This window comes from Pilibacter termitis (assembly GCF_900167335.1).
GTDB lineage: Bacteria > Bacillota > Bacilli > Lactobacillales > Streptococcaceae > Pilibacter > Pilibacter termitis.
Map to the genome: position 1 here is coordinate 49,390 of NZ_FUXI01000006.1, position 57,671 is coordinate 107,060.

Annotated in this window: 60 protein-coding genes and 1 other annotated feature (1 of these 61 running past the window's edge); of the genes, 44 read left to right on the top strand and 16 right to left on the bottom strand. The window is 39.0% G+C overall.

Features of this window, described 5'->3' with window-relative positions:
• From B5D30_RS13130 to B5D30_RS03600, 3 genes are all read left to right on the top strand, one after another.
• Positions 1–238: hypothetical protein (locus B5D30_RS13130; protein WP_159443190.1), on the top strand; the 238-nt coding region annotated here is incomplete at its 5' end.
• Between the two features lie 18 nt (positions 239–256).
• Positions 257–583, top strand: coding sequence for a hypothetical protein (locus B5D30_RS03595; RefSeq protein ID WP_078806677.1), 327 nt, complete (start codon positions 257–259; stop codon positions 581–583).
• Positions 584–597: 14 nt separating this feature from the next.
• Entirely contained in the window at positions 598–2,667 is a 2,070-nt protein-coding gene (locus B5D30_RS03600; RefSeq protein WP_078806678.1) for a cation:proton antiporter, read from the top strand.
• A gap of 360 nt (positions 2,668–3,027) precedes the next feature.
• On the opposite strand, the gene B5D30_RS03605 is transcribed toward B5D30_RS03600, so the two are convergent.
• The 3 genes from B5D30_RS03605 to B5D30_RS03615 all read right to left on the bottom strand — a co-directional run bounded on the left by B5D30_RS03605 (position 3,028) and on the right by B5D30_RS03615 (position 4,907).
• Positions 3,028–3,240 (bottom strand): hypothetical protein, encoded by a 213-nt coding sequence (locus B5D30_RS03605; RefSeq protein WP_078806679.1) that lies wholly within the window; start codon positions 3,238–3,240, stop codon positions 3,028–3,030.
• 41 nt (positions 3,241–3,281) lie between these two features.
• Positions 3,282–4,001: a GntR family transcriptional regulator gene (locus tag B5D30_RS03610; protein ID WP_078806680.1), complete on the bottom strand. Its 720-nt coding sequence runs from the start codon at positions 3,999–4,001 to the stop codon at positions 3,282–3,284.
• 189 nt (positions 4,002–4,190) lie between these two features.
• Positions 4,191–4,907: a GntR family transcriptional regulator gene (locus B5D30_RS03615; protein WP_078806681.1), complete on the bottom strand. Its 717-nt coding sequence runs from the start codon at positions 4,905–4,907 to the stop codon at positions 4,191–4,193.
• Positions 4,908–5,078: 171 nt separating this feature from the next.
• Between B5D30_RS03615 and B5D30_RS03620 the strand changes: the two genes are divergently transcribed.
• Complete coding sequence (locus B5D30_RS03620; RefSeq protein WP_078806682.1) at positions 5,079–6,452, top strand: glycoside hydrolase family 1 protein; 1,374 nt, start codon at positions 5,079–5,081, stop codon at positions 6,450–6,452.
• Positions 6,453–6,466: 14 nt separating this feature from the next.
• A complete protein-coding gene (locus tag B5D30_RS03625; protein ID WP_078806683.1) occupies positions 6,467–7,786 on the top strand; it encodes a PTS sugar transporter subunit IIC in 1,320 nt (439 codons plus the stop codon).
• 49 nt (positions 7,787–7,835) lie between these two features.
• Here the strand turns inward: B5D30_RS03625 and B5D30_RS03630 are convergent, their stop codons facing one another.
• From B5D30_RS03630 to B5D30_RS03665, 9 genes are all read right to left on the bottom strand, one after another.
• Positions 7,836–8,699 carry a DUF7916 family protein gene (locus B5D30_RS03630; protein ID WP_078806684.1) on the bottom strand — a complete coding sequence of 288 codons (864 nt, stop codon included), beginning with the start codon at positions 8,697–8,699 and terminating at the stop codon, positions 7,836–7,838.
• A gap of 17 nt (positions 8,700–8,716) precedes the next feature.
• On the bottom strand, positions 8,717–9,769 hold the full coding sequence (locus tag B5D30_RS03635) for an oxidoreductase (protein ID WP_078806685.1): 1,053 nt from the start codon (positions 9,767–9,769) through the stop codon (positions 8,717–8,719).
• Between the two features lie 238 nt (positions 9,770–10,007).
• A complete protein-coding gene (locus tag B5D30_RS03640; protein ID WP_078806686.1) occupies positions 10,008–10,331 on the bottom strand; it encodes a PTS sugar transporter subunit IIB in 324 nt (107 codons plus the stop codon).
• 124 nt (positions 10,332–10,455) lie between these two features.
• The gene (locus tag B5D30_RS14240) at positions 10,456–10,584 is read right to left on the bottom strand and encodes a hypothetical protein (RefSeq protein ID WP_268802094.1); all 129 of its coding nucleotides are present in this window, start codon (positions 10,582–10,584) and stop codon (positions 10,456–10,458) included.
• Positions 10,585–10,698: 114 nt separating this feature from the next.
• On the bottom strand, positions 10,699–12,126 hold the full coding sequence (locus B5D30_RS03645; RefSeq protein WP_078806687.1) for a PTS sugar transporter subunit IIC: 1,428 nt from the start codon (positions 12,124–12,126) through the stop codon (positions 10,699–10,701).
• Positions 12,127–12,147: 21 nt separating this feature from the next.
• A complete protein-coding gene (locus tag B5D30_RS03650; RefSeq protein WP_078806688.1) occupies positions 12,148–12,471 on the bottom strand; it encodes a PTS sugar transporter subunit IIA in 324 nt (107 codons plus the stop codon).
• Positions 12,472–12,763: 292 nt separating this feature from the next.
• Entirely contained in the window at positions 12,764–13,879 is a 1,116-nt protein-coding gene (locus B5D30_RS03655; RefSeq protein ID WP_078806689.1) for a hypothetical protein, read from the bottom strand.
• Positions 13,876–14,568 carry an ABC transporter ATP-binding protein gene (locus B5D30_RS03660; protein WP_078806690.1) on the bottom strand — a complete coding sequence of 231 codons (693 nt, stop codon included), beginning with the start codon at positions 14,566–14,568 and terminating at the stop codon, positions 13,876–13,878. Before B5D30_RS03660 ends, B5D30_RS03655 begins: the two co-directional genes overlap by 4 nt.
• Positions 14,556–15,377 carry a helix-turn-helix domain-containing protein gene (locus B5D30_RS03665; protein ID WP_159443191.1) on the bottom strand — a complete coding sequence of 274 codons (822 nt, stop codon included), beginning with the start codon at positions 15,375–15,377 and terminating at the stop codon, positions 14,556–14,558. Before B5D30_RS03665 ends, B5D30_RS03660 begins: the two co-directional genes overlap by 13 nt.
• 310 nt (positions 15,378–15,687) lie before the next feature.
• Here B5D30_RS03665 and B5D30_RS14245 point away from each other — a divergent pair, with 310 nt between their 5' ends.
• The 4 genes from B5D30_RS14245 to B5D30_RS03680 all read left to right on the top strand — a co-directional run bounded on the left by B5D30_RS14245 (position 15,688) and on the right by B5D30_RS03680 (position 18,727).
• The gene (locus B5D30_RS14245) at positions 15,688–15,816 is read left to right on the top strand and encodes a hypothetical protein (RefSeq protein WP_268802094.1); all 129 of its coding nucleotides are present in this window, start codon (positions 15,688–15,690) and stop codon (positions 15,814–15,816) included.
• Between the two features lie 100 nt (positions 15,817–15,916).
• Positions 15,917–16,708 (top strand): outer membrane protein assembly factor BamD, encoded by a 792-nt coding sequence (locus tag B5D30_RS03670; RefSeq protein ID WP_078806692.1) that lies wholly within the window; start codon positions 15,917–15,919, stop codon positions 16,706–16,708.
• A 216-nt stretch (positions 16,709–16,924) separates the two neighbouring features.
• Positions 16,925–17,932, top strand: a complete 1,008-nt coding sequence (locus B5D30_RS03675; protein ID WP_078806693.1) for a matrixin family metalloprotease — start codon at positions 16,925–16,927, stop codon at positions 17,930–17,932.
• 12 nt (positions 17,933–17,944) lie between these two features.
• Positions 17,945–18,727, top strand: a complete 783-nt coding sequence (locus tag B5D30_RS03680) for a membrane lipoprotein lipid attachment site-containing protein (RefSeq protein WP_078806694.1) — start codon at positions 17,945–17,947, stop codon at positions 18,725–18,727.
• A gap of 87 nt (positions 18,728–18,814) precedes the next feature.
• On the opposite strand, the gene B5D30_RS03685 is transcribed toward B5D30_RS03680, so the two are convergent.
• The 3 genes from B5D30_RS03685 to B5D30_RS03695 form a co-directional block, all read right to left on the bottom strand.
• Complete coding sequence (locus tag B5D30_RS03685; protein ID WP_234984616.1) at positions 18,815–19,636, bottom strand: alpha/beta hydrolase; 822 nt, start codon at positions 19,634–19,636, stop codon at positions 18,815–18,817.
• 342 nt (positions 19,637–19,978) lie between these two features.
• Positions 19,979–21,316: a glucose-6-phosphate isomerase gene (locus B5D30_RS03690; protein WP_078806696.1), complete on the bottom strand. Its 1,338-nt coding sequence runs from the start codon at positions 21,314–21,316 to the stop codon at positions 19,979–19,981.
• A gap of 83 nt (positions 21,317–21,399) precedes the next feature.
• Positions 21,400–23,874, bottom strand: coding sequence for an HAD-IC family P-type ATPase (locus B5D30_RS03695; RefSeq protein WP_078806697.1), 2,475 nt, complete (start codon positions 23,872–23,874; stop codon positions 21,400–21,402).
• Between the two features lie 220 nt (positions 23,875–24,094).
• Between B5D30_RS03695 and B5D30_RS03700 the strand changes: the two genes are divergently transcribed.
• The 17 genes from B5D30_RS03700 (at position 24,095) to hisE (ending at position 40,087) form a co-directional block, all read left to right on the top strand.
• A complete protein-coding gene (locus B5D30_RS03700; RefSeq protein ID WP_078806698.1) occupies positions 24,095–24,853 on the top strand; it encodes a DeoR/GlpR family DNA-binding transcription regulator in 759 nt (252 codons plus the stop codon).
• 30 nt (positions 24,854–24,883) lie between these two features.
• Positions 24,884–25,798 carry a 1-phosphofructokinase gene (pfkB, locus tag B5D30_RS03705; protein ID WP_078806699.1) on the top strand — a complete coding sequence of 305 codons (915 nt, stop codon included), beginning with the start codon at positions 24,884–24,886 and terminating at the stop codon, positions 25,796–25,798.
• Between the two features lie 19 nt (positions 25,799–25,817).
• Positions 25,818–27,725 (top strand): PTS fructose transporter subunit IIABC, encoded by a 1,908-nt coding sequence (locus B5D30_RS03710; protein ID WP_078806700.1) that lies wholly within the window; start codon positions 25,818–25,820, stop codon positions 27,723–27,725.
• A 147-nt stretch (positions 27,726–27,872) separates the two neighbouring features.
• Positions 27,873–28,117 (top strand) — a binding site (T-box leader).
• Positions 28,118–28,219: 102 nt separating this feature from the next.
• On the top strand, positions 28,220–29,287 hold the full coding sequence (gene hisC / locus B5D30_RS03715) for a histidinol-phosphate transaminase (RefSeq protein WP_078806701.1): 1,068 nt from the start codon (positions 28,220–28,222) through the stop codon (positions 29,285–29,287).
• A 2-nt stretch (positions 29,288–29,289) separates the two neighbouring features.
• A complete protein-coding gene (locus B5D30_RS03720; protein ID WP_078806702.1) occupies positions 29,290–30,459 on the top strand; it encodes an ATP phosphoribosyltransferase regulatory subunit in 1,170 nt (389 codons plus the stop codon).
• Entirely contained in the window at positions 30,452–31,117 is a 666-nt protein-coding gene (gene hisG, locus B5D30_RS03725) for an ATP phosphoribosyltransferase (protein WP_078806703.1), read from the top strand. Before B5D30_RS03720 ends, hisG begins: the two co-directional genes overlap by 8 nt.
• Positions 31,098–32,384 (top strand): histidinol dehydrogenase, encoded by a 1,287-nt coding sequence (gene hisD, locus B5D30_RS03730; protein WP_078806704.1) that lies wholly within the window; start codon positions 31,098–31,100, stop codon positions 32,382–32,384. Before hisG ends, hisD begins: the two co-directional genes overlap by 20 nt.
• 19 nt (positions 32,385–32,403) lie before the next feature.
• Positions 32,404–33,111 (top strand): ABC transporter ATP-binding protein, encoded by a 708-nt coding sequence (locus B5D30_RS03735; RefSeq protein ID WP_078806705.1) that lies wholly within the window; start codon positions 32,404–32,406, stop codon positions 33,109–33,111.
• Position 33,112: 1 nt separating this feature from the next.
• A complete protein-coding gene (locus B5D30_RS03740) occupies positions 33,113–34,801 on the top strand; it encodes a hypothetical protein (protein WP_078806706.1) in 1,689 nt (562 codons plus the stop codon).
• A gap of 458 nt (positions 34,802–35,259) precedes the next feature.
• The gene (locus B5D30_RS03745) at positions 35,260–35,820 is read left to right on the top strand and encodes a pyridoxamine 5'-phosphate oxidase family protein (RefSeq protein ID WP_234984617.1); all 561 of its coding nucleotides are present in this window, start codon (positions 35,260–35,262) and stop codon (positions 35,818–35,820) included.
• A gap of 13 nt (positions 35,821–35,833) precedes the next feature.
• A complete protein-coding gene (gene hisB / locus B5D30_RS03750) occupies positions 35,834–36,418 on the top strand; it encodes an imidazoleglycerol-phosphate dehydratase HisB (protein WP_078806708.1) in 585 nt (194 codons plus the stop codon).
• Complete coding sequence (gene hisH / locus B5D30_RS03755) at positions 36,419–37,027, top strand: imidazole glycerol phosphate synthase subunit HisH (protein ID WP_078806709.1); 609 nt, start codon at positions 36,419–36,421, stop codon at positions 37,025–37,027.
• Complete coding sequence (hisA, locus tag B5D30_RS03760) at positions 37,024–37,755, top strand: 1-(5-phosphoribosyl)-5-[(5-phosphoribosylamino)methylideneamino]imidazole-4-carboxamide isomerase (RefSeq protein ID WP_078806710.1); 732 nt, start codon at positions 37,024–37,026, stop codon at positions 37,753–37,755. Before hisH ends, hisA begins: the two co-directional genes overlap by 4 nt.
• Positions 37,749–38,504, top strand: coding sequence for an imidazole glycerol phosphate synthase subunit HisF (gene hisF / locus B5D30_RS03765; RefSeq protein ID WP_078806711.1), 756 nt, complete (start codon positions 37,749–37,751; stop codon positions 38,502–38,504). Before hisA ends, hisF begins: the two co-directional genes overlap by 7 nt.
• A 13-nt stretch (positions 38,505–38,517) precedes the next feature.
• Positions 38,518–39,423, top strand: a complete 906-nt coding sequence (locus tag B5D30_RS03770; protein ID WP_200806708.1) for an EamA family transporter — start codon at positions 38,518–38,520, stop codon at positions 39,421–39,423.
• On the top strand, positions 39,420–39,752 hold the full coding sequence (hisI, locus tag B5D30_RS03775; protein WP_078806713.1) for a phosphoribosyl-AMP cyclohydrolase: 333 nt from the start codon (positions 39,420–39,422) through the stop codon (positions 39,750–39,752). Before B5D30_RS03770 ends, hisI begins: the two co-directional genes overlap by 4 nt.
• Positions 39,753–39,772: 20 nt before the next feature.
• Complete coding sequence (gene hisE / locus B5D30_RS03780; RefSeq protein WP_078806744.1) at positions 39,773–40,087, top strand: phosphoribosyl-ATP diphosphatase; 315 nt, start codon at positions 39,773–39,775, stop codon at positions 40,085–40,087.
• Between the two features lie 35 nt (positions 40,088–40,122).
• Here the strand turns inward: hisE and B5D30_RS03785 are convergent, their stop codons facing one another.
• On the bottom strand, positions 40,123–40,875 hold the full coding sequence (locus B5D30_RS03785) for a DeoR/GlpR family DNA-binding transcription regulator (RefSeq protein ID WP_159443192.1): 753 nt from the start codon (positions 40,873–40,875) through the stop codon (positions 40,123–40,125).
• A 308-nt stretch (positions 40,876–41,183) separates the two neighbouring features.
• On the opposite strand from B5D30_RS03785, the gene B5D30_RS03790 reads away from it, so the two are divergent.
• From B5D30_RS03790 to B5D30_RS03870, 18 genes are all read left to right on the top strand, one after another.
• Positions 41,184–41,876, top strand: coding sequence for a class II aldolase/adducin family protein (locus B5D30_RS03790; RefSeq protein ID WP_078806715.1), 693 nt, complete (start codon positions 41,184–41,186; stop codon positions 41,874–41,876).
• 25 nt (positions 41,877–41,901) lie between these two features.
• Positions 41,902–43,362 (top strand): rhamnulokinase, encoded by a 1,461-nt coding sequence (locus B5D30_RS03795; protein ID WP_078806716.1) that lies wholly within the window; start codon positions 41,902–41,904, stop codon positions 43,360–43,362.
• Positions 43,363–43,385: 23 nt separating this feature from the next.
• A complete protein-coding gene (locus B5D30_RS03800) occupies positions 43,386–45,170 on the top strand; it encodes an L-fucose isomerase (protein WP_078806717.1) in 1,785 nt (594 codons plus the stop codon).
• Positions 45,171–45,342: 172 nt separating this feature from the next.
• Positions 45,343–46,494: a lactaldehyde reductase gene (gene fucO / locus B5D30_RS03805; RefSeq protein ID WP_078806718.1), complete on the top strand. Its 1,152-nt coding sequence runs from the start codon at positions 45,343–45,345 to the stop codon at positions 46,492–46,494.
• Positions 46,495–46,698: 204 nt separating this feature from the next.
• Positions 46,699–47,001, top strand: a complete 303-nt coding sequence (locus B5D30_RS03810) for an LPXTG cell wall anchor domain-containing protein (protein ID WP_078806719.1) — start codon at positions 46,699–46,701, stop codon at positions 46,999–47,001.
• Positions 47,002–47,172: 171 nt separating this feature from the next.
• Positions 47,173–48,381: a phosphopentomutase gene (locus tag B5D30_RS03815; protein WP_078806720.1), complete on the top strand. Its 1,209-nt coding sequence runs from the start codon at positions 47,173–47,175 to the stop codon at positions 48,379–48,381.
• A gap of 11 nt (positions 48,382–48,392) precedes the next feature.
• Positions 48,393–49,211: a purine-nucleoside phosphorylase gene (locus B5D30_RS03820; protein WP_078806721.1), complete on the top strand. Its 819-nt coding sequence runs from the start codon at positions 48,393–48,395 to the stop codon at positions 49,209–49,211.
• A gap of 40 nt (positions 49,212–49,251) precedes the next feature.
• Entirely contained in the window at positions 49,252–49,959 is a 708-nt protein-coding gene (gene deoD / locus B5D30_RS03825; protein WP_078806722.1) for a purine-nucleoside phosphorylase, read from the top strand.
• 191 nt (positions 49,960–50,150) lie between these two features.
• Positions 50,151–50,417, top strand: a complete 267-nt coding sequence (locus B5D30_RS03830) for a type II toxin-antitoxin system Phd/YefM family antitoxin (RefSeq protein ID WP_078806723.1) — start codon at positions 50,151–50,153, stop codon at positions 50,415–50,417.
• Positions 50,410–50,667 (top strand): Txe/YoeB family addiction module toxin, encoded by a 258-nt coding sequence (locus tag B5D30_RS03835; protein ID WP_078806724.1) that lies wholly within the window; start codon positions 50,410–50,412, stop codon positions 50,665–50,667. The genes B5D30_RS03830 and B5D30_RS03835 overlap by 8 nt, the downstream gene beginning before the upstream one ends.
• Before the next feature lie 244 nt (positions 50,668–50,911).
• Positions 50,912–51,601, top strand: a complete 690-nt coding sequence (locus B5D30_RS03840; RefSeq protein WP_078806725.1) for an ABC transporter ATP-binding protein — start codon at positions 50,912–50,914, stop codon at positions 51,599–51,601.
• Positions 51,598–52,875: an ABC transporter permease gene (locus tag B5D30_RS03845; protein WP_078806726.1), complete on the top strand. Its 1,278-nt coding sequence runs from the start codon at positions 51,598–51,600 to the stop codon at positions 52,873–52,875. Before B5D30_RS03840 ends, B5D30_RS03845 begins: the two co-directional genes overlap by 4 nt.
• Positions 52,876–52,929: 54 nt before the next feature.
• Positions 52,930–53,103 carry a hypothetical protein gene (locus B5D30_RS13465; protein ID WP_159443193.1) on the top strand — a complete coding sequence of 58 codons (174 nt, stop codon included), beginning with the start codon at positions 52,930–52,932 and terminating at the stop codon, positions 53,101–53,103.
• Positions 53,104–53,176: 73 nt separating this feature from the next.
• The gene (locus B5D30_RS03850) at positions 53,177–54,142 is read left to right on the top strand and encodes a ribose-phosphate diphosphokinase (RefSeq protein ID WP_078806727.1); all 966 of its coding nucleotides are present in this window, start codon (positions 53,177–53,179) and stop codon (positions 54,140–54,142) included.
• A gap of 284 nt (positions 54,143–54,426) precedes the next feature.
• On the top strand, positions 54,427–55,212 hold the full coding sequence (locus B5D30_RS03855; protein ID WP_078806728.1) for a hypothetical protein: 786 nt from the start codon (positions 54,427–54,429) through the stop codon (positions 55,210–55,212).
• Positions 55,209–55,739 (top strand): MreC domain-containing protein, encoded by a 531-nt coding sequence (locus B5D30_RS03860; protein ID WP_144399473.1) that lies wholly within the window; start codon positions 55,209–55,211, stop codon positions 55,737–55,739. Before B5D30_RS03855 ends, B5D30_RS03860 begins: the two co-directional genes overlap by 4 nt.
• Positions 55,740–55,768: 29 nt before the next feature.
• Positions 55,769–56,911 (top strand): WxLIP family cell surface protein, encoded by a 1,143-nt coding sequence (locus B5D30_RS03865; protein WP_078806730.1) that lies wholly within the window; start codon positions 55,769–55,771, stop codon positions 56,909–56,911.
• A 129-nt stretch (positions 56,912–57,040) separates the two neighbouring features.
• On the top strand, positions 57,041–57,671 hold the 5' portion of the coding sequence (locus B5D30_RS03870; protein WP_078806731.1) for a hypothetical protein. 35 nt of this gene lie beyond the right edge of the window; the window shows 631 of its 666 coding nt (coding positions 1–631); its start codon is at positions 57,041–57,043; its stop codon lies off the right edge, out of view.

A 57,671-nucleotide genomic window follows, 5' to 3' on the forward strand; every position in this document is an offset into this window, starting at 1 on the left:
AGCTAGACAAAGAAAAGCGGAGAAGTGCGTTAAGGAGTTTGCAACAGTGAGCCGTGTCATTCATTTACTCGAAACGAAGTTTCGAGTGACACTGCGAACAGTTGCCAAACTCCTGCACTTCGCAGCTAGACAAAGAAAAGCGGAGAAGTGCGTTAAGGAGTTTGCAACAGTGAGCTGTGTCGTTCATTTACTGCTACACTCTGAACAATTACGTTTTACGACACTCTCTTTACAATAAAAAAATCGAGGTGAAATCATGCTATTCCTACCAAAAAATGACGGAGAATTTGACAAGGCAATTCGTCGGTTGAAAGAAGAATATCTTGGGCAAAAAAATACAGGAGCCAACGATGAACAAGCGTTTGACATCTTGAGCGAAAAATATAGTCGCACCTCTAGCAAATTGGAAAAATTGTTAAAAACAAAACAAGGACGTAGAAAAATCAAGCGAGAATTTTGTCGCATGGAAAATAAACGCATTGAGCGAGAACTAGAGGGTAGAGCCAACGAGGCTCAAGAAATCGAAGAAAAATTTGCCCTGTGGAAATGTCTCTACTCAGACAAATCAGACAAGAAAGAGTAGCGAGGTGATGAAAATTGCATATTGTAACCATAGTCATTGCCTTCTTCAGCGTTTTGATTATCAGCAACTTAACGCACAGAGTGTTCCCACGACTGCCATTGCCAATGATTCAAATCGTTTTAGGGGTGTTGATAGGAACACTTCAGCCAGATTTGATGATGAGGTTAGACACGGAAGTTTTTCTAGCACTCGTTGTTGCACCACTCCTATTTCGTGACGGACAACTAGCGGACATTACAAGCATTTTAAAACATAGGTATTTAGTTGTCTACCTTGCGTTTGGTGTGGTTTTTATCACCGTATTCTCACTAGGTTTCGCCTTAAAAGCAATGTTACCCGTTGTTCCGCTTGCCGCTTGTTTTGCAGTAGGGGCAAGTTTGGGACCGACAGATGTTATCGCAGCAGGGAGTGTTACCAATCGTCTGGAGTTTCCCAAGCGTGTCAGCAACATCATCAAAGGCGAGGGGTTAATCAATGATGCCAGCGGTTTGATTGCCTTTCAGTTTTCGATTTTACTCCTTACAACAGGCGAATTTTCGCTAAAAAGTGCGACACTTGCAGTGTTGTTCTCTGCGATTGGCGGAGGAGCAGTCGGTGTTTTACTTGCAGTATTGAATTATCTTATCATTGGTTTTTTGGAAGAACTAGATGCAAAGGACGTTCGAGGCTACTTGATTGCTGAGCTATTTCTCCCGTTTATTTCATTTTTTGTCGCAGAAAAATTCCATGTTTCAGGTATTATCGCAGCGGTTATCGCAGGAGTTTTGCAGGCAAGTAGATTTAAAAAAATCACCTTATTTGATGCTCAAGTCGATACGGTGACAGGAACTGTTTGGGATACGGTCAATTTTTCAATGGATGCGTTAGTATTTTTGCTCTTAGGAATCGAGCTACGTCATGTTTTCGCACCCGCATGGCTCAATCCAGAGTATTCTAACATTCAGTTGATTGTGACGATTTTAGGCTTAACCGTTCTACTATTTTTGACAAGAGGGATTTGTCTATCTTTTTACTATTTTCTTATTAGCAAGCGGAGAAAGCAAAAATTTTCACGTTATACAAATGATATTCTGTTAATCACATTCTCAGGTGTAAAAGGGACTGTTTCGATAGCAACCGTTCTTTTGACGCCAACGCTTTTAGCCTCAAGTCAAGCGTTTAAGGAAAGACCTCTTGTGTTATTTGTCTCAAGCGGTGTTACACTTTTGAGCTTTATGATTGGGATTTTATTCTTGCCACTTTTAGCACCTGAAAAAGAAGTAAAAAAAGATCATTTATTAGAAATTGCTTTGCTAGAAGATGTCGTGTTGCAACTGGAAAATGAAGTAAGAACGCTCAAAAATAAACGTGCTTTGAATGCCGTTATTGACAACTACCGCAGTCGAATACAGGAGCTAGTAGTAGATAGCGAAGGCGAGGACATTAAACAAGATTTTCAAGAGTTAAGGCTGATGATTTTGAAAATCGAGCAGGACGGACTAGAAGAGGCGTATCGGCGAAAAGAAGTGGACGAGGAAAGTTATGACTTGTACTTGCGTTTTACTCGCAGAATGGAACGTGTGATTGTGCATCGATTTGTCTCAGGACTAGATTTTCAGATGTTTATTTTCAAACGGTTTTTCCACTCACTTTTCCACCGAGTAATTGATTGGCAAAAAGGAACTAAGCGGAAAAATATTTCTGCTAGAACGCTAAGCCATGAGCAAAGAAAAGCAATGCGTAGCGTGTTTTATGTTAACACCGAACGCATTTTACAATCTCTTGAAAACTTAGAGGGAATCTTTGATTCTAAACTTCTGGACTTTCTTCAACAAGAGAGGATTCGTCAAGCCGAACTTTTACATGAGCGACACTTTATCGACCGTGTCATTCAACAAAGTCGCCCGACAAATACCGAAGAGATGATGCGAGGATATTATTTAGAGAGAAAGTTTATCTTTGAGTACGAAGAGTTAGGACTTTTGAAAAAAAGACAAGCTCAAGAGTTAAGGAGAAATGTCAATACGTTAGAGAGTTACTCGCTAAAAGAAAATTATTCACAATTGCCGTATGAGTTCTTTGAGTATTTGAGGAATAATGAATGAGAAAAACAACAAGTTTGCGAACTTTGAATTGGCGAGCTTGTTGTTTTTTAGTTTTTTTGTCTAGCTACGAGGGGCAGGAGTTTGGCAACTGTTCGCAGTGCCGCTCGAAACTTGCGTTTTGATGCTAGTCTTTCAAGAATCTTTGATTCTTAGAAAGACTGTATGCGAAACGAAGTGTAGCAGCAAGTAAACGGCACGGCTCACTGTTGCAAACTCCTGAACGCCCCACTTCGCTTTTCAGTGTCTAGCTGCGAGGGGCAGAGGTCTGGTCGCTGTTCGCAACAGCACTGGAAACTTCGTTTCCAGCAAGTAAATGCTGTGGCTCACTGCGACAGCCCTCAGACCGCCCCACTTCGCTTTTCAGTGTCTAGCTGCGAAGTGCTGAAGTCTGGTGGCTGTTCGCAATGTCACCTGAAGCTCTGCTTCAGGCAAGTAAATGCCATGGCTCGCTGCCACAGACTTCAAAACGCACTTCTTCGCTTTTCTGTTTCTAGCTGCGAGGGGCAGGAGTTTGGTCGCTGTTCGCAATGCCACCTGAAGCTTTGCTTCAGGCAAGTAAATGTCATGCCTCACTGCGACAAACTCCTGAACGCCCCTCTTCGCTTTTCTGTTTCCTATTTTTTATTCGATACAATCACTGTTTCAAATTCAAATTCTTCTGGAATGTGTTTGGCAATTGAAAACTCGAATACTCGGCTGTTGTCAAGAGAGGCTACTTGGTCTACTTGTAACAAGAAACTATTGCTTTTCAAATGTAATTCCTTTTTTTCAAAGTCATCAGGACGAACACCTGTAATTTTTACGACAGCACTATGCACCATTAGCCGTAAATCACGTTGAATGTAGTTGTAAATCGACGTTTCCACATGGCTCATTTGCAAATTGGGAATTAAATCCAGTGGCATAAAGGTGTACTCAATAATAGAAGGAATGCCACGAATAATTCGAAGTCGTGTAATGGCATAAATGAAATCCCCTGCTTGAATGGAGAGTTTTGCGGCAATTTTTTCATCTGCACGTTCCACTTCAAACTTTAACACTTTTGTTTTGACTTCGCCTTCGGAAAATTGGTTGAACGTACCACTTAGATGATTGTGCTGAGCAACGTCCATTTTTTTCCAATCCTTGACATAACTTCCGTCTCCTCGCCTGCGAACGATAATCCCGTCTAGTACAAGGCGATCCATTGCCTTTTTGATTGTGAGCATACTAACATGGAATAACTCTGCAAGTTCCCGCCCATTCGGCAACTGCTCATTGATTGCATATTTTTCATTAAAAATTTCTTCTTTTAGCGTTTCATAAACAACTAAATATTTCATTTGTGTAGACATAGTTTTCACACTTTCATTTATAGTTTATTAGAGATAAGATATTGATATTGTTTTATTTTCAATACTAAATACTTTTACGAACTCCTTTTTACTATTATAGAATGAAATGGAAAAGAAAACCATGATTAGCTCTTGTTTTAATAAAAAGCTAAATTTAGATTTAGAGGACTTATATGACAACAATCACGTTTACATAATATGATGTTCGGTATTGGTGACAGTAAAATCTCCCTTATCATAGCGATGCCTTGTTTGAGAATATTCAAAAGGAGTACCGTCTGTCAGATAAACAATTTGATCCACTTCTAAAACGGGGTCATTTTCAGCACAATCAATAAATTTTTGGTCGTAAGCATCAGATTTATCTGCTCGGATTCGCCTAACAGAAGCTCCGATTGTTAATTTTAGCTCGTTAGTAATATGAGCATAAATAGAAGAATTTAATATTTTTTCATTAATTCCCGGAATGACATAGACAGGCATGATCGTATATTCCAATAAAAAAGGTTCATTATTTAAAAGTCTCAATCGAATAATATCATAAACGGGATCATTTTTTTCAACTTTCAATTTATTTTGCTCGATTTCATCTGGGAAACGAACTTCAAATGAGATAATTTTGCTACTAATTTTTCCCAAGTCAGCATATTTCCTTGTTACTCCTATATATTCTTGAACCTTGTTGTCATAAAGAGAAGTTTGTTCCGCTACAAAAGTTCCAATTCCTTTTTTTCCGAAAATGACTCCTTCAAATTGCAAGAGGTGTAAGGCTTTTTGGATTGTTACACGACTGGTAGAATATTGTTTTGCTAATTCAATCTGCTTAGGTAGCATATCTCCTTGCTTATAGAGACCACGAATAATTTTAGCTCGAATGTCATCTGCTATTTTTTGGTAAAAGCTCATAGAATCTTCCTTTCGTTTATTGTTCGTACTCAATAATAGTACAAAAAAACAAATATGTAAACATAAGCGTTTTCATTTGAGCAGTTTTTCCAAAGTATGAGTTTACATATTAGGAAAAATCGGTTATTCTTTCTCTGTAAACGTTTACTAACAATTTCCGAGGTGAATAAAATGAAGAATGACAAATTTTTTTGGGGAAATTCTGTTTCCAGTATGCAAACGGAAGGTGGTTGGAACGAGGGTGGAAAATCCTTGTCGGTGTACGATGTAAGAGAGGCAACGGAAAATGCGAGTGACTGGCATTTTGCTAATGACAACTATCACCACTACGAAGAAGATTTTGATTACATGAAAGAAATGGGCATGAATATGTATCGTTTTCAAATTTCGTGGTCAAGAGTCGTTCGTGATGGCGATGGTGAATTTAACGAGGAGGGAATTGAATATTATAATCAATTCATAGATGCTTTAATCGAAAGAGGCATTGAACCAATGATTTGCTTGTATCATTTTGATATGCCACTACATTTGGCAGAGAAATACAATGGTTTTATTCATAAAAAAGTTTTGGATGCATTTGTACGATTTGGTAAAAAAATGGTCGATTGCTTTGCACATAAGGTAAAATATTGGATTACGTTTAATGAGCAAAATCTTTACCATGTGCCAGAAGTTTTTAAAATAAGTGGATATTTAAAAGGAGAAGAAACAGCAGGAGAATTGTATCAAATTGCACACAATGTAATGGTAGCTCATGCATCAATTTGTAATTATATACACAAAAATACAGATGCCAAGATTGGCGGTATGCTGGCATATAGTGAAGTCTATCCTGCAACTTGTAAGCCAGAGGATATTCTTGCTGCACGAAAATGGGATGAATTTGTCAATTTTACTCTTTTAGATTGCTATACCAAAGGCAAATATTCAGCTGAAATGATGCGTTTTGTAAAAAATGAAAACATTGATATGAAAATTTTAGACGGGGAGCTTGAAGAAATTTCTAATATAACGAGTGACTTTTTAAGTTTCAGCTACTACGCCTCTACTACGGTCAATTCAGAAAAAATACCTGAGGGGATTGCACCTAATTTTTATCTAAGTCATGGAGGGCAAAAAAATCCGCACATTGAATCGACAGAATGGGGTTGGCAAATTGATTCATTAGGATTTAGAGATGTGCTAAACAAACTTTATCAAAGGTATCAACTTCCAATTTTTCCTATTGAAAATGGAATTGGTGTGCAAGAAGAATGGAATGGTAAGGATATGATTGAAGATGATTATCGAATTGACTATCATCGCAATCATTTAATTGCAATGTATGATGCGATGTATAAAGACGGAGTTGAGGTAATTGGCTATTTAGGTTGGGGCTTGATTGATATTTTAAGCTCTCAAGGCGATATGAGAAAGCGATATGGGGCAGTATTTGTCAATAGAACAAATCATGATTTGCGAGATATGAAGCGAGTGCCGAAAAAAAGTTTTTATTGGTTTAAGGAAGTCATTTCTTCAAATGGGCAAAATTTATTGCAAAAATAGAAAGGGTTAGAATCATGGAAAAGAAAAATAGTGGAATGCAGGGTGCTTTTGACAAATTTACAGCGTTTTCAGTGAAGGTTGGGAATCAAGTTCATCTGAGATCGCTTCGAGATGCTTTTACCACCATTATGCCTATGTTTATCATGGCAGGGCTTGCGGTTTTAATCAATAATGTTATTTTTCCTTGGATTTTAAAAGGGGAGGCATTGAGCAAATTTCAGGTGTTTGGCAATGTTATTACCAATGGAACGCTCAACGTTGCAGCACTGCTCATTGCTCCAATGATTGGTTATTTTCTAGCAAAAAATAAAAAATTTAAAAATCCAATTTCAGCAACCGTCGTTGCAACAACCTGTCTTATTTTGATGATGAGTATCAATCACGTCGTTACCCCAAACGACATGGATGAAACGGTTACTATATCAAATGTGCTACTATTTAAGGATACAGGTACTCAAGGAATGTTTGCTGGGATTATTATTGGTTTACTTGCAACAGAAATATTTATCCGATTAGCAACGATGAAGCGATTGCAAATTAATTTAGGCGAACAGGTTCCCCCTTCTGTAAGCCAAAGTTTTGCTTCGTTGATTCCAATGATTATTGTAGTGTGTTTTTTTGCAATCTTATCGGCAGTTCTGATTTCAGTTTTTGAAACAGATTTAATAACGCTTATTTCAACTGTTATTCAAGAACCGCTAAGAAAAGTTAATGCCTCGCTTTTAGGATATATATTGATTTTTTCTACGGGGAATTTCTTATTCACATTAGGGATTCACCAAACGGTTTTGTACGGCTCACTACTAGAACCTATCCTATTAGTAAATATGAATGAAAACATGAGTGCAGTAAACGCAGGAAAAGTAGCACCGAACATTATCAATAGTGCCTTTACCACTGTTTACTCTCAAATGGGCGGAACAGGTGGAACGATTTCTTTGATTTTAGCAGTTTTAATTTTTATCAAATATAAACCGTATAGAGATGTAGTAAATCTTTCCATTGCTCCCGGAATTTTTGAAATCAATGAGCCAATTATTTTTGGTTTGCCAATTGTGTTCAACATTCCAATGATGATTCCATTTGTGTTAAGCCCAGTAATTGGAGCATTAGTTGGCTATTTTGCTACGGCTGTCGGATTTGTGAAACCTTTAGCCTATATGATTCCGTGGACGACTCCACCAGTTTTAAGTGGATTTTTAGCAAGTGGCGGTGATTGGAAAGTGGCATTTCTACAAGTTCTCATTATTGTAGCAACAATGTTTTTCTATCTACCATTTTTAAAAATCTCACAGCGTGTATCTCAAAAACAAGCTGAAGAATTAAATGCTTAGCTAAAACTTAAAAAGCACGCAACTAAGAAGAACTTGCGTGCTTTTTACATTATCTTCGTGCCGAGCGAGCCATACGGACATAAGTATGACGTTTTCCACGAACGGCAATGGAAAGTGTTTGGATTGCCTCTGGGGTAGCCATTCCAGCAACTCCAGCATCTCCTAGACCGTAGACATCTACACCCGCACGTTTTGCTGAAAGTGCGATTGAACGGATCGTATCTGTGTCAGAGCCTTCTTGGCTCGTGCTGATTGTGGCAGAAACCAACGCTCCAGCTTTTTGCAAGGAAATTGCCACCTCTGCTAAGAGTGCCTCACTTACACCGGGAACAGTTGCAGGTGCGGGCAATACAATCAAATCCGCTCCCGCCTTTGCATAAGCAAGCAAATCTTCCTTGTTTAATTGACTTGCGTGTGCGATAACAGGATTGACAAAGAGAAATCCTGCGTATTGTTTTCGCACTTCTTGGATTTCTTTTAAAATGCGTTGGGCAGTTACTTCTGGTTTTTGATAGCCAGTTAAAGCGAGAAAATCAGGTTTCATTGCAAGAGCTTGTTGAATGGAAGAGGCAGTTGCTCGTTTGCTATCAATTCCGTCATCAGTAATTTCCAAATTAATCCCCACTGCGACACCTGTTAATTCACGTAAAGTTTCAACAGGAGATTTTCCTTGTACTTCGGGCAAACTTGCGATTTTTCCTGTTGAGACATCAAAGCCCTTTAGTAAAATCAAATCTGCACCGAAAGCTGTTGCCAATTCTCCTGAAGTTACTTCGGGAAATAAAGAGGGCGTTTCTGCGGCTACTTCTGCTAAAATAACACGTCCCTCGCTTGCTTTGATTGCTTGCTTTAATTCAAGTGGTGTTTCTTTCTTTCCAAAATCAGATGCTACGCAGGCTAAAATTCTATTCATAATGTCTCCTTCTACGATTAAACTTCTTTTTCCAATTTATAAACGCTAGGACTAGAGGAAGTAAATCCATTTTCTAAAATTTCGATATTTGTTAGAGCTTCTTTCTTGGTAACGACAGGTTTTGCGTTGTTCACAAGTGTATCGTAAACGGCATCGTAAAATCGTCCGTAATCTCCAAGCGGCGTTTTAATTTGTTTTTCAATCCAATCGCCATTGGCATTTTTGTATTTTGCTACACCGTAATACATAGGAGAATCTTCACCAAATCCAGCAGCGTCAGGCATAATGCCAGCTTTCAAATCATTTTCCTGCTGATCTTCGCCGTATTTAATAAACGAACCATTTGTGCCATGCACGATAAAACGAGGATAGACGCTTGCCACGATATGATTGGTTTTCAGCTTGACTTTCATTTGGTGGCTAAAATGAAGATCTACGTCAAAATAATTGTCCACTGCACCGTTTACTTCGTTATTGCGAATGTCGTAGGCGACCATTTCTGGACGACCGAACAAGCCAATCATTCGATCCATTGTGTGAATCCCTAGACCGTAAAAACTTCCTTCTTCTTTTGGCCCGTTATGCGTAATGCTATTTGGACGGTAGTAATCAATATGCGTTTCCACCTCTAAAATATCACCCAAAAATCCTTGTTCCACGACTTGTTTGACTGCTAGAAAATCTCCGTCAAATCGTCTATTTTGGTAAGGAGTAATCAACACGCCTTTTTCTTCCGCTAATTCAAAAAGTTCCTTAGCATGAGCGAGTGTATCGGCAAATGGTTTTTCCACAATTACAGATTTTCCTGCTAAAATGACTTGTTTGGCAAGTTCATAATGTGTATGTGCAGGTGTGCAAATTGTCACAAGTTGAATTTCTTGGTCATTTAACAGTACGTTGATGTCCGTTGTGAAATTTACCCCTTTCTCTTTATAAGGTTTTGCCAAATCTTCATTGATTTTGAGATCGAAAATAGTTTTCACCTCAAAGTTTTTACGCAATGAAACATAAGGTAAATGGTAACGATTGGCAGATTTTCCAAATCCGATAAATCCTAATTTAATTGTCATGAGTTTTTCTCCGTTTTCCTTCATTTAATAGTGAGATGTAGGAGTTCGTTAATTGTTTTCAATATGGAGACCTCTAAAAACTCGCATTTCCCCAGAATTGCTAGTTTTGGCTTAATCGTAGTTTTTAAAGGTACCCATATCACAAACTCCTGAGGATATCTCACACTTTTTGAGTATAGTTTTTTTGGGTAAAATTTCTGCAAAGGCAATGAAATTTTGCTATGCAGTATAGCTTTATTTAAGCATTTGCAGCACGGTGATTTTTCACAAGTGTCAAAGCACGTTTTAGAACGGCAGCACCGTTGATACGTCCGAAATCTTCGGCACTAATTGCCTCGACAGGCACACGATTGTTCAATCGCTCTTGAATTTTCCCTTCAAGAAAAGCGATTTGTGGCCCAAGCATTACAACGTCCGCCTCTTCACTTTCCGTGTCAACACGTGGTTCACTTACAGCCCAAATTTTGACTTTCAAACTGTTTTTATCCGCTACTTCTTGCATTTTTTTCACTAAAAAACTAGTGGACATTCCTTCGTTACAGCATAATAAAATATTTACCATTGTAATCTTCCTTTCAGTTTGTGGTTTTTGAATGCTATCCTAAGCATATGGGGACCTCTAAAAACTCGCACTTATCCTAAATTGCTAGTTTTCCGATTTTCTTCGTCAATCTCCTCAACCTTGTCTAGCTACGAAGTGCAGGAGTTTGGCAACTGTTCGCAGTGTCGCTCGAAACTAAAGTTTCGAGTAAATAAACGACACGGCTCACTGTTGCAAACTCCTTAACGCACTTCTTCGCTTTTCTATGAACCACATAGCTTTCGTCGATTTCCTCGAAAATAAGAAAAACTAGCTAATTTAGTTTTAAGCGGAGTTTTTAGAGGTACCCATATAGCAATTCAATAATTGTTTGAAATAAAACCTACTTTTACATAAATTCAGCGAAGTCACTAAAGTCATCACTGTCAGTTGTGCTTGTGATTTCTTTTTCATTTTCCATGTTCTTTCCAAGAGCTTTGTCAAATGCACTCGTGTTTACTTCCGTATCATCTGTCATGGAAGATTCATGTGCCTTGAGGAATGGAATATAAATCACGACCATAAAGGCAATTAAAAATAGTTGTAAAATAGAGTTACGAATATCTCCGCCGCTTGCGATATAGCCATTGATAAGAGGTGGCGTTGACCAAGGAACGTAGACGACAATTTTACTGACCAAACCAATTGCAGTTGCAAAATAAGCGATAGCAAATGAGAGTAATGGCCCAAAGATGAATGGAATCATGATTACAGGATTCATTACGACAGGGAAACCGTAAATCACAGGCTCGTTGATATTGAAAATCTCCAGTGGTCCTGCAAGTTTTGCGAATTGACGATTGGATTTTTTCCGACTGACAAGGAAAATTGCGATAATCAACGCAATGGTTGAACCCGTTCCTCCGATATGTCCGTACAAATCACGGAATGGTAACACGATAATGTTTGGAATATCCGTACCATTTTTAAAAGCCTCAGTATTTTGATTCATCGCTGCCAAAAGAGGTGGCTCTAAAATCGGGTTGACAATCCCGCTCGGGTGAATCCCAAGAGAGAAAAGCGTATTGGTAACAAAACAAAGCACTAAAAATCCCGGTAAACTTGTTGTTAAATGGAGCATTGGTGCTTGAATCACTTTATTAATTAATTCATGCACGTCCATTTTTGTCAGTTGATGAACAGCAAATGAGCCAAAACCAAAGACAATCAGCGTAATCATAATTGCCAAAAGTGCGTTAAAACTTTGTGCGACTGCTGGAGGAATCCCGCCAGTAAGTTTGATTTTCAATTTTTCTTGACGACTTAAAAAGATAAACAATTCTGTTGAAAGAAGTGCTGAGAGAATAGAGGTGAATACACCTGCTGTCCCGAGTAAATCAAACGGCACGATACTAGCAACTTCAACAGCTTTTTCCGCCCCATTCGGAGTTACGGCATTCACAATTGGTACGAAAATGAAAATCACCGCCAGCGTGATAACCGAGCAATAAATCGGATTTTCATAATGTTTATTTTTTGCCAAACTGTATGAAATCAATACACCAATGAGCAAGGAATAACAAGAAAGCGAACCGTTGATAATTTTGCTCCCAAGCTCTTGCCATGTTGCAAGCAAAGCGTCATTGTGAACGAGTCCAGCAATATACCCAGTTTCTGGTGCGATGATAACATAGTTGATTAAGATGAATACACCAGCAAGTACCAAAAAAGGTACGGTTTGAACAAATCCATCACGTAGTGAACGGAAATGGACTTGCGAGCCCATTTTCTGAGCAAAATTACTGATTACATCTAAGATTTTTGTCTTTTTCTTCATTTTAAATGAACCTCCTTGATTTTATCCTTCGGAAATTTTGTGAAGTTTTTCGTACATTTTCACCATCTGCTCAGCCATATCTTTCAATAAAGAAGTGGTCATAAGTTGATCTTCAGCGTGCATAAAAAGCAAACCAAGTTCTACTTTTTCGCCATTTGCCTCTTTTTGAATAAGCCCGAAATGACTTTCGTGAGCTTTGACGAGTGATTGATTACTCTCTTGGAGTAATTTATTCGCCTCCTCAAAATGCCCTTCTGCTGCTTCATTCATTGCCAACATAATTTTTGAGCGACCCTCTCCAATTGCAGCAATCATCTGGAATGAAATTTGTTCCATGCCTTCCATTTTCTTGTAGCCCCTTTCTTTTTCTAGCGGTGAGGAGTGGGAGTTTGTTCGCTGTTTGCAAAACGAAAGTTTTCAGCAATAGCTCACTGCGACAAACTTCTAAACACCTCGATCACTTTCCGTTTTTTATCAATCTGAAACGTTTACAATACATATTATATAGATTTATTTTAAAAAGTATATAGTTTTAACGAAGTGTAATATAAAAGTAAAGAAAATGAAATATTTAAAGTGGGAATAAAAAAGAATGCGTTCAAGAGTTTGAAGGCATTCTTTTTTGATTTAGTAGTATTTACATTCGTCTTACCCATTTCAATCGTATAGCTGACAATAATACTAATAGAAAGATGTAACAACAAAGCACACCCACACCGTTTTCAAAGGTTAATTCATTATTTTTTAGCGGGGCAAAGAAAGTTTCTCCACGAGTAAGAATGGTCGAGAAATTCATGTACGAAAACGGAAGAATGACGGCTAATTTCCCCAAAAGCCCGTCGCTTGGCAATTGATATTGTGACAGTGCAACAAGTCCTAATAAAATCCCTAGATTTACTAGAATATTTCCAGAGTAAAGTTGGATGAAAAAACTTAGAATAGATAGGAACAAGAGAATAAGCAATAATAGACACATTTCTTTTAAAACAAATGTTTGAGCAGTCATGACCTCGACAGTTTGCCCGTCTGGAGTGACGACAATGGGATATTTCCAACTACCTGTGCCATTTTTCGCCATTGCAATAATATAATTAAGCAAAAAACTCACAAGCACAAGAAGAGAGGTCAAACTCGTAAAAAGTAGGAACTTTGTAATGGAGATACGTTTTAGCGATACAGGAATGACGTTCAAAAAATCAATTGTCTTTCTTCGTTTTTCCAGCGAATAGGCATAAGACAAAATTAAGCTCACCACTAGAAAAATCGGCATATATGGTCGCATGGAGGACATCAGATAATTCACTGCAGGCATAACAGCTGTATCATCAGATACTTTGAGCAATTTATTTTTCACTAAATACTCCAATTTGGCGACTAGCAGTTTTTGCTCAACGAGAGTAGGACCACTTATACTTCCATTCTCTACGCCTTTTAAGGTAAAGGTTTCTTTTGCGAGTTCAGCTTTTAACGCTTCAGTTAAATCGTTGTTCTTGATTTTAGACAAAAGCATTTCATTAAGTTTAAGCTCCTCTGCAATATTTTCTGCTACATGAGGCGGAAGGTCACCAGCGTCTAAAATTTCCTTTTGCATTTCAATAGAGCCTTCTAGTGCATAAAGGTACCCTTTATCGAAGTTTTCGTCAGGTGTTAAAAGAAATTGCGGGGCAATGGTAATGCCGAGAAATATCAAAAACAAGACGATAATTGCTTTTTCCTTAAAGAAATTTCTTAGTTCAAAAAAAGAGTAAGTCATTCTATTTCCTCCTCGTAAAAATCATTATACGTTTCTTGCAAATCTATCTCTTGTGAATGAAAAACGGAAAATTGTTTCTCTTTTATATAAATCGCTTTATCACAAACTTCTGCGAGATTGACCAAGTTATGAGAAGAAAAAAGAATGGTTTTCCCTTCGTTTTTTAGTCTTTTCAAAAAATTCGATACCAATTTCACACTTGTAGGGTCAAGAGAGTTCATTGGTTCGTCCAAGAGAAGAACGCTTGCTCCGCTCGCAGCGTATAAAGCGATGAGTAGATGTTGTTTCATTCCGAGTGAAAGTGTTTTGATTTTTTTGTTTTGATAGTCGCCCATTCGCAATTCTCGGATAATTCCACTCAAATCAGCACTACTTCCCCAGATTTTCTTGACATATTGCAAATGCTCCATGACAGTCAAATGAATATACAAATTTTCAGACGAGGGAAGAAAAAAGATACTTTTCAAATATTTTTCTCGATTTTCCTTGTATTTTCTCCCGTCAATTAGAATTTCTCCTTGTTTAGAAGTTAACAAATTTATGATTAACTTAATAAAAGTCGTTTTTCCCGTTCCGTTTGGAGCGATTAATCCTGTAATCGTGCCTTCATCAAGAGTCAGCGAGGCATTCTTTAGGATTTCTTTTTCCTTATAGAAAAAAGAGAGATTGTTGATACTTAATTTTGCCATAGTTTCTCCTCCGTGGGTTGTAAATAATAATGTCTTGGTGGGCAACCATAATAAGCGTGAAACGCATTGTAAAAATTTGCACTAGACTCATAGCCAACTTTGAGGGCAATTTCGTCAATTGAATACTTCGTATCACGTAGCAATCGCCTTGCGTAGTGCATTCTCATTTCTTGATAAAATTTAAAAAACGTTGTATTTAAGTGTTCTTTAAACCGTCTTTGAATCGTTCTCTCGCTAAGGTGAAATTTCTTTTCTAAATCATTTAACGTGTGGGAAATAGAGAAATCTTCCTGTAAATACTCAATTATTTCTTTTAAATCTTGTTCACCTTTGACAAATAAACAAGAGAGAATTTCTTGGTGCAAATCATGATATTTACTCTCCACTAAATGCAAACTGAGATGTGGCAACTTTTCCAAATGCTTTTCCGTTATGCCCAAACGATACATCGTTGCGTTCGTTCGATAAGCTCCTACGGCAATCCGTATCATTTTTGACGGAAATTCCATTAAACAATAGGTTAATCCTAGAGAATCATGAAATAGATCAAAAGTTTTTCCTAAAAATGTATTTTTAAGAATAATTGACTGCTCTCTTTCTTCATATTCGGCAAGATCTCCCATATTTTTTTCCCGCATTTTTTCAAAATGTACCTCAAATAAAGCCGAGATAGAATGTTCTTCCAAGAAACATTTTACAAAATCTCCTTGTTTTTTATCTAAAAGAATTTCTTGAGTTTCAGTATCGGTCACTTGAAGAAATGGAAATTCTTTTTTTCTTAAAGATTGTAGCAGTATCTCTCTTTCCATGTAAATCCCTCCCATTTTTTCGTAAAAATAATTATATTCGGATATTTGTATCTTTTCTTTTACAAATATAGTTTACATTTTTGTACTTTATTTTTCAAATCAAAATGGAATCAAGTGACAAATTGTCAGAATACAATAGAAAACTTGTCGTGATATGATATGTTCACGTTGTAAAAAGTATGCTATACTCAATGAGAGTATGTATGTTGTCAAAAATGATAACGGTAACAATTAAAGGGCGCCTCTAAAAACTCCGCTTAAGACTAAATTAGCTAGTTTTTCGATTATCGAGGAAATCGACGAAAGCTATGTGGTTCATAGAAAAGCGAAGAAGTGCGTTAAGGAGTTTGCAACAGTGAGCCGTGTCGTTTATTTACTCGAAACTTTAGTTTCGAGCGACACTGCGAACAGTTGCCAAACTCCTGCACTTCGGAGCTAGACAAGGTTGAGGAGATTGACGAAGAAAATCGGAAAACTAGCAATTTAGGATAAGTGCGAGTTTTTAGAGGTGCCCTAAAGAATATAGGGAGGGTCAATCAATGAAATTGATGAAAAAAGTATTACTCATTGCATTAGGGGTGTTAACTCTTGCGGGGTGTTCCAATGAGAAAAAAGCAACCAAAGAGCCAACAAAAAATACTACGGAAAAAACAGAGTTAAAAGCGAAAACGAAAAAGGAATATGTTTCTTATTTGACTGCGATTGATAAAAGTAAAGTGCACTCGGAGAACTCGGAGTTTAGCATGCTAATAAATGTAGAGAATCCAAAGGAATTAGCAGAGGACAATACAAATATTTTTATCGCTCGTGTGGTTTCCTTAGATAAGGCGGAAGTTCGCCCAAATTCTCAAGGAAATACTTTTCCAAATACGGTAGGAAAGTTAGAAATTTTGAAGAATTTAAAAGGAAAAGCCACTGGAATGGTTGAGTTTGCGAGATTTGGAGGAATTATCGAGGAAAAAGAGCGGTACAAAAACGATTTTCCAGAGGCAATCGAAAAAGCCAATGAGCTTAGAGCAAAAGAAGGGAAAGGCCCTGTCGAGGAGAGTAATGAGCTAGTTGAGATGAAAAAATCGGGCGATATTTATTTAACTGCAGGAGAGGTGTATTTATTTTACGCAAATTGGGATAGCGAGTGGAAAAAATATACATTAAATGGTTTTGAATATGGTGCATTAAAATTAGAAGATGAGCAACAGCCAATTGACGAAGTAAAAATGGGGGAAGATGAAATTGGGAAAACGTGGGAAGTGAAGAACGAGGGAACGGGTCAACAAGAGAATTTGGATGGTTATTTAGAAAAAATTGGTGTCGTGGTAAAAGAGAAGTAAAGTATGAGTGGTTTTAGAGCTTTCGTTTGAGTTGAATTTTCTAAGTGTGATTTTTATAGAGTTAACAAACTATAAAACGAATATCTTTAAGAAATTATTTAGATGATTTATTGACGAGAGAACACAGAAATAATGTAGTGGTTGTAAAATGTTTCAAAAATAGAAAACATTTAATTTTATAGAATCAAAAAATTAGATAAAGAAACGGGTGGGAATATGGAGAGATTAAAAAGAGTTGTTGTGTGGGTGTGTGTGATAATTTCTGTTATTCTAGTAGAATATGTGAACGCATTATCTCCAAAACCTACTCAACCTGTTTTAGTCGCACAGGTGCATGGACAAAATTATGGTTGGGCAAATAAAGATAGGGGAGGAACCGTGACTGTTGGTACGACAGGGAAATCGCTTAGGTTAGAGGCGATAAGAGTTTGGGTTGAAGGGAGGGGGATTGGCGTAGTTTACCAAACACATCTTGCTGGCATAGGTTGGGTTACTGCAACAGGCGATGGAAAGATGTCTGGGACAACAGGACAGGGAAGAAGATTAGAGGCGATTGCTTTTAATTTTACAGGCAGTCATGCAGGGAGTGCTTATGACATTCAATATCGAGCACATGTTGCTGGAATTGGTTGGCAAGGTTGGCGAAGCGGAGGAGAAGTAGCAGGAACGACGGGGAAAAGTCGAGCGATCGAGGCATTGCAAATAAGAGTAATTGAGAGAAAAACGCCAGATTTGGGTTCGAAATTAGCAGATGGGATAAGAAGAGTGGACTATTATATAGATAGTTCAGCAACACAATTTGTTAATCGCATCAATGGAGCAGTTCATAATTGGATGTACACAGGTTGGGATAATCCCCTTTATATGGAACGATTGTATCACAATCAAGGAAGCGATATAGATATTTATAGCGTGCCGTATGTCTTTCCGAATCGACCGAATGTAGTTGGAGTGACAGGTTTTTATGACAATCAAAACAGACAAATTATTAATTATAGGAATCCGAATTCTAGACACGATTATTCAATAATTTGGATGTCAAGTGCACATCAAAACATGGAATATTTTGATGCAGCGATTAAACATGAGTTAGGACATGCTTTTGGAATGGATCATTCAAAGAATTTATGGAGCATTATGTATGAAAATCAGTCAATGCAAGTCCGCTCTGTACAAAAAGTAGATAGCGATAAATTAATCGACCTTTATGGTTGGGATTGGTAAGGGGAAAACATCATGAAAAAAATAATTTTATTCTTAATTGCTATCACATTGCTTACTGCTTGTGGCGAAAAAAATAAGCAAGATAAATCAGAAAGTAGCAACTCTCAAAACAACGAGCCACGATATTATAGCTATTTAGATGATATTGATGTCTCCAATGTTGAAAGGCTTTTAACGAAAGGATTTTCTTCTATTGATGAAAGTGATCCAAAAACTTTGAATGAGGCATATGAGTATATTTTTCTAGCAAGAGTTCTTTCCATAGACGGAGCGGTTAATCGTTTTAATCAAGCGGAACAAGCTTCCACGATTGGAAAACTGGAAATTTTGGAAAATATTAAAGGAAACACACCGAAAATTATCCCTTTTGAACGGTATGGCGGTTATATTAAGGTGAAAGATTATTATAAAGGCAGTTCGGAGAGTCTTTTGGAGAAAGTAAATCGAAATAGAAAAGTCAAAGTACAAGATGATGAGAGTTATATAGAAGTACTTTTTTCAGAAAATGGAAATGATATTCATTTAAAAGCTGGGGCGGTTTATTTGATGTATGCGTATTATAATACATATATCAAAGAGGAACCAATGTATGCGATTCAAGGAGGGCAATATGGCTCGCTTTCTCTACAAGCAACTGAGGAATCAATTACTCAAGTTATGAAACAAGTCACACGAAGTGCGAGCGAGGGGGTTGTTATTGGAAAAACATGGAAAGTGAAGAACGAAAGTGACGGAACGAAACAAAATTTGGGAGATTATTTGAAAAATATAGGGATTAAAGTAATAGAGAGATAAGGACGCTTGCACTCCCACAATGACGGTATTCAAATTTTAGATAGAGGAAAACCCTTGAAACTTATTTTTTTCAAGGGTTTTCGTTTTTTAATTGTCCGACCACAAAAATTCCGCTACCAGTTTATCAACTGCTGTGTTTTCATGGAGTTTGCTATGCTGAGCGTTTCCGCCAGTGAAAATTTTTTCATTAGTAGGATTGCCGTTTTGTTTGAACAAATGCACCATGCTCAAAGCATCAGCTAGAGGTACGGCACCGTCGCCAGCAGTATCATCGTTTTTATCACCTGCGATGAAAAGTGTTTTGATAGTTGGTGAAATGTTTTGCATTTGACTTTCATACTCAAGGTAACGCTGGCTTTTTTCCATAGGACCTTGATTTAAGACGTTTTGAATGGTTTCATTTGGTGAAAGGTCAACAAAACTATTGAAAGGCGAGGCGATTGCCACGAACTTTTCAACGGTGGGCAGACTGTGATTTTCAGTGCTTGTCAACAGTAATCGCAGACTGCTCACACCACCCATAGAATGACCGACTAAGTTGACTTTTTCGACTTTGTATTTTTCCTTTAGGAAAAGAAGGGCATTTTCAATCCATTGTGCTTGGCTAAATTCATCACTTTTATTATTTTGAAAAAGAATTTGCACGAGTGGATTGTTTTGTGTCGGTTTCGCATAGGATACTTCATGTATTTCTCCATTTTCATCCACCGTTAAAACAAGCGATTTTTCTGCAATCGAAGAAGTTTCCAAGCGATCAATCATGCCGCCAAACGACCCTTTCCCACCACTATATCCATGAATAAATAAAGTGGGCGTGCTAGTTTTTTTGACGTTTTCCACCGTCACTTTTCTCGTACAGGCGACAAGTAGAGTCAATAGGGCAATGAGTGCGATAAAAATTTTTTTCATCATATCCTCCCAAGAATGAGTTTGAGTTAGTATTAATATAGCACGCGTTTTTTTATTCGTCTAGTGGTATGGAAAAAGTGAGAATAGCTTTATGAAATTCTATCTATAACAAAAGCGGGAACTAAGCAGAAAAAACAAAAAAACCGCAGAAACCCCATTTTCTCAAATGCTGATTTCATGCGATTTTTTTATTATGGGCACCTCTAAAAACTCCGCTTAAGACTAAATTAGCTAGTTTTTAGATTTTCGAGGAAATCGGAAAACTAGCTAATTTAGGATAAGTGCGAGTTTTTAGAGGTGCCCTTATTCATTTAGGCTGGATTTCAGCCTTTCATTCAATTCTTAAAGTCTTGCACGCAATTCTTCGCCAAGTTTTTCATAACCCGGTTTGCCGAGGAGGGCGAACATATTTTGTTTATATGCTTCAACTCCCGGTTGGTCGAATGGGTTAATGGCATTTAAATAGCCAGAAATTGCAATGGCAATTTCAAAGAAATAGATAAGTTGACCAAGTGTTTCTTCATCTTGACGTTCAAGATTGATGATGAAGTTTGGCACTCCGCCGTCAGTATGAGCTAAAAGGACACCGTCAGCTGCTGTTTTGTTTACATAATCCAAATCTTTCCCTTGGATATAACCAAGACCGTCTAAATCATCTTCAAAACTTGGAATAATTACATTGGCACGTGGATTGTTGAATTTCAAGACTGTTTCAAACAAGTTGCGGTTTCCTTCTTGGATAAACTGACCAAGAGAGTGCAAATCAGTTGAAAAATGAGCACTTGACGGATAAATGCCTTTTCCGTCTTTTCCTTCAGATTCACCAGCAAGTTGTTTCCACCATTCTGCAAAATAAAGGAGCGTTGGCTCATAGTCTACCATGATTTCTGTTGTGAAACCTTTGCGGTATAAAATGTTACGCAAAGCAGCATATTGGTATGCCTCATTTTCTTTTAGGCAACTAGAACTATAAAGCTCTACCCCTTTTGCAGCACCTTGCATTAATTTTTCAATATCAATGCCACTTACAGCGATTGGCAAAAGTCCAACAGGAGTTAAAACAGTGAAACGTCCACCAACAGAATCAGGAATTACAAATGTTTCCCAGCCGGCAGCATCTGCTTCTTGTTTTACCGCCCCTTTTGCTTGGTCGGTTGTTGCATAAATACGTTTGTTTGCTTCGTCTGCTCCGTATTTTTCAATCAAAAGATTTTTGAATACACGGAAAGCAATCGCAGGTTCCGTTGTAGTACCAGATTTTGAAATGACGTTGACAGAAAAATCTTTGTCTTTTACATACTCTACCATGTCGGCAAGATAGTTTGGAGAAAGTGAGTTTCCAGCGTAAATAATTTGTGGAATCCCTTCTTCTTTGACAAATGGCAAGCTAGATTTCAAAAATTCGATTGCCGCACGAGCCCCAAGATAGCTACCGCCGATTCCGATGACGACTAAAACTTCAGAGTCACCTTGGATTTTTTTCGCAGCAGCTTGAATGCGTGCAAATTCTTCTTTGTCGTAGTCGTTTGGTAAGTTAATCCAACCTGTCATTTCGTTTCCTTGACCAGTTCCTTCACGCAAAGCAGTATCAGATGCAGATACGTGCATTTGCATATACTCAAGTTCGTGTGACTTGATAAAAGGTGCCGTTTTTGAAAAATCAAATGTTACGTTACTCATGATTGCCTCCATATTTTAGAGTAGAGAGCTACCCTTATTTTTTAATATTGTACCAATAAAAATCAGATTTTGCACTTGTTAATTTACGATTTTTCATTTTTTATTTTGTTTCGCTCCTCTTTCCAATGGAGTATTTTTTCTGCCGTCCAAGATAAATACTGAAAAGCGAACGGTAGAGCAAAAGCAATTGGTGCATAGAAAAATAGATGTTCATTGAAAATGTTGCCGTAAGGTTTCGGGAATAATTTCAATGGATATTTCTCAAAAATAAAATCTGCCAGCCAAGAATTTTCTGGAATGAGTGGCACTTTTTGGAACAAGATGAGAGCGGCGATATAGCTTGTTATCAGTAAAACGAACAAAGCAATCAGCCATTTATTTAAGGGACGTGCCATTTTTGTCATGACAGTAAAACCGATAATTCCAATCATCAAAATACAAGTCGTCGCCACTTCTATGGTGGCTAAGTCAAATATTTGCTTGATAACGTGCAAGTACACGACGCTTAGTACAACGATTGTTGCAGCTGGAACGGAATTTTCTAGCACATTCCGCAAAAATTTCCCAGTCGGTTTGCGATAATTGACTCTTAGGGCGAGGAAAAAGGTTGGAATCCCTACCGTTAGTGAGTTTATCGGCCCCATTTGTGCAGGAGAAAACGGATAAACGCTCCCCATTGCACTAAATAAAAGCGTAAGCATAAAGGAGTAAATCGTCTTGACCAAGTACATACAAGCAACAATTTCAATGTTATTAATTACTCGCCGTCCCTCGTTTAGCACGTCAACCATGGTGGAAAAATCAGAGTCGAGCAAGACAAATTCACTTGCACCACGAGCGGCATCACTTCCCTCGACCATGGCGATACTACAATCACTCTCTTTCATGGCAAGAACGTCATTGACACCGTCGCCAGTCATGCACGTAATATGCCCATTTTTCTTCAAAGCACGAATGAGATTCCGCTTTTGATACGGTGAAACACGACCGAAAACCGTGTATTCTTTGACCAATTCGGAAAAATCATCTTCCTCGGGATAATTACTCATGTCCACAAAATATTGTGCATTTTCAATTTCTGCTTTTTGAGCGATTGTACTAACTGTTTGCGGGTCGTCACCAGAAATAACTTTGAGCAACACACTTTGTTCCTTGAAAAAGCGGAAAGTGTCGGGTGCCTCTTTGCGAATGTTGTCGGATAAAATAACAAGACCGAAAAATTCCAGATTTTCAGGCAAATGATTTTCCGTGCCAAAAGGCAAAGGGCTATGTCCAATCGCTAACACACGAAATCCTTTTTCCGTGAAACGAGCGACACGCTTTAGAATGTCCTCTCTTTCTTTTGGAAAAATAAAGCTCGGGGCTCCTAAGATGAAACTGCCACGACTGCCAAAATTTGCTCCACTCCATTTTCTATCGGAAGAAAATGGTATTTTTTGCTCGACATTCCATGTAACTTCCGTGCCAAATTCTTTTGCTAAAGCTGTTGCGGTTGCATTTTCATCTTGCAGCGTGCCAAGAAGATTTTGCAAAATCTTTACAGCCTCTTCGGTTGAAAATGTTTTTTCAAGCTCGAAATATTCAAATTTGAGCGTGCCGTCTGTAATTGTCCCTGTTTTGTCAAGGCAAAGGACGTCAATGCGTGCGAGTGTTTCGATACTTGGAAGGGATTGCACCAGCACTTTTTGTCTGGCGAGTTTGACGGCACTTACAGTCAACGTTACACTTGTCAGCAAAATCAAACCTTCTGGTATCATACCCAAAATTGCACTCGTTGCTCCGACAATGGAATCTGAAAAATCGCCCGTTTTCGTGTAGGAACGGTAAATGAGCAATAAGCCAAGAGGGACAATCGCAATAGAGAGCACTTTGATAATCGTGTTGAGCGTTTTGACAAGCGGAGCTGTCGGATTTTTTTGTTGTTTTGCCTCAATTGTCAACTTCGTGGCATAATTTTCTTCGCCAACAGAAGTTACTCGCACAAATGCTTTTCCAGAAGTGACAATGCTCCCAGAAAGAACTTTGTCGCCCGCCTTTTTTTTAATATGGTCGCTTTCTCCAGTCAACATAGACTCGTCTACTTCAAGGGTGCCACTTCCAATAATCACGCTATCCGCAATGATTTGATTGCCAGCGGAGATGAGTAAAATGTCATCACGCACGACCTCATGCTGTTCTAGCTTGACACTTTCACCGTTGCGAATGGCATTGACGGGATTTTGAGATAAAATCGCCAAACGGTCAAGTGTTTTCTTAGAACGCCACTCTTGGATAATGCCAATGAGCGAATTAATGACGGCTAACATGAAAAACCAACATTCTTGATAGCGTTGCAAAATAAAGAGAATAACGAGCAACACCACGTTGATAAGATTGAACAAGGTGAAAATATTGTTGCGTAAAATTTGTGAAACCGTAATAGAAGAATTGTCTTCGCAAGTATTGACGAGACCAAGCGTTACTCGTTCTTGGACTTGTTCATGAGACAACCCGATGTGTTCATCGACTTCAAGAGGCGGAAGTGTTACTTTTTCTATCTTTTTTCTTTTTTTTACCATAAAATTTCCTCCCAAAAATTTTAGAGGTACCCATATTTAGAGACGCTCTTTAAATAACCTAATTCAATCATAACTGAAAGGATTAAAAAAAAGAATTATTTCTAATGAAATTTTTTGGAAGTTTTTGGTGGAAAATGGTTGATTTTGATTGAAAAGGGTGTTATGATACTTGTAAAGCGATTCCAGAAAACCTAGAGATAAAGAAAGTGGTGAGGAAAAAATGCTTATTGAAGAGCGGAAAAAAATAATTTTAGAGCAATTAGAACGTGAAGAAATCGTGAAAACAAGCGATTTGATTGTGGTACTAAATTCTTCTGAGTCAAGTGTTAGGCGGGATTTAGCATTGCTTGAAGAAGAAGGGTTGCTAAGACGGATACATGGTGGGGCAAAAAAAATCACACCCTTAAACTATGAGTCGAACATGGAAGAAAAATCATCCAAAAACGTTCAAAAGAAAAAAGACATTGCCAATTTTGCTTTAAGTTTTCTTAAAGAGAATGACGTGGTATTCATTGATGCAGGGAGTACGACACATTTTTTAGTCAAAAAAATAGCCGAGACGTTGCCGAAAATTCAAGTGGTCACCAATTCCATTCATCATGCGGTGATTTTAGCAGAGGTGGGGATTCCTGTTACGATTTTAGGTGGGCAAGTCAAATTGACGACAGATGCGGTAGTAGGTGCAACAGCAAGCCAACAAATTTCACAGTATCAGCTCAATGTAAGTTTTCTTGGAATAAATGGTATAGATGAAAAATTTGGCTACACGACACCTGATCCAGAAGAGGCGAGCATTAAGCAACAAATCATTCAGCAAAGCCAGAAAACATACGTCTTAGCTGATGAAACGAAGTTTGAAAATGTTGCATTTGTACGTGTGGCAAAGCTAGAGGCGGCAGAAATCTTGACGGATCGCATTAGTAATGAGATGAAAGAAAAAATAGAAAAAGAAACGAAAGTTTATACTTTATTAAATTAGAGGTACCCATTAGAAAGCGAGGAGGAAAAAATGATTTATACCGTAACTTTAAACCCTTCTATTGACTATATCATGCGACCGAAAACGGTTGAAAAAGGAGAAGTCAATCGTTCGCAAGAGGAGGAAACTTTTGCAGGAGGAAAAGGAATCAATGTGAGTCGTGTGCTGAAAAGGCTTGGCTCAAAAAGCGTTGCCTTAGGTTTTCTTGGCGGATTTACAGGTGAGTTTATCGAAAAAAGTCTAAAAAATGAGCAGATTCTTTGTGATTTTACACAGGTAAAAGAAGATACCCGCATTAATGTGAAAATAAAAGCAAACGAAGAAACTGAAATCAATGGAAGTGGACCGAATGTGACAAAAAGTGAGCTTTTGACTTTTTTGTCCAAATTGGATGAGTTAAATGAACGTGATGTTGTCGTTTTGGCAGGGAGCGTGCCGAAAAATATGAGTGCGACCATTTACAAAAAAATGATTGAAAAAATCAAGGAACGACGAGCAAATTTTGTCTTAGATACCGAAGGCGAGGTGCTTTTGCAAAGCCTAGCAAGTGAACCGCTTCTCGTTAAACCGAATAAATCGGAACTTGAGGGAATGTTTGGCATAAGGCTTTCGACAAAGGAAGAAATTATCAAAAGTGGGCAAGAACTTTTGCAACGTGGAGCGAAAAATGTGATTGTTTCTATGGCAGGTGACGGAGCGTTTTTAATTACGCAAGAGGGAGTGTACTTTGCTCCAGCGATAAAAGGGGCGGTAAAAAATTCTGTTGGTGCGGGAGATTCTATGGTGGCAGGTTTCTTGTCTGAAATCACACAAGGAAAAACGGTATTGGAAGCATTTGAAATGGGTGTGGCAAGTGGCACGGCGACAGCTTTTTCAGATGATTTGGCAGAAAAAGCCTATGTTTTAGAAAAAAAATCAGAAGTAGCGATTGAAAAAATAATTTAGCAGAAAAGAGGAAATGAACATGAATATCAAAGATTTATTGGCAAAAGAAGTCATGATTTTAGATTTGCAAGCGGCAGATAAACGCTCAGCAATTGACGAAATGGTAGAACAGCTGAAAAATAAAGGGAAAATTACAGATGTAGAAACATTTAAAGCGGGAATTTTGGCAAGGGAGGAGCAGACAACAACAGGATTAGGTGACGGAATTGCGATGCCTCATGCGAAAAATGCAGCAGTAAAAGAGGCGACTATTTTGTTTGCAAAATCAAAAAATGGCGTAAATTACGAGGCATTAGATGGTTTACCTGTTCACTTATTTTTCATGATTGCTGCACCGGAAAATGCCAATGATACTCACTTGCAAGCACTCGCAGAACTTTCACAATTTTTGATGAGAGAAGGATTTATTGAACAATTGAAAAACGTGCAAACAGAGGACGAAGTTTTGGCATTGTTTTCAAGAGAAAAAAATGAAGCAGAGCCAGCTCAAGTAATTCAAGGAGCGAAAAATATCGTTGCCGTAACGGCTTGTACGACAGGAATTGCCCACACGTATATGGCAGAAGAGGCGTTGAAGAAAAAAGCGAGCGAACTTGGGATAAATATCAAAGTGGAGACAAATGGTGCCAGTGGTGTTGGCAATCGTTTAACCGCTCAAGATATTCAGCAAGCAGACGCAGTGATTATTGCAGCGGATAAGGCGGTGGAAATGAACCGTTTTGACGGCAAACCATTGATTAATCGCCCTGTTGCGATGGGGATTCGTAATGCAGAAGAGTTAATTCAAAGTTCTTTCACTTCTCCAATTTATCATGCGAGTGAAACAACGCAGAGTGAAGTGGTAGACGGTGAGGGAATTGGCAAACAGATTTACAAACATTTGATGAGTGGTGTTTCTACAATGTTGCCGTTTGTAATCGGTGGAGGAATTGCCATTGCTCTTGCATTCTTGATTGACCAAATGCTTGGTGTGCCGAAAGATTCGCTTTCAAGTCTTGGGAGCTATCATGAAATAGCGGCATATTTCAAAAATATCGGTGGCGGTGCTTTTGGCTTTATGTTGCCAGTCTTAGCAGGTTTCATTGCGAACTCTATCGCTGAAAAACCGGGAATGGTAGCAGGATTTGTGGCAGGTGGCATGGCGAGTAGTGGACTTGCTTTTGGAAAATTAGACCCTGACAAAATGATTCCGTCAGGTTTCTTGGGAGCATTGGTTGGTGGATTTCTAGCAGGTCTAGTAGTGCTTTTGCTTAAGAAAATTTTTGCAGGATTACCAAAGGCTTTAGAGGGGATTAAATCAATTTTGATTTATCCATTACTTGCAGTACTTTTGACAGGATTTTTGATGTTATTTATCAACATTCCAATGGCTAGTATCAATACTGCGTTGAACAATTTCTTGTCTAGCTTATCTGGTACAAGTGCGGTGCTTTTAGGCTTGCTTGTCGGAGGCATGATGGCAATTGACATGGGTGGACCAATTAATAAAGCGGCATACGTGTTTGGTACAGGAACACTAGCGGCAACAGTAGCGACAGGCGGAAGTGAAGTCATGGCATCCGTTATGGCAGGAGGCATGGTTCCTCCGTTAGCGGTCTTTATTGCGACACTTTTGTTTAAAAATAAATTTAGCAAAGAAGAACGTAATTCTGGTTTGACCAATATTGTCATGGGGCTTTCATTTATTACCGAGGGTGCGATTCCGTTTGCGGCAAACGATCCTTTGCGTGCTATTCCGTCATTTATGGTGGGAAGTGCCATATCTGGTGGACTTGTTGGACTTTTCGGTATCAAATTAATGGCACCACACGGGGGAATTTTCGTTATCGCTCTAACAAGTAGTCCAGTTCTCTACCTATTGTTCATCTTTATAGGAGCAATGATTTCTGGCGTGCTGTTCGGTGTTTTAAAACGGGGGAAAAACTAAGGAGATAGGCAAAAAAGAACCTTTCGCTTCACTCAAATGTAGTTTTGGGTGAAGTGGGGGAGAGTTGATTTAGAGGTTCTCTTCAGTTTAATTCAAAAAAACACTTGCATTTTTCCATAAAATATTTTATTGTAGGGTATATATAATTGAAACACGTTGAGAGAAAAAAGCATTTTGTCTTGTTGAAGAAAGCTCTTGGTTGATGAGAAAGGGTACAAAAGAAGTGCGGACACATTCTGGAGTGTTTTTCTGAATGAGTATTTACAGTAGGAAAAAACGTTGGCGACGTTATAGCTGAGATTTATGCTTGCAAGTTTAAGCGTAAATTACAGAGGTTAAAGTTGCGAGACTTTGATAAATCTGAGGTGGTACCACGTTAAAACGTCCTCTAGCATTGAATTGCTAGGGGCTTTTTTGTCAAAAGAGTGGTGGAAACTGAGGGTTGAAATTTTCTAAAAATAACGAAAAAACTTTAAAGAAAGTAGGAAAGATGAATGATTGGACTGAAAAAAATTACACCTTATGTGGCAGGAGAACAGCCGAAATTGTCAAAAATGATAAAAATTAATACCAATGAAAATGCCTTTCCTCCTTCGCCGAAAGTATTGGCAACGCTCAAGGAATTTGACGGCGATCAATTACGTCTTTATTCTTCGCTTGAAAATGAAAACTTAACTTCTGCTTTATCGAAAAAACTAGGGATTTCATCAGATTGTATTACAACGGGTAATGGAAGTGATGATGTGTTGGCATTGGCATTTCAAAGTTTTTTTAATTCTGAGTATCCAGTTGTTTTTCCTGATATAACCTACGGTTTTTATACGGTTTGGTGTGAGTTGTTTGATATTCCGTATATGGAAATTCCTTTGGATGACGATTTTCATCCTGATTTTACGAAAATTCCTGAGAAAATTGGTGGGATTGTATTGGCAAACCCGAATGCTCCGACAGGTATTGTCCAACCATTATCAAAAATAGAGGAATTATTACAATGTCATCCGAATGTTGTCGTGATTGTGGACGAGGCATATATTGAGTTTGGTGGAAAAAGTGCAGTAGCGTTGTTGGATAAATATGAAAATCTCTACATTACTCGCACGTTTTCAAAAGATGCCTCTCTTGCAGGTTTGCGAGTGGGTTATGGAGTTGGGAATAAGCGACTGACAGAAGTGATAAAAGCAGTGAAAAATGCGTACAATCCGTATTCTGTTGACCAATTAGCAGAGGCTTTGGCACTTGCTGCAACACAAGACAGTGATTATTACCGAGAAATGAATGGAAAAATTATCGAGACAAGAGAATGGTTGAGCAAAGAGGTCACGCGTATCGGTTTTAATGTGTTGCCAAGTGCGACTAACTTTATCTTGGCGGAACATGAGCGTGTTCCTGCGGGTGAAATTTTTGATTTCTTGAGGGAAAACCATGTATTTGTTCGTTATTTCCCAAACAAAGAGAGGATTGCCAATTTCCTTAGAATCTCCATTGGAACGAGAGAGGAAATGGAAGTGGTGTTGAAATTATTGAGTGAATTTGTAAAAAAAATAGAAATACAGGAGCAATAAATATGAGGAAAAAACAATTACCCGCAGGGGTGCAAGATAAATTATTTCGCAGAGCAAATGGTGTGTATCAGCTAGAGGCACAGATGAATGAGCTGTTGCGTGTGCGAGGTTTTCAGCGAATTGAAACGCCAACGATTGAGTTTGCAGAAGTGTTTGAAGATGAACAAAATCAAGATAGTCTGTATCGTTTCTTCGATCATCAAGGGCGAATGTTGACACTTCGACCAGATATGACACTTCCTGTCGGACGTGTGGTGGCGTCAACGAAAATTGATTTGCCGTTGAAATTGCTTTATAGTGGCAAAGTTTTTCGTTATCATGATGAGATGAAAGGTTTGCAAAATGAAATTACACAAGTAGGGATTGAAATTATCGGTTTTCCGTCAGCCAAAGCTGAAATAGAGGCGATTTTGACGGCTGAATATGTTTTGCGAAAACTAGAGGTGCCAAACTTTCATTTGGAGCTTGGTCATGCGAGTATTTTCAAAAAAATCATTGATGAGCTTTCGCTAGGGGAACAGAAAGCGGAGGAATTAAAAGGTTTATTGTTAAGCAAAAATATCACGGAGCTTTTTGCCTTCACTCAAGAATTTCCAAGTGATTTATCCAAATTTATCGCAGAAATTCCGTTATTGTTTGGCGATGTTAAAAACGTGATTGACAAGGCAAAACACTTACTTCCAGAAAATCATCCCATTATGGAGGATTTGTATGAAATTGAACAATTATTTCTGCTTTTCCCAAGTAAAACACAGGAGATTTTGCGAGTTGATTTAGGAATGATTGGGGTAATGGATTACTATACCGGCATTATGTTTGCTGGTTTCAGCGAGGGGATTCCAGAGAATTTCCTAAATGGCGGGAGATACGACTATTTGTTTAAACGTTTTGAGATGAGTTCAACGACTTCGGTAGGTTGGGCAATGAATTTGGAGCTAGTGTTTGATTTACTTTACAAAACGCAAAATAATCAGCGAAAAAATAAAATTTTGGTGCATTTTGAAACCGAAGAAATCGCTCAGGTGACGGATTTAGTCAATGCGGAAACGGAATTGTCTTTGTTTGCCAATTTGTCCGAAACACTTGATTATGCGAAAAAATGGGGATATAGAGAAGTTTGGTATTTTAAAAATGGAGAGTTCAACAAGCAGGAGGTGGAAACGGATGAATAAGCCAATTACGATTGCGTTAACCAAAGGGAGATTGGAAAAAGATACACTGAAATTGCTGGCGAAAATGGGGCTTGATATGGATTTTATGAAAGAAAAAAATCGAAAATTGATTTTTGAAAGTCCAGACGGAAAACTTCGATTTTTGCTCGTCAAGGCACCAGATGTTACGACATATGTACGGCATGGTGTAGCAGACTTAGGCGTGGTGGGGAAAGATGTTTTGCTAGAACATCCTTACGGCTATTATGAAATGCTAGATTTGAATATCGGTGTTTGCAAGTTTTCCGTAGCCTCCACTGCAGACTATCAACCCAAAGATCACAAGCGAAAACGCATTGCTACTAAATATCCAACGGTTGCAAGTAGTTATTTTAACTCGAAAAATGAAGATGTGGAAATCATCAAAATTGAAGGCTCTGTCGAAATTTCGCCTGTCTTGCATTTAGCAGATGCGATTGTGGATATTGTAGAAACGGGAAACACCTTGCGTGAAAATGGCTTGGAAGTATTCGAGGACATCTGCCGAATTTCAGCAAGATTAATAGCCAACAAAGCAGCAATAAAAAGCAACCCAGAAATTGTAACATTTATCCAAGAACTAGAGAAAATTGTAGCGAACAAAGGAGGGAGAGTTTTTGATGAAACGATTAACAGGTAGTGTCGAGGAAATTGCCGACATTTTAAAACGAGAACAAATGGAACTGAATACAAGTCAAGTAGAGGTTGAAAATGCTGTAAGTGAAATTATCGAGACGGTGAAAACTCTTGGTGATAAGGCATTAATTGATTACACAGAGAAATTTGACGGTGTCGTGTTAAAAGAATTGCAAGTAGGGAGATTAGCAATTGACCATGCGTATAAAGAAATTGAGCTAGAAGTGCTAGTTTCGCTCAAACAAGCAAAAGAGAATATCATCTCTTACCACGAAAAACAAAAAGAACTTGGGTTTGCCGATTTTCAAGGAGAAGGGATTCTTCGTGGGCAGATGATTGTGCCACTCGAGCGTGTGGGCATTTATGTTCCGGGAGGCACGGCTGCCTATCCGTCTAGCGTTTTGATGAATGCTCTCCCTGCGAAAATTGCAGGTGTGGAGGAAATCATTATGATTACGCCACCGCCAAAAGACAATGTGTTCAATTCTGCAATTTTGGTAGCCGCCGATTTGGCAGGGGTAGATAAAATTTTCCAAATTGGTGGGGCTCACGGCATTGCTGCTCTGGCTTACGGCACGCAAATGATACCGAGAGTAGATAAAATTGTAGGTCCGGGAAATATTTTTGTGGCGACAGCGAAAAAACAAGTTTTTGGGCAAGTAGGAATTGATATGATTGCAGGTCCCTCAGAAGTAGGTGTGCTGGCAGATGAAAGTGCAAATCCTAGATTTATCGCTGCTGATTTATTGTCGCAAGCAGAGCATGATGTCTTGGCAAGAGCAATTTTGGTGACCAACTCGGAAGAATTAGCCACAGAAGTTGACCAAGAGCTAGAGAGACAACTGCGTGAATTGCCACGTGAGGAAATCGCTAGAGCATCCATTGAAAACAATGGTCGCACGATTATCACAGACACGATAGAGCATATGTTTGAATTGATGAACAAAGTTGCTCCAGAGCATTTGGAAGTACAATTGGAAGATTCGATAAAATATTTGAGCAAAATAAAAAATGCAGGCAGTGTATTTTTGGGAAATTACACGAGTGAGCCTGTTGGGGATTATTTTGCAGGAGCCAATCATGTCTTGCCAACAGGCAGCACGGCAAGATTTTCTTCGGCTTTGGGTGTACATGACTTTGTCAAACGGATACAATATACTTATTACGACAAAAAAGCACTCAAAAATTCACAGCGTGCCATTACAGCTTTGGCACGAAAAGAAGGGCTAGAAGCACACGCTCGTGCGATTGACGTGAGATTTGAGGCATAAGAAGAGAGGAATGGGAAAAATGAAATTAAAGCTACAAAACGTAAACAAATCATTTGATGAAAAGCAACTTTTTAGGGACGCAAGTTTTACCTTTGAAACAGGGAAAATTTACGGGTTGCTTGGGCGAAATGGTGCAGGGAAAACAACGCTATTCAATTGTATTGCACAAAATTTGACACTCGATAGTGGGAGTATCTCGATTATTGATGATAAGGGTGTGGAAAATGCAATGTATGACAATACAGAAATTGGCTTTGTGATGACGGATACAAACTTGCCAGACTTCATGACAGGAATTGAATTTGTCCGATTTGTAATGGATTTGAACAAACATCGCTTGACGACAACACTTTCTGCTAGTGAAAATTTATCAAAATATGGCATTAAAGAAAGCGACCAACACATTTTATTGCGTGATTATTCACATGGGATGAAAAATAAAGTCCAAATGCTCGTGACAGAAATTACAAACGCACCGATTTACTTGCTAGACGAGCCATTGACGAGTTTTGACCCTGTTGCAGCTTATGAGGTGAAAGAGCGAATACGTGAATTGAAAAACAATGCAATTGTGATTTTCTCAACGCATATTTTGGAACTTGCACAAGAATTATGTGATGAAATTATCCTTTTGCACGACAAACACTTTGAAATCCTAGAAAAAGAAAAACTTCAATCCGAAGACTTTGAAAAGGAAATCGTCAAGATTTTGAGTGGAGGCGAGTAAAATGAAAGGTTATCTTAATTTTTTCTTGAAAGTCACTCAAATTCAAGCAACGACATTTTTAAATGGACTTTGGTTTTGGCTAAGACGTGTGCCTTTGATAGGAAAGAGCATTTCGCCAAAATTTTATGCAGCATATGATTTAAAAACGGGACTTACAGTGATTTTGAAATGGCTCAAGTTGCCAGTAATAGTGTTTAATAAATCACTTCAAGTGCTGGTTACATGGGGCGTTTCAGCTATCGTCTATAATGTGGTTACTATCGTCCGCAATATGGATAAAGAGACAAACGACTCATTTCAGTTTGCTGCACCAGAAATTTTTCATTGGACAATAACGATTTTTTTCTTATTTTGTCTATTTTGGCAAATGGATTTTATCGTTGCGTCAAATGGGAAAATGTTCAAAAACATTGATTTTGCCAAACGTTACCGCCTGTCTTATCAAGAGACACTTGTGAAATTTTATCGCATGGATTTAGTGACGAGCTCACTTGCCTATGTGTTGCCATTTTTGATTTTAGGCTTGGGGTATCGCCATGTTTTTGTGGCAATCGTTGTGCCAATTGTCCTTCGCCTGCTCTTGCTAAACTTGAGCATGATCTTAGTAGCTCAGCATTTTTGGATAAAAGTGATTGACTTTCTTCACGGAAAATTTATGCGTTGGATTTTCACAGGGGCATTAACAATGCTTTATTTCGCAATCACTGTGTATTGTACGGTAGTTGTCTCTATGCAATGGACAGGTGTGCTTACATGGATTTCCTTGGTTTTAGCGATTCTAACTTCTTTTAAGGCAACGAAACTAGGATTTACGAATGAATTTATCGAAAGAATTTTCATCAAAAAAGCCTACACTGAGGAAGTATTTGCCAAATTGGGAAATCAAAACATGGGGTTTACGGCTGCTGAAAAATCAAGCCAAAAAATTGAAGCGACAAATGAACAAGAAATTTTCGAGCGTTATAGCGGAGGGCAATTGCTCAATCACTTGCTTTTCAAACGCTATTCGAAAATTTTCAAAAAGAAATTGTTTTACCGTTTAGCTGCGTTAGTCGCTCTTTTTCTCGTAGTGATTGTGGGTTACCTTTACCTAAAATTTACTCATGCAACGGGTGCAGTTACTGTAAGCGAAAAAGACGTATATGTGTTTTTGCCAAGTCTATTCGTTGTGCTATATCTAACAAGTTTATCCAAGGAAATCGTGAGTATTTACTATTTAAGATGTGACAAAGCGATGCTCAACTATCCATTTTATCGCACGAAACAAGCGATTTTACAGAGTTTTGCTGATCGATTGAAACAATCGTTTATTTTGAACACACCGATTGTTTTAGGATTGTTGATTAATATATTCACGATCATTTTCCTCTTTGGAAAACAAATTTCTATGGGGGGATTGGCATTAATTCTCTTTTATGGGGTTGCAGTTAATCTGCTATTCTCGTTTCATGAGCTGTTTTTATACTATATTTTACAGCCATTTGACAAAGAAGGACTGTCGAAAAATCCAATATTTTCGTTTATCAACGGTGCTTTTTATTTATTTTGTATTCAAAACTACAATTTTCAAACATTGTTCAGCAACAAAGTTCTCTATGTAGCAGTCGTCTCGATTGTCATCGTACTTTATGTAATTGTAGGTTTCATCACCGTACAAAAAAAAGCCCCACAAACATTTAGGCTAAAATAAAAGCGGAGAGGGGCGTTTTGAAGTTTGTGGCAGTGAGCCGTGCCGTTTATCTACTCGAAACGCAGTTTCGAGCGGCACTGCGAACAGCCACCAAACTTCAGCCCCTCGCAGCTAGATAAAATAAAAGCGGAGCGGGGCGTTCTGGAGTCTGCAACAGCGAACTATGTCGTTCATTTACTTGAAGCGAAGCTTCAAGCGACATTGAGAGCAGTTGCCAGACTCCAGCCCCTCGTAGCTAGATAAAATAAAAGCGGAGCGGGGCGTTTTGAAGTTTGCAACAGTGAGCCGTGTCGTTTATTTACTGCTACACTTTGTTTCGCATACAGTCTTTCTAAGAATCAAAGATTCTTGAAAGACTAGCATCGCAACGCAAGTTGCGAGCGACACAGCGAACAGTTGCCAAACTTCAGCCCCTCGTAGCTAGATAAAATAAAAGCGAGAGGGGCGTTTTGAAGTCTGTGGCAGTGAGCCGTGCCGTTTACTTGCTCCGAAACGCAAGTTTCGAGCGGCACAGCGAACAGTTGCCAAACTCCAGCCCCTCACAACTAAGCAAAGGAGCAAGAATGAGAAGAGTTGACCGAGAACTTTCACTTGATGAGACGATTAAAGTGATTGAAAATCAAGAATATGGTGTGCTTTCTACCATTGGTGAAAATGGCTATCCTTATGGGATTCCGTTGAATTATGCTTATATTGACGGAGCGATTTATATTCATGGTGCTAGAAGCGGGCATAAAATAGAAAATTTTTCATTTTGTGAAAAAGTGTCTTTTACAGTTGTAGGCGACACAGAAGTTCTCCCAGAAAAATTTGGCACAAACTATGAAAGTGCCATTTGTTTCGGGAAAATTTCCGAGGCAGTCGATAGCGAAAAAGAAAAAGCTCTTTACAGTTTGATTGAAAAATATTCTGCCGATTATTTGGCAGAGGGCAGAGAATACCTTGCCAAAATGACGAAAGCCACCCGAGTGTTTAAGATTTCAATTGAGAGCATAAGCGGGAAAGCGAAGAGAAAATAACGGAGGAAATCAAATGAGAAATGCAACAATCAAAAGAGATACGTTTGAAACAAAAATTAGCCTGAAAGTGAATTTAGATGAACAGTCACCTGTTGAAATCAATACAGGTGTGGGCTTTTTCGACCATATGCTGACATTGTTCGCCGTTCACTCGAGGATTTCGCTCGTAGTTGAAGTTGACGGAGATTTGCACGTGGATAGCCACCATACTGTTGAAGATGTGGGCATTGCATTAGGTCAGGCGATTCGTGAGTCGCTTGGTGAGAAAATTGGCATTAACCGCTACGGAACAAGTTTTGTGCCAATGGACGAAACACTTGGAATGGCAAGTTTGGATTTGTCAGGTAGAAGTTATTTAGTGTTTGATGCAACATTTGACAATCCAAAACTCGGAGCATTTGACACCGAGTTAGCCGAAGAATTTTTCCAAGCACTTGCTTTTAATTTGCAAATGAATTTACATTTGAAAATTTTGCATGGAAAAAATACACATCATAAAATTGAAAGTTTGTTTAAAGCGACAGGACGTGCATTACGTGAGGCAATTACAATAAATCCTGAAATTAAAGGAGTAAATTCGACAAAAGGGGTGCTGTAAATGATTGCAATTATTGACTACGACACAGGAAACACCAAAAATGTTGCCAAAGCTCTGCACGCAATCGGTGTGGAAAATGTGTTGACAAGTGACGCTGAAGTGATAAGAAATGCGGACGGCTTGATTTTGCCGGGAGTAGGAGCTTTTCCTCTTGCAATGGAAGAACTTCGCAAGCGAAATCTTATTGACGTGCTAAAAGAAGAAGTCGCAAATGGAAAACCACTTTTAGGTGTTTGTCTAGGAATGCAGCTACTTTTGGAGGGGTCTTACGAGCATAGTTATACCGAAGGACTCGGTTTTATCAAAGGGAAATGCCGTGCGATTCCAGACAAAGAAGGGTTTCCTGTGCCACATATGGGCTGGAATGAACTCATCATAACGAACAAAAGCCCCTTAACTGAAAATTTGGAAAGCAAATATGTCTATTTCGTTCACTCCTACTATGCAGATTGTGAAAAAGAATACATCAATGCCGTAGCGAATTACTCGATACCCGTCCCTGCCATGATTCGCAACGGGAATGTCTATGGAGCACAATTTCACCCAGAAAAATCAAGTACGGTAGGATTAGGGATTTTGAAAAAATTCAAGGAGGTAGTGTACGCATGAATATTTTGCCAGCAATTGATTTAAAAGATTCTCAGGCGGTTCGTCTGTTTCAGGGAGATTTCGCTCAAAAAACGATTGTCAATGCCACACCTCTTGCCCAAGCACGTGAATTTGCTGAAGGTGGCATGAAATACTTGCACGTGGTAGACCTAGACGGAGCGTTAGAAGCTCGTGCAGTTCATGCACCGCTCATTGCCAAAATCAAGCAAGAGAATCCCCGACTTTTTGTCGAAGTCGGCGGAGGGATTCGGAGCATGGAGCAAGTGGAAGATTACCTTAATCAAGGAATTGACCGCATTATTATCGGCTCAGCAGCTCTCACAAACCCAGAGTTTGTCAAGCAAGCAGTTGAGAAATTCGGCGAAAAAATTGCGGTTGGGATTGACGCAAAAGACGAAAAAGTCGCAATTTCTGGCTGGCTAGAAGTCGCAGAAACCGATTATATTACGTTTGCCAAGGAAATGGTGAAACTTGGCGTGCAAACGATTATTTACACGGATATTTCAAAAGACGGTACTCTTGCAGGTCCTAGCGTTGCTCATTATGAAAAACTCACTTCCGCCCTTCCAACAACGAAAATTATCGCAAGCGGTGGTGTTAGCTCGGTGGAAGATTTAAGAGAATTAATGAAAACAGGTGTAGACGGGGCAATTGTTGGTAAGGCATTTTACAGTGGAAAAATTGGACTTGAGGAAATGAGGGAAATCCAAGGAGGGCAATCATGTTAGCAAAAAGAATTATTCCCTGCTTAGACGTGACGAATGGTCGAGTGGTGAAAGGAATTAATTTTGTAGATTTAACAGATGTAGGTGACCCTGTCGAAGTCGCTCGTGTGTATAATGAACAAGGAGCAGATGAATTAGTTTTCCTCGACATTACAGCGACAAGCGACAACCGAGAAACAATGGTTGACATGGTGGAAAGAACCGCTCGTGAGGTGTTTATCCCCTTTACCATTGGCGGAGGGATTCGCAATACAGACGATATGCAGGCAATGCTAAAAGCTGGAGCAGATAAAATTTCTATCAACTCAGCAGCAGTTGCTCGTCCTGAATTAATCAGCGAAGGTGCGGAAAAGTTTGGCAGGCAGTGTATCGTAGTGGCAATTGATGCCAAAAGGAATGGAAATTCGTGGAACGTCTACGTTGCAGGTGGTAGACGAGATACGGGGCTTGATGCGATTGAATGGGCGAAAAAAGCAGTTGCTTTAGGTGCAGGTGAAATTTTATTGACCAGCATGGATGCGGACGGCACAAAGGACGGATACGACATTGAATTACTCCAAGCCATTTGCAATGCCGTTAGCGTGCCAGTGATTGCCAGTGGTGGAGCGGGTAATTCAGAGCATATCATCGAAGTTTTTGAGCAAACAGGAGCAACCGCCGCCCTTGCCGCCAGTATTTTCCACTACGGCGAAGTACCAATTCCGCAAGTAAAACAGGAGTTGAAAGAGCATGGGATTGCGGTAAGGATTTGATAATATGGAGAATTTGAAAACAAGCAAAAGAGTCGCAATCGGCACCCTCTATGCCCTATCTGCAGGTGTGATGTGGGCAATTTCAGGAACTTTAGGACAAATTTTCTTTGAAAACTATCATGGCAATGCTCTTTGGATTACGTCCATGCGACTGGTCATTGCAAGTTTCATTTTGCTATTTGTCAGTTTCAAAAGTGAACCCGAGCGTTTTTTTGACATTTGGAAAGATAAGCGGAATTATCCGACACTATTTTTCTATGCGATTGGTGGCGTGCTATTTGTTCAGCTGACCTATTATCTTTGTATTCAACACTCAAATGTCGCCACGGCAACGGTGATTCAGTTTACAGGCCCTATTTTCATCATGCTCTACATGGCAATTTTCAAAAGAAAGAGCCCGAGCGTTTTGGCACTTCTCTACGTCTTTCTGGCGATGTTCGGCGTGTTTTTGATGATTACGCATGGAAAACTTGACACCATGACCATTACATTTCCCGCTCTCCTCTTCGGCGTTCTCTCAGCCGTTGGAGTTGCGACGTATTCCATTGCCCCGAAAAAGCTACTGCAAAGCTATTCTGCGGTCAATTTGACAGGTTGGGGAATGTTGCTGGCGGGAATTGTGATGAATATCGCTCAGCCACTTTGGCGAGTGGACTTTAAGTTAGAAATCGTAAGTATTTCTCTAGCACTAGGCATTGCCGTGCTTGGCACAGCCATTCCGTTTCTTTTCTCAATGAAATCGGTCACCTACGTCTCAGCACTTGTTTTCAGTGTAGCATCAGCAAGTGAGCCGATTTTCGCAGCGATTTTATCGTTGATTTTATTCCAAAGTCAACTAGATTTCTTAACATTAAGCTCAATGGGCGTGATTATTACAAGTGTATTATTATTGGCAAGAGAGGAGGGAAAGGTGAAATGAGTACAAAAACAAACTACTCACTTGATTTTGACAAACAAGGCGGATTAATTCCAACGATTATTATTGATGATGTAACAAAAGAAGTTCTCATGCTTGCTTATATGAACGAGGAGAGTTTCCAAAAAACACTGGAAACGAAACAAACATGGTTCTATTCGAGAAGTCGCAATGAATTGTGGCACAAAGGAGCTACAAGCGGAGCATTTCAAAACGTGAAAACAATCAAAGCGGATTGTGACTGTGACACGCTTTTGATTAGTGTTGAACAAATCGGTGGTGCGGCTTGCCACACAGGAGCAACAAGCTGTTTTTTCAATGAAATTGAATGAAAATCCTAGGAGGAAAACAAATGATTGACGAATTGTACCAAACCATTTTAAATCGTAAGTCGAATGCAAAAGAAGGAAGTTACACGACTTATCTTTTTGAAAAAGGACTAGACAAAATTTTGAAAAAGGTAGGCGAAGAGGCGACTGAAGTTGTCCTTGCTGCCAAAAACCAAGACAAAGAAGAACTTGCAAACGAAGCTGCCGACCTACTTTTTCACACGCTAGTAGCCTTAGCGGAAGTTGGAGTAACGCCAAGTGATGTGAAAGCAGTGTTGGAGTCTCGTGAGGGAAAACAATCCAACACACGAGACCGTGCGGAGATAACGGAATATTGATTGATGACCACAGGATTATTTCTTGTGGTTGTTTTTCAATAACTCAACTCACACCCTACCGCCTCCAAAATCTCCTCTAATTCTTCGCTTAGTGCCTCATTTGTAATCAATGCCTCAAGTTGTTTGAAATCGGCTAGTTTGAAGAAATGTGAAGTATTTATCTTACTGCTGTCGCAAAGGCAGATCGCTTTTTTGCTGTTTTCAATCATCTTGCGTTTCATCATTGCTTGCCTAGAATCTGCCTCGTAGAGACCATTTTCGTTGATTCCTCGGCAAGAGAAAAAGGCGAGATCCGTGTGAAAATTGGCGACAAATTGATCGCTCAATTCACCAAAAAGGGAGGAAGAATGTTTTTTCAGCTCACCGCCAATGACATAGACGGTCATATTTTCCTCATCGGCTAAAAGAGAGGCGATGTTCAAGCCGTTTGTGATGACAATTAACCCTTGATATTTCCTCAAATGCGGAATAAGGTGGCTAACAGTCGTGCTAGAGTCGAGGAAAATCGCTAAATTGTCCGTCAAGAAAAAACTTGCCAACTCGCAAATATACTTTTTTTCCTCTAAATGCTCACCAGAGCGATAATTGCTCGAAAATTCCACGTTTTGCTCTTTAATTAGCTTGACTACACCATGCTCACGGGCAACAATTCCCACCTGTTCCAGACGAATCAATGCACGTCTCAGCGTTGAAATGCTACAATATAGCTCTTTATGTAGCTCACTTGTTTTCATTACTTTTTTTCTTTGCAAAATTTCTAATAATTTTTTGGTTTGCTCAATATCCATAAAAATTCCTCGCTCTCGTTGAACTATAAATAATCTATATATGAACATATTACACTATAAACCAATGAGAATCCATAATATTTAACGTAAACGTGAACAAATATGAACATTTTGAACGAATAAAGCGAAAGAAAATGAACAATCATCAAGTTTTGTTGACACCGTTTACAAACGGAAAGAAAGTCGGCATAATAGTGTCAAAGGAAAAAAGAATAGCAGGCAAGACGGATAAACGAAGCTTCGGAATTTTAAAAGACCTATATTCTAAAAAGAGTTATATTTAATGCTAAAGGAGACTACAAAAGAAAATGAATGAACAATTGATTAAAGAACAAATTTGCGATGTTTGTAACAAAATGTGGCAAAAAGGCTGGGTGGCAGCCAATGACGGAAATGTATCGGTACGTTTGGAGGACGGGACATTTCTTTGCACACCGACAGGCATTAGTAAAAGTTTTATTACGCCAGATAAATTGCTGAAAATCAATGACCAATGCGAAGTGCTAGAGGGGGCGGAGGGGTATCGTCCGTCAAGTGAAATCAAGATGCACTTGCGTGTGTATAAGGAGCGTGAAGATGTCAATTCAGTTGTTCATGCACATCCACCAGTAGCGACAGCATTTGCTTTGGCACATAAACCACTTGACAGCTATGCGTTGATTGAAAATGCAATTATTATCGGTTCTGTTCCAATTACACCATTTGGCACACCGTCAACAAATGAAGTGCCAGAGGCAATTGCTCCGTATCTTCCAGAGCATGATGTGCTATTATTGGAAAACCATGGTGCTTTAGCAATAGGTAGCGACATTATCACCGCTTATTACCGTATGGAAACATTAGAATTGGTGGCAAATACGACATTTCATGCTAGACTACTCTTAGGTGTGGGCAACGTAGAAGAACAAGAAATCCCACGTGAAACGTTAGAAAGACTTTTCTCTATGCGTGAAGGGTACAAAGTAACAGGAAAACACCCGGGGTATAAGAAATATCATTAATCTCAATAGTAGAAAGAGGAAGAAAATGCAAAAAAACGTACTGGCATTTGATTTAGGAGCCTCATCTGGACGTGCGATTTTAGGTGTTTACAAGGACGAAGATTTTCAAATGGAAGAAATTCATCGTTTTCCAAATGTGCCTGTTGAGCAGGACGGCGTGCTGTATTGGGATTTGCACTATCTTTTTGAGCAGATAAAAAAAGGGCTAGAGCTTGCTTGCGATTTGTGTGAAATTGACAGTCTTGCAATTGATACGTGGGGTGTGGATTTTGGGCTAATTGACGAAGAAGGCAATTGTTTGGGCAAACCAGTTCATTATCGTGACACACGTACGCAAGGAATGTTGAAGGAAGTAGAAACGTTCATTTCTTCCAAAGAACTTTACGAGCGTACAGGCAATCAATTAATGGAAATCAACACACTTTTTCAACTGCTGGCATTGAAACAACAACAGCCAGAATTGCTAGAGAAGACAAAGGATATTCTTTTGATGCCTGATTTGTTCAACTATTTGCTAACAGGAAAAAAGCGTGCAGAAGTAAGTATCGCCTCCACCACTCAAATGTTGAACTCAAAAACGAAAACGTGGGATGTCAAGTTGCTTGAAAAATTGCAAATTCCTACAACGATTTTGCCAGAAATTGTCCAAGAGGGCAATCATCTTGGCAAGGTGAAACGTGAGTTTATCAATCAAGAAGTGGAAGTGCTAAATATCTCCGCTCATGACACGGCAAGTGCGGTGGTGAGCGTGCCAGCACAAGAGCGATTTCTTTTTATCTCGTGTGGCACATGGTCGCTTGTTGGTACAGAACTTGAGCAACCTGTTTTGAGCGAAAAAGCCTATGAATACAATTTTTCAAATGAAACAGGTCAAGGCGGCACGACTAGATTTTTGAAAAACTGTACAGGATTGTGGATTGTTCAGGAGTTAAAACGCAATTTTGAAGAAAGAGGAGAAGAATTTACTTTCTCTGAAATAGCGGAAATGGCTCAACAAGCGGAGGCATTTATTTGTTTGTTTGATACAGATGATGAAATGTTTGCGACACCGGGGGACATGATTGAACGTATTCGTGCGTATGCGAAGAAAACGAATCAAACGTCTCCAAACACACCAGCAGAATTTTTCCGCTCAGCCTATGAGAGTTTGGCGATGAAGTATCGAGGTGTTTTCAACGAAATTAGCGAAGTGACAGGTTTCACGTTTGATACGGTCAATATCGTTGGCGGAGGCTCGCAGGCGAAAATTCTTTGCCAAATGGTCGCAAACGCATCTGGCAAAAAAGTGATAGCAGGTCCAAAAGAGGCAACAGCAATCGGCAATTTAGCCATTCAACTCATGGCTCATGGTGTGTTTGAGGATATTCACAAAATACGTGAGTGGGTAAGCACACTTGAGGAAACGATTGCCTACCAACCAGAAGAAATAGAGAAGTGGGCAGAATTTGGAGTGGTTTATGAGCGTGTGATTGCTTGTGATAAATAAATTTAACAACGGAGGATTTTCAAATGAAAAACTACCCAAAACTCGGGATTCGTCCTACGATTGACGGTCGTCAAGGGGGCGTACGTGAGTCGCTGGAGGAAAAAACAATGGCGATGGCAATCGCCGCAAAGAATTTGATTGAGGAAAATTTACGTTATGCTGACGGCACTCCCGTTCAATGTGTGGTGGCAAGCCGCACGATTGGTGGAAGTGGAGATGCTGGCATTGTGCGAGATGAATTTTCTGGGCAAAATATTATCGGTACACTTTCGGTAACACCGTGTTGGTGCTATGGAACAGAAACGGTAGATATGGATGCAAATACAATCAAAGCAATCTGGGGGTTCAACGGAACAGAACGCCCTGGAGCAGTCTATTTGGCAGCAGCTATGGCTGGTTTTGCACAAAAAGGGTATCCTGCATTCAAAATTTACGGACATGACGTGCAAGATTTGGATGACAATTCTATCCCAGAAGATGTGCAGGAAAAAATCTTGAGCTTTGCCAAAGGTGTATTTGCCGTCGGACAAATGAAAGGGAAAACGTATGTCAATATTGGTGCAAGCTCTATGGGGATTGCAGGAAGTCAAGTTGACAGCAAATTCTTCAATGAATATTTAGGTATGGGGGTAGATTTTGTCGATATGACGGAAATTCTTCGCCGAATTACACTAGGTATTTACGACCCAGAAGAATATGAAAAAGCATACGCTTGGATAAAGGAAAACTGTAAAGAAGGCATAGATATTAATGCTGGGAAGGAATTTCCAGAGATTATTACGAAATCAAAAGTTGTCCCTGCAGATGAAGATTGGTCATTTATCGCCAAACAAGCGTTGATTATTCGTGATATTTTGTATGGAAATGAAAAATTAGCCGAACTTGGTTGGATAGAAGAAAGTCGTGGTAGAAATGCGATTGCAGGAGGGTTCCAAGGGCAAAGACAATGGACAGATTGGTTGCCAAACGGAGATTTCACTGAGGCGATTATGGCATCAACTTTTGACTGGAATGGTGCGAGAAAAGTGACCGCTTTTGCAACGGAAAACGACACGTTAAACGGTGCTTCTATGTTGTTTGGCACTCTGCTTACGAATAAAGCACCAATTTTCTCAGATGTGCGTACTTACTGGAGTCCAGAGGCGGTAAAACGTGTGACAGGGAAAGAATTGAGCGGAAAAGCAAAAGACGGTGTTCTTCATTTGATTAACTCTGGTGCCTCAGCACTTGACGGCAGTGCAGCAGCAAAAGATGAAAATGGCAACGGCACAATGAAAGAATTTTGGAATATGACCGAAGAGGACATTCAAGCGTGTTTGAAAGCGACAGATTGGTGTCGAGCAAACTATGAATATTTCCGTGGTGGCGGATTCTCCTCTCACTTCAAAACGGATGCTGAAATGCCAATTACGATGATTCGCATTAACATGGTGGACGGTGTAGGTCCTACTCTTCAAATTGCCGAAGGCTACACTTGTGTGCTAGAAGAGGATGTGCATACAGCACTTGATGAGCGAACAGATAAGACATGGCCGACTACTTGGTTTGCCCCTCGTTTGGGAGAACAAGGTTTTGAAACAGTCTATGACGTAATGAATCATTGGGGAAGTAACCATGGTGCGAGTGTGCATGGCCACATTGGAGCGGAAATTATCACACTTGCAAGTATGCTCCGTATCCCAGTAGCCCTGCACAATGTACCAAGAGAAAAAATCTTCCGCCCAAGTCTATTTGACGGCTTTGGAACAAAAGATTTAGAGGCAGTAGATTTCAAAGTTTGTGAAACATTTGGCCCATTATATAAGTAAAGAAAAACGAACAAGGAGTAGGGGAAAGTCCCTCTCTTTGTTCCTTTGCAGAAAAAGTTATTCGTTTCACAATCAAAAAACTGTAAATCTGATACAGTAAGAATAAAAAAAGATATTGAAATCGTTTTCTGACAAGAGTAGAATAAAAGAAAAAAACAAAGGAGAGTAAAAAATGCCAAATCGTATAATTTTAAACGAAACATCTTATTTTGGAAAAGGAGCAATTGAAAGTATTGCCCCAGAATTTAACGCACGAGGGTTCAAAAAAGCGGTCGTTGTAACGGATAAAGATTTAATCAAATTTGAAGTAGCAACAAATGTAACAACATTGCTTGACGAAGCTGGTGTAGACTATGAAGTTTACGACGGTATCGTGCCAAATCCTACGATTCAAAACGTAAAAGACGGAGTTGAATTTGTTAAAAATAGTGGAGCAGACTGCATTATCGCAATCGGGGGAGGTTCTCCGATTGATACTGCAAAAGCAATTGGAATTATTGTGACCAATCCAGAGTTTTCAGATGTTATCAGTCTTGAGGGTGTAGCAGCAACGAAAAAACCTTGCTTACCTATTTTGGCTGTACCAACGACTTCTGGAACAGCTGCCGAAGTAACGATTAACTACGTGATTACAGATGAAGAAAATCACCGCAAATTTGTCTGTGTTGACCCACACGACATTCCAATCGTAGCATTTGTTGACAGCGACATGATGATGGGTATGCCAAAATCCCTTGCCGCTGCAACAGGAATGGACGCTATGACTCATGCGATTGAGGGATATATTACGCAAGCTGCATGGGAAATGACGGATATGCTCCACATTAAAGCAATTGAAATTATCGGTCGTTCACTAAGGGATTCTGTAAACGGTGTGCAATCTGCACGTGAAGAAATGGCATTAGGACAATATATCGCAGGCATGGGCTTTTCAAATGTTGGACTTGGTCTTGTGCATGGTATGGCTCACCCACTTTCAGCATGGTACAACATTCCTCACGGAGTAGCGTGTGCTTCTCTTTTGCCAACAATTATGAAGTACAATAAAGATTTTACAGGGGAAAAATATCGTGATATTGCTCGTGTTTTAAACATTGAAAATGCAGATACACTCTCTCTTGAAGACGTGCGTAATGCAGCTTGTAGTGCAATTGATAGCTTGAGTAAGGACGTAGGGATTCCAGCAACGATTTCAGAACTTGGTGTAAAAGCAGAGGACATTCCACAAATCGCCCAAGACGCTTTGCGTGATGTGTGTACTCCGGGAAATCCAAGAGAAACGAACTTGGAAGAAATCATTGAGCTTTACACAAGTTTGATGTAAAATTAGTAGATTTTAATAAAACGTAAAATAATTAGCCAGCTTTTTGTAAAGGAAGTTGGCTTTTTTGTCGTTCATTTTTTAATAGAGTAGTTTTTGTTCGGGATTGTTTTTTTGAATAAATTGTGAAAATCGAACTTTGATATTTTTAGGGGGGAAATAAAAAGAACGTACAAATTTAAGGAAATAGAAGCACCGAGCGGATATATGCTTGAAGCCTCAAGCGAAATCGTAGCAGAAATTCCACTTGATGTCACAAAAGAAATCATGCTCCATTTGCCAAATAAAAATGGAGAAGAAGAAAATGTTTCACAGGAAAAAGCCATTTACTACAACAAACAACGAGGCAATCTCCCAAATACAAACGGTGTGGAGCAAAAAGTTTCACGAAATCTTTTGCCAAGCACGAATGAAATTATGAGGATTGGTTGGTGTTTGGTGGGGACGGTTCTTGTGGGGGTGTTTTTCTTGGTGAGACGAAAGAAAAAGAGGGAAGGCGACTATATATAAAGTTTCATGTAACGGGTGATAAAAAACATGATTTTAACTCGTTTGAGTGTTAAAATAGGATAGGAAATGATAAGTAACTCTTGTCATATGAAACAGATAACGAATAAAAGTTTTCTAAAAATGTGCAGTGCAAAAAAGTTTTAGAGAGCTTTAAAGAAAGAAGTTGAAAACATGAAATTCAAACGTGTTCACCTAGTAGTAATGGACTCTGTTGGCATTGGTGCAGCTCCTGATGCGGCTCAATTTTTCAATCATGACGTAGACGACACGAACAGTGATACGCTCGGTCATATCGCAGAAACCGCAGGGTTGACAGTGCCAAATATGGAACAACTTGGTCTTGGAATGATTCCACGTGAAGTTGCTCTCAAAGGGGTGGCGAAAATTGAAAACCACCAAGGTTATGCGACCAAGCTAGAGGAAATCTCAAGAGGAAAAGACACTATGACAGGGCATTGGGAAATTATGGGCTTGAACATTCAAACGCCTTTCCAAGTGTTTCCAGACGGTTTTCCAGAGGAATTGCTCCAAAAAATCGAGGACTTTTCAGGGAGAAAAATTATTCGTGAGGCAAACAAGCCCTACTCAGGCACGCAAGTGATAGCTGATTTCGGTCAACGGCAGGTGGAGAGTGGAGAGTTGATTGTCTACACTTCTGCTGACCCTGTCTTGCAAATTGCCGCACATGAGGAAGTGATTCCGCTTGAGGAATTGTATAAAATTTGTGAGTATGTCCGCAAGATTACGCTAGAGGCTCCGTACATGATTGGGCGAATCATTGCTCGACCGTTTATCACGGAAAATGGCGAGTTTACACGTACTGCTGGGCGACATGATTACGCACTTTCGCCATTTGGGAAAACGGTAATGGACTCACTTGTAGAACAGAATGTTGATGTTTATTCTGTTGGAAAAATTCATGATATTTTCAACGGTCAAGGCATTAATCATGACATGGGGCATACGGCGAGCAATATGGCAGGCGTTGACCGTTTGCTTGAAACAATTCAATTGCCTGAGTTTGAAAAAGGGTTTAGTTTTACCAATTTAGTAGATTTTGATGCGTTGTTTGGGCATAGACGTGATGTGAAAGGTTACGCAAATGCAATTGAGGAATTTGATGCTCGCTTGCCAGAGATTATGCGTGCAATGAAGGATGATGATCTCTTGATGATTACAGCAGATCATGGAAATGATCCGACGTACGCAGGAAGTGACCACACACGAGAATATGTGCCACTTTTGGTCTACTCAAAATCATTCAAAGAAAGTGGCGAATTGCCAGTTGGTCACTATGCTGATATTAGTGCAACAATTGCAGAAAACTTTGAAGTGGCGGCAACGGAAAACGGAAAAAGCTTTTTAGCGAGCTTGAAATAATGGAGGACGTTATGAACGATTTACATGAAAAATTACTCGAAACAACGAAATATTTGCGTGAGCAAGGAGTAGAAGAAGTTGATTTTGCCCTTATTTTAGGAAGTGGATTAGGTGAGTTGGCAGAAGAAATTGAACACGCAATAATCATCAAATATGACGGGATTCCCAATTTTCCAACGTCGACAGTTGCAGGTCATGCAGGGCAACTTGTATATGGTGAGCTTTCTGGCAAGAAAGTTTTGGCAATGCAAGGACGTTTCCATTTTTACGAAGGGTATCCGATGACCTCGGTTACTTTCCCAGTGCGTGTGTTTGCAACACTTGGTGTGGAGAGCGTTTTGGTGACGAATGCAGCAGGCGGGGTGAATGTAGAATTTACAGCAGGAGATTTAATGCTTATTACTGATCATCTGAATTTCATGGGAACAAATCCTTTGATTGGACCAAATGATGAAAAAATCGGACCACGTTTCCCAGATATGAGCCAAGCCTATGATGCAGAATATATGGAGACAACTCGCAAAGTCGCAACAGATTTAAATATTCCTTTGCAAGAAGGAGTATATATGGGGCTTACTGGTCCGACGTATGAAACACCAGCAGAAATTCGCATGGCACGTACACTTGGAGCGAGTGCGGTCGGTATGTCAACCGTACCAGAAGTAATCGTTGCTCGCCATTCAGGAATGAGAGTGCTAGGGATTTCTTGCATTACGAACCTAGCTGCTGGAATGCAATCTTCTCTCAATCACGAAGAAGTAGTAGAAACAACAGAACGTGTCAAAGAAACATTCAAAATGCTTGTGAAAGAAGTGTTAAAAGCTATTTAACAATAAAAAAGTAAGTATATGTATAAGGAGAAGGAGAATTATGAGTATTCACATTGAAGCCAAAAAAGGCGAAATTGCAGACAAAATTTTATTACCGGGAGATCCATTGCGTGCAAAATTTATCGCAGAAAACTTTTTGGATAATCCTGTTCAATTCAATAATGTGCGTGGAATGTTAGGATTTACTGGCACGTACAAAGGGGAGAAGGTATCCGTCATGGGAACAGGTATGGGTATGCCGTCCATTTCTATTTACGCAACGGAGCTTATCAAAGAATATGGCGTAAGAAAATTGATTCGTGTAGGAACAGCGGGAAGTTTAAACGAAAAAGTGAACGTTCGTGATTTAGTTATGGCACAAAGTTGTGCTACGACAAGTCGCATTATCCAAAACGACTGGCGACACGCTGACGTTCCAGCAACGAGCGATTGGGAATTGCTTTACAAAGCCTACAATATCGCAAAAGCACATGATTTCCCAACACACGTGGGACCTGTTCTTTCGGCTGATTTATTTTACAGCGACTTTTTCGAGGACAATCTCATGCTCGGTCAAGAAGGTGTACTTGCCGTAGAAATGGAAGCAGCTGCTCTCTACTACTTGGCGAAAAAATACCATGTGCAAGCCTTAGCAATTATGACCATTTCAGATTCTCTCGTAACAAGCGAAGAAACCACAGCCGAAGAACGTCAAACTTCATTTAAAGACATGATGTTAGTTGGTTTAGAAACGTTAATTGCAGAATAAAGATACTTACAAACGAATTGCTGATGACTTTTGGCAATTCGTTTTTTTAGAGGTGCCGTATATACTTTTGACCAATTCACGAAAAAAAGGCACGTGCTGAATTTCGTTCATTATAATGGAAAGTCTTCGTTTGAATAGTTGAACAATATATGATACAACAATGACAAAGGTATGAGAGGTGGTGTGACGACATGGAAGCAGTTGTTTATTCAAATTTTCGCAATAAAATGAAGGCTTATTTTCGTCAAGTGAATGAAAATATGGAACCTTTGATCGTTGTGAATAAAAACCCAGACGAAAATGTTGTTGTCGTATCAAAGGCGGAATGGGATTCGTTGCAAGAAACACTTTATGTCATGAGTAATCCGTATTTGTCAGATAAGATTATGAAAGGTATGGAACAAGTTCGCCTTGGGAAAACAGCAAATCACGATTTGATTGAGGTTGAAGATGAATAAAAGTTTCACAAAAGAAGCATGTGAAGAGTATCTTTACTGGCAAACACAAGACAAAAAGACATTGAAGAAAATCAATAGATTAATCAACGACATTGCAAGAAACCCTTTCGAAGGAATCGGGAAACCAGAGCCATTGAAACACATTTATCAAGGGGCATGGTCAAGAAGAATTGATGAGAAAAATAGAATGGTGTATATGTTCGATGAAAGAACTATTTATTTAATCTCTTTAAAAGACCACTACGAGTAATTTATATGTAGTGGTCTTTTAGAGCTATCCGCTATTTTTCTGAAAATTCATCCTTCAACCGTATGTGAAGTTCAGTCCAAAGACTGATGAGAAAATGGCAAACTATGGTATTCTATAAAAGTGGTTAATTAAGAAATGTTCTAAAAACTCCTGTTAAGAAAAAATAGTAATTTTGGATAAGCGTGAATTTTTAGAGATACTCTTAGGTTTAGCTAAGGAAAATAAAAAAAGAAGGAGAAACAAAATGACGTATGCAATCGAAACAAAAGCTGTAACCAAACAATATGGTACAAAAGAAGCGAAATTTATGGCACTCAAAGGTGTTGATATTGCAATTGAAAAAGGAGAAAGTGTTGCAATTATTGGGAAAAGTGGTTCAGGGAAATCAACGCTTATGCACATTCTTTCACTAATGGACAAGCAAACAGGAGGAAGTGTTCTTTTAAATGGTGAGGACGTGAGCAATTTCAAAGGGAAAAAGCTCGACACTCTTAGAAATGATAGTTTTGGCTTTGTTTTCCAACAATTTTTCTTAAATGCAAGAGAAACAGTGCTTGAAAACGTTGCTTTGCCACTAAAAATCGCAGGAGTGAAAAAAGCGGAGCGTACTCGAAAAGCAATGGATGCCTTGCGTGCCGTAGAATTGGACGATAAAGCAAAAAATAAAGGGAAAGACTTATCAGGTGGGCAAAAACAACGTGTGTGTATTGCACGTGCATTGGTGAACAATCCAGATATTATTTTTGCCGACGAACCAACTGGAAATCTAGATTCTGTCACAGGTGAAAAAGTAGAGCAAATGCTCTTTGATTTGAACCGAAATCAAGGAATTACTTTAATTATCGTAACGCATGACAACGAATTGGCTGAGAAATGTGACCGTCAAATTTTCATCAAAGACGGAGAAGTCGTAGGAAGTGGGGAAGTAAAATGAAACTAACAGATATTTTAAGTACAGCAGTAAGCAATCTATGGAGAAATAAAGTTCGTACAATTTTAACAGTGTTAGCCGTCTTTATCGGATCGTTTACCATTGCGTTGACCGAAGGGATCAATATCGGGGTGAATGAGTTTATTAACACGCAAGTTGGGGGTATTGGAGCGAAAGACTTGATTCAAGTCATGGCAAAACAAGAAGGATTAGACCCAACTCAAGAAGGACCAAACAAATACAACCCTGAAAGTGGGAAAAGTGATTTTATGGGCAATTCTGTTGTGCAGTTGAACGAAAAAGACATTAAAAAACTAGAAAAAATCAAAGGTGTCAAACGTGTTGAAACATCAACAGATGCTGCATTCGAGTATATCGAAGGAAATAACGGCGAGAAATATGAAATTTCTGTAACGACTGTTTTACCAAGTTTAAACACGAAAATGATTGCAGGGAAAAAAGTGGATTACAAAGCCAAAGAGAATCAAATTTCATTTGACGAGGACTATGTAAAGGCACTTGGTTATAAAAATGCCAAAGATGCAATCGGAGAAAAAGTCACATTTGAGGCAAAATCTGCAACAGGTGAAGTAAAAGAGTTCATTGCGACAGTTGTTGGTGTGCAAGAGAAAAATTCCTTGGTAGGTGGGAGTTCTTATATTAATGAGAAATTTTCAAAAGACGTGATTGAGTTTAACCAAAAAGGAATGCCTGAGGCGATGAAGACAGGTTCTCCAGCGTTGTTAGTTGTAGCGAAAAGTGTAGATGAGACAGAAGAAGTGAAAGAAAAAATCGAAAAAGCAGGCTATATCGCTATGACGTTTGACGACCAAATCAAATCAATCTTAATTTTTGTGAATGCAATAACAACAGGGTTAATCTTGTTCGGTGTAATTGCGTTAATTGCAGCGACATTCGGGATTGTCAACACTCTATTCATGTCCGTACAAGAGCGTACACGTGAAATTGGCTTGATGAAAGCATTAGGTTTGAGCAAAGGGAAAGTATTTTCAATCTTTAGCTGGGAAGCAAGTTTGATTGGTTTCTTCGGTTCAGCACTAGGACTTCTTGGAGCAATGGGAATGGGGTCAATTATTAACACACTTGCAGGCGATACGTTCTTAAAAGACTTGCCGCAATTAACGTTGATTCAATTCCAAATTATACCAAGCGTTGTCATTATTGCTTTAATCATGTTCATCGCATTCCTTGCAGGAGCATTGCCAGCAAGAAGAGCAGCAAAACTTGATCCGATTGAAGCATTGCGTTCAGAATAAAAATAGGGGCTACTATTGAAAAGTAGTAGCCTCAAATTATATGGGGGAAAATAAATGAGAGGAATACGTGGGATAGTTTTAGTTTTATTTCTTCTTTGGTTTTTTGTAGCATGGTTCGTTGTCGGCATGGAGGGAATGCTGACTTGCTGGGAAGTGCCGGTTGCATTTGTTGCAGTAATTGTAGGTTTTGCAATGTGGAAATTCACACACTTGCTCCAAAATAAATGAGCTAAGTCTTGAAAAAAGAAGCAAAAGTCGGTAAAATGAAGTAGAAATTGTGTCTAAATGAAAGGATTTAACAATGACTGAAAAATATGCCGATTCTCGCCTGAAGATTTTTTCTTTAAATTCCAATCGATCACTCGCAGAAAAAATCGCAAAAGAAGTGGGAGTAGAACTTGGAAAATGTAGTGTTACCCAGTTTAGCGACGGAGAAATTCAAATCAATATTGAGGAAAGTGTACGTGGTTGTCATGTCTATGTCGTGCAATCGACTTCAAGTCCAGTCAATGATCATTTGATGGAGCTTTTGATTATGATTGATGCATTGAAACGTGCCAGTGCTGCGACGATTAATGTGGTAATGCCTTATTACGGATATGCTCGCCAAGATAGAAAAGCACGAGCAAGAGAGCCAATTACTTCTAAGTTAGTAGCGAATATGCTCTCAATTGCAGGTGCGACACGTTTGTTGACGCTTGATTTGCACGCTGCACAGATTCAAGGATTTTTCGACATTCCAGTGGATCATTTGATGGGTGCTCCGCTCATTGCAGATTATTTCCTATCTCAAGGACTTTCTGGCGATGATGTGGTGGTAGTTTCACCAGACCACGGTGGCGTAACACGTGCAAGAAAACTTGCAGAAATCTTGAAAACACCGATTGCCATTATTGACAAACGTCGTCCAAAGGCGAACGTTGCCGAAGTAATGAACATTATCGGAAGTGTTGACGGGAAAAAATGTGTGTTGATTGATGACATGATTGACACGGCAGGCACGATTGCTTTAGCAGCAAATGCGTTGCGTGAAAAAGGAGCGACTGAAATTTACGCTTCATGTACGCACCCTGTCCTTTCTGGACCAGCAATGGAACGTATTGAAAACTCGGCAATTACAAAACTTGTTATCACCGATTCCATTTTCTTACCAGAAGAAAAAAGAATTAGCAAACTTGCAGAAGTATCAGTCGGCGAGTTAATGGGCGAGGCGATTAAAAGAATTCATGAGCATAAGCCGGTTTCGCCGTTGTTTGAGACGAAATAAAAGGAAATTATCGCAGGGTATATTTTTTATCCTGCGTTTTTACAGTGTTAATAGTACGAAAAAAGAAAGGAAACTCACAGATGGAAACTAATGTTAAAAAAATAGAGTAAAAATTTTTGATGTTTCTTCTGTTTTTTCCTTTTAATCAATTTAGTCTTGTTTTATAATGATAATATGTAAATATATTGGTGGGTTTGTGCAAGAGGGAACTATATGTTTTTTTGAGCTTGAAGCATTGCTAGTGGGGTAGCGTAAAAAACTATGAAAAAAAGGAGCTAAGAATTATGTTTGGTAGAAGTAAAAAGAAATCGAGATTTGCTGAGCTAGAGGAACTAGATGAATTTGATTTGTTGGATGAGGAATTGGATGAGTTAGATGACGAGGAGCTGGATGAGTTATTTGAAAAGACGAAACCAGCTACTAAGAAAAAAGAAGGAAAAATACTTCCTTTTTTACCAAATAAAGAAACGGTAAAAGAAAGTCCAAAAGTAACTTCAACAGTCGAAGCAGCAAAGAAAGAGGAAGAGAAGAAGGAGGATTTTCAAAAGAAATACGAACAAGAACGTCAACTAAAAGAGAATCTTGAGCTAGAGAAAAATGCACTTCAAGAAAGAGTAGAGAAGTTGCAAACAGACCTATCAGCTGTTAGTGCAAATGAAGAGGCGACCTCTCAGTTAAAAGATTTGAGACAAGAAAATGAGCAACTACAATCACAAATAAAATTGCTCAAGGAAACGAATGAAAATACTAGCAGTTTAGAATTGAACAATCTAAAGGCAGAAAACGAAAAATTGAAGAACGCTTGGAAAGCTGCCGAAATGCGTGTTCAAGCATTAGAACAAGGGCAGCATACTCAGCAAGAGATGCCAGCAGGGATTGCGACTTTACTTGAAAAGATCGAAGTGATGGAAAGGCAATTAATCTTCAACGAAAAACTTACCGAGGAATTAACCGAGCAGAAAGTTCATGCAGAAGAAATTGTGCATAGAACAAAAGAACAGGCAGACCGTATGCTTATTTTGGCACGGCAGAAAGCATTGCAAATTCTTTCGGGAGAAAATGAAACTTGAGAAAAATAAATAGAAATAAGAAGGAAAATAGGATGACACGAAGGAATGCGATAACAAATGAAATAGACAATTTTTTTAATGAAGTACATGAAGCAGAAATCGAAGTATTGCAAAGCGAAATTAAATCTTTAAAAGCTCAACTGAGTGAAAAAGGTAGTAGTCAAGCAACGCCTATTTCACCTAAGGTCTTGAACATTGTTTCAAGAGAAAGAGAGCTAGAAAATCGTGTAAAAGCACTTGAGGAGGAAAATAGACGCTTGAGAATGCAAATGCAGCTGCCTAAAATTTCTGCAGAACCTGCGGAAAAGGAACAAATTGCAGATGTTCTCTTACTTGCACAGGCACAAGCAAGAGAAATTCAAAGGAGAGCTGAAATAGAAGCTGAGCAAATGAAACGTTCTGCACAAGCTCGCATATTAGAGTTGCAAAAAGAAGGGGATGTACTCCATGCAAAACTAAGCACGCTTCTCCATGAAAACAATGAGACATTAAAAAAATTAATAAGTAAATCAGAAAATTGGCAGTAGGCTATAAGTCAAGTAAAGGAGCAATTAGAATGGGAATGAAAAATAAGCTAAAGCGATATTTAAAGGTTGTTTTGATATTTGCTTTAGCATTGGGGGTATCAGGAAATTTTCGCCGAGTGTTTGCAGCAGATAAAACAGGTGCGATTACGGGGACAGGTTTTACGTATGAGTTAGTATTTCCAGAAAATCAAACAGGCTCATACGGGTACTATGATTTGAAAATGGCACCTGATCAAAAACAGGAATTGACAATAAAGTTAAACAATCCATATCCTGAAGAAATCAAGGTGGATGTAATCATTGATAGTGCAAAAACAGGAAGCAACGGAGTAATTGATTATAACAGAAATACTCTAGCAGTTGACAAGAGTTTGAAACACAATATTAAAGATATTGTCAAGGCGGAAAAAACAGTTACTATTCCACCGAAATCAAAAATTGATCTTCCTATAAAAATTACCATGCCTAAGGTAGAATTTGACGGAGTATTGCTAGGAAGTATTTATATGGAACGTCAAACTACTCAAAAGGAAAAGGAACAACAGACAGGCTCTGTTAGAAATATATATTCCTATTCTGTTGGACTCTTATTGCGTGAAAATGACAAAAAAACCGAAAAGAAACTTGAGTTGAATGGTGTCAAGGCAGGGCTTGACAACTATCGCAATTCTGTTATTTTGAGTTTTTCAAATGTGCAACCTGAAATTTTACCAAAACTTTCGATTGAAGCTGAGGTAATGAAAAAAGGGAGTAAAGAAGTGCTTTGGGATACAAGGAAAACAGATATGCGTATGGCACCGAATAGTTTGCTGAACTTCCCAGTCAGTATGCAAGGTGAGGCGATGACCGCAGGGAAATATACTGCTCATATCATCGCTCGAAGCGAGGACAAGAAGTGGGAGTGGAACGAGGATTTTGAGATTACGCAAGAGCAGGCTGAAAAATACAATCAAGAAGACGTTGGTTTGATTCAAGAGCGTGGTTTGGATTGGAAGTTGATTGTGATTATTGTTGTAGCAATTCTTCTATTGTTCCTATTGATTTTCTTAGTTATCCGCAGAAGACGGAAAAAGGAGGAAGAAGAAAAACGTGAGGAGCTATTACGCCGTAAAAAAGCATTGCTAAAAAGAAAACGTGCATTAGAAGCACAAAAAAATCAAGAAAATGAATAATGAGCTAAGGATTAAGTGAAAAAAGCTTGTTGTAAAAGGATGGAAAAATTCAGATGTTGTTATCGCTATTAGCAAGGTTGGAATATCAGCTCCTTACAAATAAAATAGGGAACGAAAGGAGGGGGCAATTTGAGTTTATGGGATAAGTTGATTATCGCTGGGGTTTGCTTGGCAATAGTTCTTGGCGTGTTACTTTTGGTAAATGTCGTTGTCGCCCTTCGGCGTACAAAAGACATTAAGGAAATCGCTAAAAAGAGATTCAAAAAGGAGTCGACACAAAAAAAACAGCAACTTTTAATATTGCATGAAAAGCGTAAGAGAGAGAAAAATGTGTTGATCTCTATATTTCTGTTTGTTTTTACCTTGCTTTCATTAGGAGGAGCATGGTATGCATATTTTTGGCAATCAACCAATTTAACACAGGCAGATGTTAATGCGTTTGTAAATGGATATTATTATGTAGACGATTTGCAAACTGCTCTAAAATCGCTCAAAGAAAGTGGAGATGAGAAAAAGTATCAAAACGAGATTCACGTCTTGAGCAATCGCTTGACGAATTACGGGATAATAAAAGCTGATACGAGTCTTAGTGTCGAAGGTCAGCAGCTTTTAAATCATTACTATGCACAGTTAAAGGAACTTGGTGTTAGTATGAGTAATCAATTGGCAGTCTACCTAAATGACGGTGAAGTACAAAAGGATGTAGAACGCCATGTTGAGCGTATCAAAGGTCAAGAGAAAAAAATTATTCAGACCTATA

What these genes read in the sequence shown, in the direction of transcription:
- B5D30_RS03595 (WP_078806677.1), top strand. Translation starts at nt 257, where the DNA reads ATGCTATTCCTACCAAAAAATGACGGAGAATTTGACAAGGCAATTCGT.
- B5D30_RS03610 (WP_078806680.1), bottom strand. Translation starts at nt 4,001, where the DNA reads ATGTCTACACAAATGAAATATTTAGTTGTTTATGAAACGCTAAAAGAA.
- B5D30_RS03615 (WP_078806681.1), bottom strand. Translation starts at nt 4,907, where the DNA reads ATGAGCTTTTACCAAAAAATAGCAGATGACATTCGAGCTAAAATTATT.
- B5D30_RS03620 (WP_078806682.1), top strand. Translation starts at nt 5,079, where the DNA reads ATGAAGAATGACAAATTTTTTTGGGGAAATTCTGTTTCCAGTATGCAA.
- B5D30_RS03625 (WP_078806683.1), top strand. Translation starts at nt 6,467, where the DNA reads ATGGAAAAGAAAAATAGTGGAATGCAGGGTGCTTTTGACAAATTTACA.
- B5D30_RS03630 (WP_078806684.1), bottom strand. Translation starts at nt 8,699, where the DNA reads ATGAATAGAATTTTAGCCTGCGTAGCATCTGATTTTGGAAAGAAAGAA.
- B5D30_RS03635 (WP_078806685.1), bottom strand. Translation starts at nt 9,769, where the DNA reads ATGACAATTAAATTAGGATTTATCGGATTTGGAAAATCTGCCAATCGT.
- B5D30_RS03640 (WP_078806686.1), bottom strand. Translation starts at nt 10,331, where the DNA reads ATGGTAAATATTTTATTATGCTGTAACGAAGGAATGTCCACTAGTTTT.
- B5D30_RS03645 (WP_078806687.1), bottom strand. Translation starts at nt 12,126, where the DNA reads ATGAAGAAAAAGACAAAAATCTTAGATGTAATCAGTAATTTTGCTCAG.
- B5D30_RS03650 (WP_078806688.1), bottom strand. Translation starts at nt 12,471, where the DNA reads ATGGAAGGCATGGAACAAATTTCATTCCAGATGATTGCTGCAATTGGA.
- B5D30_RS03655 (WP_078806689.1), bottom strand. Translation starts at nt 13,879, where the DNA reads ATGACTTACTCTTTTTTTGAACTAAGAAATTTCTTTAAGGAAAAAGCA.
- B5D30_RS03660 (WP_078806690.1), bottom strand. Translation starts at nt 14,568, where the DNA reads ATGGCAAAATTAAGTATCAACAATCTCTCTTTTTTCTATAAGGAAAAA.
- B5D30_RS03665 (WP_159443191.1), bottom strand. Translation starts at nt 15,377, where the DNA reads ATGGAAAGAGAGATACTGCTACAATCTTTAAGAAAAAAAGAATTTCCA.
- B5D30_RS03670 (WP_078806692.1), top strand. Translation starts at nt 15,917, where the DNA reads ATGAAATTGATGAAAAAAGTATTACTCATTGCATTAGGGGTGTTAACT.
- B5D30_RS03675 (WP_078806693.1), top strand. Translation starts at nt 16,925, where the DNA reads ATGGAGAGATTAAAAAGAGTTGTTGTGTGGGTGTGTGTGATAATTTCT.
- B5D30_RS03680 (WP_078806694.1), top strand. Translation starts at nt 17,945, where the DNA reads ATGAAAAAAATAATTTTATTCTTAATTGCTATCACATTGCTTACTGCT.
- B5D30_RS03685 (WP_234984616.1), bottom strand. Translation starts at nt 19,636, where the DNA reads ATGAAAAAAATTTTTATCGCACTCATTGCCCTATTGACTCTACTTGTC.
- B5D30_RS03690 (WP_078806696.1), bottom strand. Translation starts at nt 21,316, where the DNA reads ATGAGTAACGTAACATTTGATTTTTCAAAAACGGCACCTTTTATCAAG.
- B5D30_RS03695 (WP_078806697.1), bottom strand. Translation starts at nt 23,874, where the DNA reads ATGGTAAAAAAAAGAAAAAAGATAGAAAAAGTAACACTTCCGCCTCTT.
- B5D30_RS03700 (WP_078806698.1), top strand. Translation starts at nt 24,095, where the DNA reads ATGCTTATTGAAGAGCGGAAAAAAATAATTTTAGAGCAATTAGAACGT.
- pfkB (WP_078806699.1), top strand. Translation starts at nt 24,884, where the DNA reads ATGATTTATACCGTAACTTTAAACCCTTCTATTGACTATATCATGCGA.
- B5D30_RS03710 (WP_078806700.1), top strand. Translation starts at nt 25,818, where the DNA reads ATGAATATCAAAGATTTATTGGCAAAAGAAGTCATGATTTTAGATTTG.
- hisC (WP_078806701.1), top strand. Translation starts at nt 28,220, where the DNA reads ATGATTGGACTGAAAAAAATTACACCTTATGTGGCAGGAGAACAGCCG.
- B5D30_RS03720 (WP_078806702.1), top strand. Translation starts at nt 29,290, where the DNA reads ATGAGGAAAAAACAATTACCCGCAGGGGTGCAAGATAAATTATTTCGC.
- hisG (WP_078806703.1), top strand. Translation starts at nt 30,452, where the DNA reads ATGAATAAGCCAATTACGATTGCGTTAACCAAAGGGAGATTGGAAAAA.
- hisD (WP_078806704.1), top strand. Translation starts at nt 31,098, where the DNA reads ATGAAACGATTAACAGGTAGTGTCGAGGAAATTGCCGACATTTTAAAA.
- B5D30_RS03735 (WP_078806705.1), top strand. Translation starts at nt 32,404, where the DNA reads ATGAAATTAAAGCTACAAAACGTAAACAAATCATTTGATGAAAAGCAA.
- B5D30_RS03740 (WP_078806706.1), top strand. Translation starts at nt 33,113, where the DNA reads ATGAAAGGTTATCTTAATTTTTTCTTGAAAGTCACTCAAATTCAAGCA.
- hisB (WP_078806708.1), top strand. Translation starts at nt 35,834, where the DNA reads ATGAGAAATGCAACAATCAAAAGAGATACGTTTGAAACAAAAATTAGC.
- hisH (WP_078806709.1), top strand. Translation starts at nt 36,419, where the DNA reads ATGATTGCAATTATTGACTACGACACAGGAAACACCAAAAATGTTGCC.
- hisA (WP_078806710.1), top strand. Translation starts at nt 37,024, where the DNA reads ATGAATATTTTGCCAGCAATTGATTTAAAAGATTCTCAGGCGGTTCGT.
- hisF (WP_078806711.1), top strand. Translation starts at nt 37,749, where the DNA reads ATGTTAGCAAAAAGAATTATTCCCTGCTTAGACGTGACGAATGGTCGA.
- hisI (WP_078806713.1), top strand. Translation starts at nt 39,420, where the DNA reads ATGAGTACAAAAACAAACTACTCACTTGATTTTGACAAACAAGGCGGA.
- hisE (WP_078806744.1), top strand. Translation starts at nt 39,773, where the DNA reads ATGATTGACGAATTGTACCAAACCATTTTAAATCGTAAGTCGAATGCA.
- B5D30_RS03785 (WP_159443192.1), bottom strand. Translation starts at nt 40,875, where the DNA reads ATGGATATTGAGCAAACCAAAAAATTATTAGAAATTTTGCAAAGAAAA.
- B5D30_RS03790 (WP_078806715.1), top strand. Translation starts at nt 41,184, where the DNA reads ATGAATGAACAATTGATTAAAGAACAAATTTGCGATGTTTGTAACAAA.
- B5D30_RS03795 (WP_078806716.1), top strand. Translation starts at nt 41,902, where the DNA reads ATGCAAAAAAACGTACTGGCATTTGATTTAGGAGCCTCATCTGGACGT.
- B5D30_RS03800 (WP_078806717.1), top strand. Translation starts at nt 43,386, where the DNA reads ATGAAAAACTACCCAAAACTCGGGATTCGTCCTACGATTGACGGTCGT.
- fucO (WP_078806718.1), top strand. Translation starts at nt 45,343, where the DNA reads ATGCCAAATCGTATAATTTTAAACGAAACATCTTATTTTGGAAAAGGA.
- B5D30_RS03810 (WP_078806719.1), top strand. Translation starts at nt 46,699, where the DNA reads ATGCTTGAAGCCTCAAGCGAAATCGTAGCAGAAATTCCACTTGATGTC.
- B5D30_RS03815 (WP_078806720.1), top strand. Translation starts at nt 47,173, where the DNA reads ATGAAATTCAAACGTGTTCACCTAGTAGTAATGGACTCTGTTGGCATT.
- B5D30_RS03820 (WP_078806721.1), top strand. Translation starts at nt 48,393, where the DNA reads ATGAACGATTTACATGAAAAATTACTCGAAACAACGAAATATTTGCGT.
- deoD (WP_078806722.1), top strand. Translation starts at nt 49,252, where the DNA reads ATGAGTATTCACATTGAAGCCAAAAAAGGCGAAATTGCAGACAAAATT.
- B5D30_RS03830 (WP_078806723.1), top strand. Translation starts at nt 50,151, where the DNA reads ATGGAAGCAGTTGTTTATTCAAATTTTCGCAATAAAATGAAGGCTTAT.
- B5D30_RS03835 (WP_078806724.1), top strand. Translation starts at nt 50,410, where the DNA reads ATGAATAAAAGTTTCACAAAAGAAGCATGTGAAGAGTATCTTTACTGG.
- B5D30_RS03840 (WP_078806725.1), top strand. Translation starts at nt 50,912, where the DNA reads ATGACGTATGCAATCGAAACAAAAGCTGTAACCAAACAATATGGTACA.
- B5D30_RS03845 (WP_078806726.1), top strand. Translation starts at nt 51,598, where the DNA reads ATGAAACTAACAGATATTTTAAGTACAGCAGTAAGCAATCTATGGAGA.
- B5D30_RS13465 (WP_159443193.1), top strand. Translation starts at nt 52,930, where the DNA reads ATGAGAGGAATACGTGGGATAGTTTTAGTTTTATTTCTTCTTTGGTTT.
- B5D30_RS03850 (WP_078806727.1), top strand. Translation starts at nt 53,177, where the DNA reads ATGACTGAAAAATATGCCGATTCTCGCCTGAAGATTTTTTCTTTAAAT.
- B5D30_RS03855 (WP_078806728.1), top strand. Translation starts at nt 54,427, where the DNA reads ATGTTTGGTAGAAGTAAAAAGAAATCGAGATTTGCTGAGCTAGAGGAA.
- B5D30_RS03865 (WP_078806730.1), top strand. Translation starts at nt 55,769, where the DNA reads ATGGGAATGAAAAATAAGCTAAAGCGATATTTAAAGGTTGTTTTGATA.